This is a genomic window from Agrobacterium sp. ST15.16.024 (genome assembly GCF_027956545.1).
In the GTDB taxonomy this organism is placed as follows: domain Bacteria; phylum Pseudomonadota; class Alphaproteobacteria; order Rhizobiales; family Rhizobiaceae; genus Agrobacterium; species Agrobacterium cucumeris.
Map to the genome: position 1 here is coordinate 115,344 of NZ_JAQKGO010000009.1, position 57,462 is coordinate 172,805.

Annotated in this window: 50 protein-coding genes (2 of these 50 running past the window's edge); 29 read left to right on the forward strand and 21 right to left on the reverse strand. The window is 60.9% G+C overall.

The window, feature by feature from the left end; all coding sequences use genetic code 11:
* The 3 genes from PL640_RS21335 to PL640_RS21345 form a co-directional block, all read left to right on the forward strand.
* Positions 1 to 465 carry the 3' end of a CobW family GTP-binding protein gene (locus PL640_RS21335; protein ID WP_237681442.1) on the forward strand. Its footprint begins 642 nt before the window's first position, so the window shows 465 of its 1,107 coding nt (coding positions 643-1,107); its start codon lies off the left edge, out of view; its stop codon occupies positions 463 to 465.
* The gene (locus PL640_RS21340; protein ID WP_142842770.1) at positions 462 to 731 is read left to right on the forward strand and encodes a hypothetical protein; all 270 of its coding nucleotides are present in this window, start codon (positions 462 to 464) and stop codon (positions 729 to 731) included. Before PL640_RS21335 ends, PL640_RS21340 begins: the two co-directional genes overlap by 4 nt.
* Positions 732 to 828: 97 nt before the next feature.
* Positions 829 to 1,266: a YqaA family protein gene (locus tag PL640_RS21345; protein WP_142842771.1), complete on the forward strand. Its 438-nt coding sequence runs from the start codon at positions 829 to 831 to the stop codon at positions 1,264 to 1,266.
* Positions 1,267 to 1,325: 59 nt separating this feature from the next.
* Here PL640_RS21345 and PL640_RS21350 read toward each other — a convergent pair whose 3' ends face one another.
* The 5 genes from PL640_RS21350 to ytfQ form a co-directional block, all read right to left on the reverse strand.
* The gene (locus tag PL640_RS21350; RefSeq protein WP_271363454.1) at positions 1,326 to 2,060 is read right to left on the reverse strand and encodes a FadR/GntR family transcriptional regulator; all 735 of its coding nucleotides are present in this window, start codon (positions 2,058 to 2,060) and stop codon (positions 1,326 to 1,328) included.
* An 18-nt stretch (positions 2,061 to 2,078) separates the two neighbouring features.
* A complete protein-coding gene (gene yjfF, locus PL640_RS21355) occupies positions 2,079 to 3,059 on the reverse strand; it encodes a galactofuranose ABC transporter, permease protein YjfF (RefSeq protein ID WP_077767892.1) in 981 nt (326 codons plus the stop codon).
* A complete protein-coding gene (locus PL640_RS21360) occupies positions 3,056 to 4,099 on the reverse strand; it encodes an ABC transporter permease (RefSeq protein WP_271363455.1) in 1,044 nt (347 codons plus the stop codon). The genes yjfF and PL640_RS21360 overlap by 4 nt, the downstream gene beginning before the upstream one ends.
* Entirely contained in the window at positions 4,099 to 5,622 is a 1,524-nt protein-coding gene (locus tag PL640_RS21365) for a sugar ABC transporter ATP-binding protein (RefSeq protein ID WP_271363456.1), read from the reverse strand. Before PL640_RS21365 ends, PL640_RS21360 begins: the two co-directional genes overlap by 1 nt.
* A 279-nt stretch (positions 5,623 to 5,901) precedes the next feature.
* Entirely contained in the window at positions 5,902 to 6,861 is a 960-nt protein-coding gene (gene ytfQ, locus PL640_RS21370; protein ID WP_174033335.1) for a galactofuranose ABC transporter, galactofuranose-binding protein YtfQ, read from the reverse strand.
* Positions 6,862 to 7,386: 525 nt separating this feature from the next.
* Here ytfQ and PL640_RS21375 point away from each other — a divergent pair.
* Positions 7,387 to 9,198, forward strand: a complete 1,812-nt coding sequence (locus PL640_RS21375) for an IlvD/Edd family dehydratase (protein WP_142842774.1) — start codon at positions 7,387 to 7,389, stop codon at positions 9,196 to 9,198.
* Positions 9,199 to 9,363: 165 nt separating this feature from the next.
* Here PL640_RS21375 and PL640_RS21380 read toward each other — a convergent pair whose 3' ends face one another.
* From PL640_RS21380 to PL640_RS21425, 10 genes are all read right to left on the reverse strand, one after another.
* Entirely contained in the window at positions 9,364 to 9,573 is a 210-nt protein-coding gene (locus tag PL640_RS21380; RefSeq protein ID WP_077767891.1) for a hypothetical protein, read from the reverse strand.
* A 56-nt stretch (positions 9,574 to 9,629) separates the two neighbouring features.
* Positions 9,630 to 10,034 carry a VOC family protein gene (locus tag PL640_RS21385; protein ID WP_271363457.1) on the reverse strand — a complete coding sequence of 135 codons (405 nt, stop codon included), beginning with the start codon at positions 10,032 to 10,034 and terminating at the stop codon, positions 9,630 to 9,632.
* A gap of 14 nt (positions 10,035 to 10,048) precedes the next feature.
* On the reverse strand, positions 10,049 to 10,495 hold the full coding sequence (locus PL640_RS21390) for a helix-turn-helix domain-containing protein (protein WP_271363458.1): 447 nt from the start codon (positions 10,493 to 10,495) through the stop codon (positions 10,049 to 10,051).
* A gap of 105 nt (positions 10,496 to 10,600) precedes the next feature.
* Positions 10,601 to 10,789, reverse strand: coding sequence for a hypothetical protein (locus PL640_RS21395; protein WP_175416803.1), 189 nt, complete (start codon positions 10,787 to 10,789; stop codon positions 10,601 to 10,603).
* Positions 10,790 to 10,953: 164 nt separating this feature from the next.
* A complete protein-coding gene (locus tag PL640_RS21400) occupies positions 10,954 to 12,072 on the reverse strand; it encodes a pyridoxal-phosphate-dependent aminotransferase family protein (RefSeq protein ID WP_271363459.1) in 1,119 nt (372 codons plus the stop codon).
* Positions 12,073 to 12,075: 3 nt separating this feature from the next.
* Positions 12,076 to 12,861: an ABC transporter ATP-binding protein gene (locus PL640_RS21405; protein ID WP_271363460.1), complete on the reverse strand. Its 786-nt coding sequence runs from the start codon at positions 12,859 to 12,861 to the stop codon at positions 12,076 to 12,078.
* Complete coding sequence (locus PL640_RS21410) at positions 12,858 to 13,661, reverse strand: ABC transporter ATP-binding protein (protein WP_271363461.1); 804 nt, start codon at positions 13,659 to 13,661, stop codon at positions 12,858 to 12,860. Before PL640_RS21410 ends, PL640_RS21405 begins: the two co-directional genes overlap by 4 nt.
* Positions 13,658 to 14,488, reverse strand: a complete 831-nt coding sequence (locus PL640_RS21415) for an ABC transporter permease (RefSeq protein ID WP_271363462.1) — start codon at positions 14,486 to 14,488, stop codon at positions 13,658 to 13,660. The genes PL640_RS21410 and PL640_RS21415 overlap by 4 nt, the downstream gene beginning before the upstream one ends.
* Entirely contained in the window at positions 14,485 to 15,474 is a 990-nt protein-coding gene (locus PL640_RS21420) for an ABC transporter permease (RefSeq protein WP_271363463.1), read from the reverse strand. Before PL640_RS21420 ends, PL640_RS21415 begins: the two co-directional genes overlap by 4 nt.
* A gap of 9 nt (positions 15,475 to 15,483) precedes the next feature.
* On the reverse strand, positions 15,484 to 17,091 hold the full coding sequence (locus PL640_RS21425; RefSeq protein ID WP_161991433.1) for an ABC transporter substrate-binding protein: 1,608 nt from the start codon (positions 17,089 to 17,091) through the stop codon (positions 15,484 to 15,486).
* Here PL640_RS21425 and PL640_RS21430 point away from each other — a divergent pair.
* From PL640_RS21430 to PL640_RS21440, 3 genes are all read left to right on the forward strand, one after another.
* A complete protein-coding gene (locus PL640_RS21430; protein WP_271363464.1) occupies positions 17,090 to 17,314 on the forward strand; it encodes a hypothetical protein in 225 nt (74 codons plus the stop codon). The two genes, PL640_RS21425 and PL640_RS21430, sit on opposite strands and share 2 nt — an antisense overlap.
* Positions 17,315 to 17,467: 153 nt before the next feature.
* Entirely contained in the window at positions 17,468 to 20,242 is a 2,775-nt protein-coding gene (locus PL640_RS21435) for a DNA translocase FtsK (protein ID WP_271363465.1), read from the forward strand.
* Positions 20,243 to 20,333: 91 nt separating this feature from the next.
* On the forward strand, positions 20,334 to 21,410 hold the full coding sequence (locus tag PL640_RS21440) for an Ldh family oxidoreductase (protein WP_271363466.1): 1,077 nt from the start codon (positions 20,334 to 20,336) through the stop codon (positions 21,408 to 21,410).
* 18 nt (positions 21,411 to 21,428) lie between these two features.
* Here the strand turns inward: PL640_RS21440 and PL640_RS21445 are convergent, their stop codons facing one another.
* Positions 21,429 to 23,423 carry a putative bifunctional diguanylate cyclase/phosphodiesterase gene (locus PL640_RS21445; protein ID WP_271363467.1) on the reverse strand — a complete coding sequence of 665 codons (1,995 nt, stop codon included), beginning with the start codon at positions 23,421 to 23,423 and terminating at the stop codon, positions 21,429 to 21,431.
* A gap of 315 nt (positions 23,424 to 23,738) precedes the next feature.
* On the opposite strand from PL640_RS21445, the gene PL640_RS21450 reads away from it, so the two are divergent.
* From PL640_RS21450 to PL640_RS21490, 9 genes are all read left to right on the forward strand, one after another.
* Complete coding sequence (locus tag PL640_RS21450) at positions 23,739 to 24,785, forward strand: class I SAM-dependent methyltransferase (protein ID WP_271363468.1); 1,047 nt, start codon at positions 23,739 to 23,741, stop codon at positions 24,783 to 24,785.
* Positions 24,786 to 25,068: 283 nt separating this feature from the next.
* Positions 25,069 to 25,893, forward strand: coding sequence for a bifunctional allantoicase/(S)-ureidoglycine aminohydrolase (locus PL640_RS21455; protein WP_271363469.1), 825 nt, complete (start codon positions 25,069 to 25,071; stop codon positions 25,891 to 25,893).
* 168 nt (positions 25,894 to 26,061) lie between these two features.
* Positions 26,062 to 27,567, forward strand: a complete 1,506-nt coding sequence (locus tag PL640_RS21460; protein ID WP_271363470.1) for a sensor domain-containing diguanylate cyclase — start codon at positions 26,062 to 26,064, stop codon at positions 27,565 to 27,567.
* A 439-nt stretch (positions 27,568 to 28,006) separates the two neighbouring features.
* Positions 28,007 to 29,221 carry an efflux RND transporter periplasmic adaptor subunit gene (locus tag PL640_RS21465; RefSeq protein ID WP_405048927.1) on the forward strand — a complete coding sequence of 405 codons (1,215 nt, stop codon included), beginning with the start codon at positions 28,007 to 28,009 and terminating at the stop codon, positions 29,219 to 29,221.
* A 12-nt stretch (positions 29,222 to 29,233) separates the two neighbouring features.
* The gene (locus PL640_RS21470; protein WP_142842789.1) at positions 29,234 to 32,368 is read left to right on the forward strand and encodes an efflux RND transporter permease subunit; all 3,135 of its coding nucleotides are present in this window, start codon (positions 29,234 to 29,236) and stop codon (positions 32,366 to 32,368) included.
* Positions 32,369 to 32,472: 104 nt separating this feature from the next.
* The gene (locus PL640_RS21475) at positions 32,473 to 33,096 is read left to right on the forward strand and encodes a TetR family transcriptional regulator (RefSeq protein WP_271363472.1); all 624 of its coding nucleotides are present in this window, start codon (positions 32,473 to 32,475) and stop codon (positions 33,094 to 33,096) included.
* 192 nt (positions 33,097 to 33,288) lie between these two features.
* Positions 33,289 to 34,812, forward strand: coding sequence for a sugar ABC transporter ATP-binding protein (locus PL640_RS21480; protein WP_271363473.1), 1,524 nt, complete (start codon positions 33,289 to 33,291; stop codon positions 34,810 to 34,812).
* Positions 34,813 to 34,864: 52 nt separating this feature from the next.
* Positions 34,865 to 35,866 carry an ABC transporter permease gene (locus PL640_RS21485; RefSeq protein ID WP_271363474.1) on the forward strand — a complete coding sequence of 334 codons (1,002 nt, stop codon included), beginning with the start codon at positions 34,865 to 34,867 and terminating at the stop codon, positions 35,864 to 35,866.
* A gap of 72 nt (positions 35,867 to 35,938) precedes the next feature.
* The gene (locus tag PL640_RS21490; protein WP_271363475.1) at positions 35,939 to 36,892 is read left to right on the forward strand and encodes a substrate-binding domain-containing protein; all 954 of its coding nucleotides are present in this window, start codon (positions 35,939 to 35,941) and stop codon (positions 36,890 to 36,892) included.
* Positions 36,893 to 37,135: 243 nt separating this feature from the next.
* On the opposite strand, the gene PL640_RS21495 is transcribed toward PL640_RS21490, so the two are convergent.
* On the reverse strand, positions 37,136 to 38,029 hold the full coding sequence (locus PL640_RS21495; RefSeq protein ID WP_065117027.1) for a LysR family transcriptional regulator: 894 nt from the start codon (positions 38,027 to 38,029) through the stop codon (positions 37,136 to 37,138).
* Between the two features lie 537 nt (positions 38,030 to 38,566).
* On the opposite strand from PL640_RS21495, the gene odc2 reads away from it, so the two are divergent.
* The 9 genes from odc2 (at position 38,567) to PL640_RS21540 (ending at position 48,533) form a co-directional block, all read left to right on the forward strand.
* Positions 38,567 to 39,700, forward strand: a complete 1,134-nt coding sequence (gene odc2 / locus PL640_RS21500) for an ornithine/lysine decarboxylase (protein ID WP_271363476.1) — start codon at positions 38,567 to 38,569, stop codon at positions 39,698 to 39,700.
* Between the two features lie 246 nt (positions 39,701 to 39,946).
* Positions 39,947 to 40,516, forward strand: a complete 570-nt coding sequence (locus PL640_RS21505) for a GNAT family N-acetyltransferase (protein ID WP_271363477.1) — start codon at positions 39,947 to 39,949, stop codon at positions 40,514 to 40,516.
* Positions 40,517 to 40,990: 474 nt separating this feature from the next.
* Positions 40,991 to 41,392, forward strand: a complete 402-nt coding sequence (locus tag PL640_RS21510; protein ID WP_271363478.1) for a MarR family winged helix-turn-helix transcriptional regulator — start codon at positions 40,991 to 40,993, stop codon at positions 41,390 to 41,392.
* A gap of 89 nt (positions 41,393 to 41,481) precedes the next feature.
* A complete protein-coding gene (locus tag PL640_RS21515) occupies positions 41,482 to 42,777 on the forward strand; it encodes an MFS transporter (RefSeq protein ID WP_110759946.1) in 1,296 nt (431 codons plus the stop codon).
* Between the two features lie 564 nt (positions 42,778 to 43,341).
* Positions 43,342 to 44,721 (forward strand): GH1 family beta-glucosidase, encoded by a 1,380-nt coding sequence (locus PL640_RS21520; protein WP_271363479.1) that lies wholly within the window; start codon positions 43,342 to 43,344, stop codon positions 44,719 to 44,721.
* A gap of 300 nt (positions 44,722 to 45,021) precedes the next feature.
* Positions 45,022 to 45,651: an NAD(P)H-dependent oxidoreductase gene (locus tag PL640_RS21525; RefSeq protein ID WP_271363480.1), complete on the forward strand. Its 630-nt coding sequence runs from the start codon at positions 45,022 to 45,024 to the stop codon at positions 45,649 to 45,651.
* Between the two features lie 370 nt (positions 45,652 to 46,021).
* Entirely contained in the window at positions 46,022 to 47,062 is a 1,041-nt protein-coding gene (locus tag PL640_RS21530; protein WP_405049207.1) for a methionine ABC transporter ATP-binding protein, read from the forward strand.
* On the forward strand, positions 47,052 to 47,720 hold the full coding sequence (locus PL640_RS21535) for a methionine ABC transporter permease (protein ID WP_142842798.1): 669 nt from the start codon (positions 47,052 to 47,054) through the stop codon (positions 47,718 to 47,720). The genes PL640_RS21530 and PL640_RS21535 overlap by 11 nt, the downstream gene beginning before the upstream one ends.
* A gap of 33 nt (positions 47,721 to 47,753) precedes the next feature.
* Positions 47,754 to 48,533, forward strand: coding sequence for a MetQ/NlpA family ABC transporter substrate-binding protein (locus PL640_RS21540; RefSeq protein WP_110759951.1), 780 nt, complete (start codon positions 47,754 to 47,756; stop codon positions 48,531 to 48,533).
* A 71-nt stretch (positions 48,534 to 48,604) separates the two neighbouring features.
* On the opposite strand, the gene PL640_RS21545 is transcribed toward PL640_RS21540, so the two are convergent.
* Positions 48,605 to 48,835: a hypothetical protein gene (locus PL640_RS21545; protein WP_271363495.1), complete on the reverse strand. Its 231-nt coding sequence runs from the start codon at positions 48,833 to 48,835 to the stop codon at positions 48,605 to 48,607.
* Between PL640_RS21545 and PL640_RS21550 the strand changes: the two genes are divergently transcribed.
* Positions 48,732 to 50,975, forward strand: coding sequence for a bifunctional diguanylate cyclase/phosphodiesterase (locus PL640_RS21550; RefSeq protein ID WP_269699503.1), 2,244 nt, complete (start codon positions 48,732 to 48,734; stop codon positions 50,973 to 50,975). The two genes, PL640_RS21545 and PL640_RS21550, sit on opposite strands and share 104 nt — an antisense overlap.
* Positions 50,976 to 50,981: 6 nt before the next feature.
* Here the strand turns inward: PL640_RS21550 and PL640_RS21555 are convergent, their stop codons facing one another.
* The 3 genes from PL640_RS21555 to PL640_RS21565 form a co-directional block, all read right to left on the reverse strand.
* Positions 50,982 to 51,230: a hypothetical protein gene (locus tag PL640_RS21555; RefSeq protein WP_271363482.1), complete on the reverse strand. Its 249-nt coding sequence runs from the start codon at positions 51,228 to 51,230 to the stop codon at positions 50,982 to 50,984.
* Between the two features lie 116 nt (positions 51,231 to 51,346).
* A complete protein-coding gene (locus PL640_RS21560; protein ID WP_271363483.1) occupies positions 51,347 to 52,633 on the reverse strand; it encodes a glycerate kinase type-2 family protein in 1,287 nt (428 codons plus the stop codon).
* 4 nt (positions 52,634 to 52,637) lie between these two features.
* Positions 52,638 to 52,994 carry a DUF1304 domain-containing protein gene (locus tag PL640_RS21565; RefSeq protein ID WP_174034919.1) on the reverse strand — a complete coding sequence of 119 codons (357 nt, stop codon included), beginning with the start codon at positions 52,992 to 52,994 and terminating at the stop codon, positions 52,638 to 52,640.
* 230 nt (positions 52,995 to 53,224) lie between these two features.
* Here PL640_RS21565 and PL640_RS21570 point away from each other — a divergent pair, with 230 nt between their 5' ends.
* The 3 genes in view from PL640_RS21570 to PL640_RS21580 are tightly spaced (each overlapping or abutting the next) and all read left to right on the forward strand, a layout consistent with a single transcriptional unit that may run on beyond the window.
* On the forward strand, positions 53,225 to 53,989 hold the full coding sequence (locus PL640_RS21570) for an ImuA family protein (protein ID WP_137454208.1): 765 nt from the start codon (positions 53,225 to 53,227) through the stop codon (positions 53,987 to 53,989).
* On the forward strand, positions 53,904 to 55,421 hold the full coding sequence (locus PL640_RS21575; protein WP_271363484.1) for a Y-family DNA polymerase: 1,518 nt from the start codon (positions 53,904 to 53,906) through the stop codon (positions 55,419 to 55,421). Before PL640_RS21570 ends, PL640_RS21575 begins: the two co-directional genes overlap by 86 nt.
* Positions 55,418 to 57,462, forward strand: the 5' portion of a protein-coding gene (locus PL640_RS21580; protein ID WP_271363485.1) for an error-prone DNA polymerase. The gene runs 1,231 nt beyond the window's last position; only the first 2,045 of its 3,276 coding nucleotides appear in the window; the start codon lies at positions 55,418 to 55,420; its stop codon lies off the right edge, out of view. The genes PL640_RS21575 and PL640_RS21580 overlap by 4 nt, the downstream gene beginning before the upstream one ends.

Below are 57,462 nucleotides of genomic sequence, written 5' to 3' on the forward strand. Positions count from 1 at the left end.
GCTGCCGGCTTCGATCTCATGTCGCTTTTTGCAACGAAGAATTACTCGCTGCGCGGCAAGCCGGAGGATGTGCCGGGATGGCTGGCGGCCGACAGGCTGAGCCTGCATGCCGACCATGCCCATGATATCAACCGCCATGGTGCCGGCGTCGAGGCCTTTGACCTCACTTTCGACGGCGCTCTTGAGCCACAGATGATCGTTACCTTTCTCGAACTCGTCACCAGCAACGTGCATTCCGGCCTGCTGCGACTGAAAGGTATTTTCCAGGCGACGGACGACCCGGATCGGCCAGTGGTTGCCCACGCCGTGCAGCACCGGCTTTACCCGCTGGCAAGGCTCGAAAGCTGGCCGGATGGCAACCGTGCAACCCGGCTCGTGCTGATCGGCATGGATATGCCGCAACAGCCAATCCGCGATCTTTTCGATACATTGGCCTCGCAGGCGAGGCGAAAGGGTGCTTCATGAACAATCCGCTTGCGCGCAGCGGTTCCGCGATCGTCTCGCAGGCCCGGATTCTGAAACAATGGGCGCGCAACCTGTTAAATCTGCATGCCGATGACATCGTCACCGTCAGCGAGCTGTCCTGCGCCCTGCCGGATTGCCCGCCACGCGAAACGGTGATCGTCATCCTGTCCGCATCCGGTGATATCAGGCAATTGTCCATCCACAAGGCGCTGCTGGAGGTGGATCATGACGATATTGTGCGCGCAATTGCGGAGAATTCGGCCTGATATTGGATCGGTGATGTCAGGGCGAGCTTGACGGTGCGCGCCATCATCCGGCACTTCAGGGGCCACGGCGGGATTCGCTGGTGATGAAGGGCGGAAAATGGCCGATCTGGCGATATATGCGGGTTTGTTTCTGACGGCCTTTGTGGCGGCGACCATTCTGCCCATGCAGTCGGAGGCGGCGCTGGCCGGTCTCATCCTCATGAAGTCGCAGCCTGTCTGGCTGCTGGTGGTCGTCGCCAGTGCCGGCAATGTCGCCGGCTCCTTCGTCAACTGGCTGCTTGGCCGTGGCATTGAAGGCTTCCGGCATAAGCGCTGGTTTCCCGTTGGCGAGGCCGCGCTGCAACGTTCCCAGAACTGGTATCGGCGTTATGGCCGGTGGTCGCTGCTGTTAAGCTGGGCGCCGCTGATCGGCGATCCGCTGACGGTTGCGGCCGGCATCATGAAAGAGCCACTGCCGGTCTTTTTGCTGCTGGTCACCATCGCCAAGGTCGGGCGCTATCTCTTGCTGGCGCTGGTGACGCTGAATTTTCTCTGATTGTCTTCAGGATGTTGCGGCCCGTTTTTCGTTTCAGAAGACAGGGGAGCGCAGTCTCTTCAGGGCGCCTTGATCGCCTTCTGCGTCCGGTCCTTGCCCACCTCGATCACGTGGCGCATGGCTTTGACGGCGGCATCCGCATCACGTGCGGCAATGGCGTGGACGATGCGCAGATGGTTCGACGCAATTTCGGCGATGGTGCCGGGTGAGGCGGCAGGTGACGAAAGCTGGAAGGAAATGGCGAGTGCCGCTTCAATCAGCCCGCTTGCCGAGCGCATGAAGGGGTTGCCGGACATATGCGCCACGGCAAGGTGGAATTCGAGATCGACCTTGGCGATACTTTCCGGCGTATGTTTTGGATTGTCGAACTTTGCAGCGATGACGTAAAGCGAAACAATATCGTCATTGGAGGCCTGCAGGGCCGCTGCTGCTGCCGCTGCCGGCTCCAGCGCCAGACGGATTTCTGCCAGATGCGTAACGAACTCCTCGTCTATGCCTGCTTCGCAGCGCCAGCCGAGCACGTCGGGATCGAAGAAATTCCAGCTTGAGCGGTCGAGAACGCGGGTGCCGACCTTTGCTTTCGGTTCCACCAGCCGCTTGGCCGCCAGCGTCTTCATGGTTTCGCGCAGCACGGTGCGCGAGACGCCGAAGCGCAGGGAAAGTTCGGCATCATTGGGCAGCAGGGAGCCTTCCGCAATTCTGCCCGAGACGATGGCGCTGCCGAGTTCGGAGACCACATGGGCGTGGCTGTTCCGGCGTTTTCGCCCGCTTATCGTCGTTTCGAGCAGCCCCAAGCAAGCCTCCCTTGGTGGTTATGCCGGGTGTGGCCCGGCCAGTCTCCTGTTTGAATACCAGATGATTGCGCGCTGCAACACGATGAAGACGAAAAGCAGCACACCGATGACGATTTTCGTCCACCAGGAGGAAAGCGTCCCGTCAAAAACGATGTAGGTCTGGATCAGCCCCTGGATCAGCAGGCCGATGAAGGTGCCCGCCACCAGCCCCGTGCCGCCGGTCAGAAGCGTGCCGCCGATCACGACCGCAGCGATGGCGTCGAGTTCAACGCCCACCGTCGCCAGCGAATAGCCCGACGAGGTGTAGAGCGTATAGACGATGCCGGCGAGGCCGGAGAGAAAGCCGGACAGCGCATAAATGCCGATGGTCGTCGCGCCGATCGGCACGCCCATCAGCTCCGCCGATTGCGGGTTGCCGCCGAGCGCATAGATATTGGCGCCGAAGCGGGTGCGGCTGGCGATCAGCATGCCGGCGGCAAAGACAAGAAGCATCAGCATGGCGAGCGCCGTCAGCCTGCCGCCGCCGGGGAAGCGGTAATAAAAGCCCTGTATCGCATCGATGAACGGATGCGAGATCGGCACTGACTGCGTCGAGATCAAATAGGCAGCCCCGCGCGCCAAAAACATGCCGGCCAGCGTCACCACGAAGGGCGGGATGGACAGGAAACGGATCATCGCCCCCATCAGGCAGCCGAACAGCGTCGAGACCACCAGCACGATGGCGAAGGCCAGCAGCGGATGGATATTATAGGTGCCGACCATGACGGCGACGAAGACGCTGGTGAAGGCGATGACCGAACCGATGGAAAGATCGATGCCGCCCGACAGGATGACGAAGGTCATGCCGACGGCCGCGATGCCGAGGAAGGCATTGTCGGTCAGAAGGTTGCCGATCACCCGTGTCGACAGGATCGCCGGATATTGCAGCACGCAGAGAAGATAGGCGATCACGAAGATCGTCAGTGTGGTGAGGAAGGGCAGGTTGCGGCTGTGGATCATCGCGCGGTTCCTTCCTTGGTCATGCCATTGGTGGCCGCCGGTTTGACGTGGGGCTTCGGCGCTTTCACGAAACCGAGGACGGCCATGATCGCCGGCGATTGCAGCGTCAGCACCACCATGATGATGCCAGCCTTGATGATGAGGTTGAATTCCGGCGGGAAGCCCGAGACGAGAATGCCGGTATTGATGGTCTGGATGATCAGCGCGCCGATCAGCGAGGCGGTGATGGAAAAGCGCCCGCCATTCAGCGAGGTGCCGCCGATGACCACCGCAAGGATCGCGTCGAGCTCCAGCCACAGCCCGGCGTTGTTAGCATCCGCGCCGCGAATATCGGCGGTGACGATCATGCCGGCGATGGCCGCGCAGAGGCCGGAAACCGCATAAACGAAGAACAGCAGGAAGCGGGCCCGCACCCCGGCCAGCGCTGCGGCGCGGCGATTGATGCCGGTCGCCTCGATCAGGAAACCGAGCGCGCTCTTGCGCACCAGAAGGCCGATCGTGAGCGCCGCCGCGACCCAGATGATGACGGGCAGCGGAATGCCTGCGAACGAGCCGGAGCCGATGGCGGAAAAGCTGTCATTGTTGAAGGTGAGAATGACGCCTTCGGTAATAAGCTGGGCGATGCCGCGACCCGCCACCATCAGGATCAGCGTGGCGATGATCGGCTGTATGTCGAGAAGGGCGACCAGCACGCCGTTCCACAACCCGCAGGCAATGCCCACGGCAAGCGAGATGACGATGACCGAGGGAATGGAATGGCCATTGCTGATGAGCGTGGCCGCGACCGCGCCGCAGATGGCGATGACGGCGCCAATTGAAAGGTCGATGCCCTTGGTGGCGATGACCAGCGTCATGCCAATGGTCAAAAGCGCGACCGGTGCGGCACGCACGAGAATATCCACCAGACTGCCATAGAGCCTGCCGTTCTGGAACGAGACATGCAGGAAACCCGGCGAAAGGATTGTTATCGCTGCCAGAATGATGAAGAGCGCGGCAAGCTGCGGAGCAATTCTTTTCAGGCGTCGTGTCACTGCTGCCATCATGCCGCCTCCGTTTTTGCCGCATCGGCAATCGCCCGCATGATGTTGTCGGCGGTCACGTCACCGCCCTTCAACTCGCTGACATGACGGCGGTCTGAAAGCACGACGACACGGTGTGCGACGGCGGTGAGTTCTTCCAGTTCCGAAGAGATGACGACGAGCGACATGCCTTCGCTGCAGAGTTTTTCGATCATTTTCAGGATTTCCGCATGCGCGCCGATATCGATGCCGCGTGTCGGTTCGTCGAGGATCAGCAGACGGGGGTGGGTGGCGAGCCAGCGCGCCAGAATGGCCTTCTGCTGGTTGCCGCCGGACAGGAATTTGATCGGCCGGTTGGGATCGGCCGGGCGGATATCGAGCGACTTGATGAAGCTTTCGGCCAGTTCCGCTTTCTGCCGGCGCGACAGTGGCCGGGCCCAACCCTGTCGTGCCTGAAGCGCCAGCGCGATATTGTCGGTGACGGAAAAGTCGCCGATGATGCCATCGGTCTTGCGCTCTTCCGGACAGAAACCGAAACCGGCGGTGATGGCGGCTTCCGGCGAAGAAATCGCCACCGTCTGGCCGTCGATGACAGCCTTTCCGGTATCCGGCCGGTCGATGCCGAACAGCAGGAAGGCTGTTTCCGTCCGGCCCGAACCCAGCAGCCCGGCGACACCGACGATTTCGCCGGGGCGGATGCCGAGATCGAAGGGGGCGATGCTGCCGCGTTTGCCATAACCTTCGAAACGGATCGGCGGCTCGCCCTCGGCAACCGTATCTTCGGTTGCCTGATGTTCATGGGTGATGTGCTGAAGCTCGCGGCCGAGCATCATCGAGATCAGTTCGGAACGGGGCAGGCTGCCGATATCGCGGGTGCCGACAAGACGGCCGTTGCGCAGCACCGTCACCCGGTCGGCTATGTCATAGACCTGATTGAGGAAGTGGGTGATGATGACGATGCCGATGCCGCGCGCGCGCAGGTTTCTCAAGACGCCGAACAGCATCTCGACCTCATGGGCATCAAGGCTGGCAGTCGGTTCGTCCAGCACCAGCACCTTGCCGGAAAGATCGACGGCGCGGGCAATGGCGATGATCTGGCGGATGGCGACGGAATAGCTGGAAAGCAGTGCGTTGACGTCGATGGAAAGTCCGTATTGGGCAAGCAGCGCCTGCGAATTCTTCTGCATCGTGCTGCGGTCGATCAGCCCGAAGCGGCGCGGCTGGCGGCCGAGAAACAGGTTTTCGGCAACCGTCAGGTTTTCGAGAAGGTTCACCTCCTGATAGACAGTGCCGATGCCCAGCGCCTGCGCCTCGCCGACATTGGTGGGCGAGATTTCGCTACCTTCCAGAAAGATCGAACCGCTGTCGCGGTGATAAACGCCGGTCAAGATCTTGATCAGCGTCGATTTGCCCGCGCCGTTTTCGCCGAGCAATGCGTGGATTTCACCGCGCCCGAGCGAAAAATCGACGCCATCAAGCGCCGTGATCCCGAGAAAGGATTTGCCGATGACGCGTGCTTCCAGAAGTGGTGCCGTTTCGGACATTGAGCAGTTCCGTATCGAAATGGGTCTCGTATCAAGGGTGGAATGAGCGCGTCGGGAGCGGCTGGGTTTCTTCTCCCCGCCGGGGAGAAGGTGGCCCGAAGGGTCGGATGAGGGGGTAACGGTGCCGGATTTCGGAGAGCTTGCCCCCTCATCCCGCTGCCGCGGACTTCTCCCCGGCGGGGAGAAGAAGCAAGCCTCATCCGCTCGCTTCATATGCGATCGTTCTGCAGCCTGGGCGGAAACGGCGCAGCTCCTGCGCCGTTTCCCCGAAGAAATAGCTCAGTATCCCAGGCCCTTCTTCGCCTCGTAAACCTTCATCGGATCATCGGATGCCGTATAAAGCTTGGATTCCGTCTGGATCCACTTCGGCGGTTCCTTCTTGTCCTTCAGATAGGCTTCGAGCGCGTCAAAAGCGGGGCCGGCCATATCAGGTGTCAGTTCCACCGTCGCATTGGCCTCGCCATCCGCCATGGCCTTGAAGATGTCGGGCACGGCGTCGATGGAGACGATCTTGATGTCGGTTCCGGGCTTCAGGCCGGCTTCCTTGATCGCCTGGATCGCGCCGACGGCCATGTCGTCATTATGGGCGTAGACGGCACAGATATCCTTGCCGCCGCCTTCGGCCTTGATGAAGCTTTCCATCACTTCCTTGCCCTTGGTGCGGGTGAAGTCACCCGTCTGCGAGCGCACGATCTTGATGTTCTTGTGGGATTCGATGGCCTGCTCGAAACCCTTCTTGCGGTTGATGGCGGGTGAAGAGCCGGTCGTGCCCTGCAGTTCCACGACTTTGCAATCCTTGGATCCGACATCCTTGACCAGCCAGTCACCGGCCACCTTGCCCTCGTGCACCTGATCGGAGGTTACGGCGGTCAGGTAAAGATCATCCGGCGCCTCGATCTGGCGGTCGAGCAGGATGACGGGGATTTTTTCTTCCTTGGCTTCCTTCAGCACCGCATCCCAGCCGGTCGCGACCACAGGGGCGATCAGGATCGCGTCGACACCCTGCGCGATGAAGCCGCGAACGGCCTTGATCTGGTTTTCCTGCTTCTGCTGTGCGTCGGCGAATTTCAGCGTGACGCCGCGCTTTTCGGCCTGCTGTTTGGTGACGGTGGTTTCAGCCGCGCGCCACCCGGATTCCGAGCCGATCTGCGAGAAGCCGACGGTAAGCGATTGTGCGGAAACACTGGATGCAAGGCATGCGGAAACGGCGACAGTGAATGCCGCAAGAGCTTTTCTCATCTTATCCTCCCAGAGATGATGACAGCGTGACGGGCACACTATGAGCATATAGTAATACTCTTGAAAAGCGGTTTTTTAGACCTTCTGCAAATTGCGCGATGTCAGTTCGATCGGAATTTTACCTTAAAATCCAATGAATCAATGACTTGTAAGTATTTCTCGTGTCTTTTTTCTCTGTGAAAACATACCGGAAACGGGCTTCGATGCGGCTTGACAGGCTAAGATGACATCTAATAGTAATACAAATAAGTAGATTGGCTTGAGACGGAGTGCGGCGCGAGAAACCAGCGGCCACCCGACAGGGCAGGGAGGGAGGGAGAGACCGTTGCAGATAGCCGGTATCATCGTAAGCACCGAAAAATGTTCGGCTAAAGCCGAAGAACGGTGCCGATCCACTCGTCTGGACCGGCTCTGTCGGTTATGCGTGAACTCCGAAAGCTGATTCCATTTTCCTTGCGCACAACATAAGCTTGTCGCATTTCGTAATATTTTACCGTTGGCCACTTCCGGCTGGAGACCTGCATCATGACCAAATCCGACAATCTGCCTGCAACCCAAGGCAAGCTTCGTTCGCGCGCGTGGTTCGACAACCCCGCCAATGCGGATATGACGGCACTTTATCTCGAGCGTTACATGAACTTCGGTCTGAGCCAGGCCGAGCTTCAGTCCGATCGCCCGATCATCGGCATTGCCCAGACCGGCTCGGATCTTTCGCCCTGCAACCGTCACCATCTGGAACTGGCAAACCGCCTGCGTGAAGGCATCCGCGAAGCCGGCGGCATCGCGATCGAATTTCCGGTTCATCCGATCCAGGAAACCGGCAAACGCCCGACGGCCGGCCTCGACCGCAACCTGGCTTACCTCGGCCTCGTGGAAGTGCTTTATGGCTATCCGCTCGATGGCGTCGTGCTGACCATCGGCTGTGACAAGACCACGCCTGCCTGTCTTATGGCGGCGGCCACCGTCAACATTCCGGCCATCGCCCTTTCCGTCGGCCCCATGCTGAACGGCTGGTTCCGTGGTGAACGCACCGGTTCCGGCACCATCGTCTGGAAGGCACGCGAATTGCTGGCGAAGGGCGAGATCGACTATCAGGGTTTCGTCAAGCTCGTCGCCTCGTCGGCGCCGTCCACCGGCTATTGCAACACCATGGGCACGGCAACGACCATGAACTCGCTGGCCGAAGCGCTCGGCATGCAGCTTCCCGGCTCCGCCGCCATCCCGGCCCCTTACCGTGACCGTCAGGAAGTTTCCTACCTCACCGGCCTGCGTATCGTTGAAATGGTCAAGGAAGACCTGAAGCCATCAGACATCATGACCAAGGATGCCTTCATCAACGCCATCCGCGTCAATTCGGCCATCGGCGGCTCCACCAACGCGCCGATCCACCTGAACGGCCTTGCCCGCCATGTCGGCGTCGAGCTGACGGTGGATGACTGGCAGACCTATGGCGAAGACGTGCCGCTGCTCGTCAACCTGCAGCCGGCCGGTGAATATCTCGGCGAGGATTATTATCATGCCGGCGGCGTGCCCGCAGTCGTCAACCAGCTGATGACGCAGGGACTGATCATGGAAGACGCCATGACCGTCAACGGCAAGACCATCGGCGACAATTGCCGTGGTGCGATCATTGAAGACGAGAAGGTCATCCGCCCCTATGAGCAGCCGCTCAAGGAGCGCGCCGGCTTCCGCGTGCTGCGCGGCAACCTGTTCTCCTCCGCCATCATGAAGACGAGCGTGATCTCGGAAGAATTCCGCAATCGTTATCTGTCCAACCCTGATGATCCGGAAGCTTTCGAAGGCCGCGCCGTGGTGTTTGATGGTCCGGAAGATTACCATCACCGCATCGACGATCCGTCGCTCGGCATCGACGCCAGCACCGTGCTCTTCATGCGCGGTGCAGGCCCGATCGGTTATCCGGGTGCAGCGGAAGTGGTGAACATGCGCGCACCGGATTATCTTCTGAAGCAAGGCGTTAGTTCGCTGCCCTGCATCGGCGATGGCCGTCAGTCCGGCACGTCGGGCAGCCCGTCCATCCTCAACGCTTCCCCGGAAGCAGCGGCCGGCGGCGGTCTCGCCATCCTGCAGACCGGCGACCGCGTCCGCATCGATGTGGGTCGCGGCAAGGCGGATATCCTGATTTCAGGTGAAGAGCTGGCCAAGCGTTACGAGGCGCTGTCGGCTGAGGGCGGTTACAAGTTCCCGGACCACCAGACGCCATGGCAGGAAATCCAGCGCGGCATCGTCAGCCAGATGGAAACCGGCGCGGTTCTGGAACCGGCGGTCAAGTATCAGCGCATCGCCCAGACCAAGGGCCTGCCGCGCGACAACCACTAAAGGCAAGGCCGTTTCGGCCGGCCGCTTTTAAAAATCGGCTAAAAATCAGCCCCGGGGCGTCGTCCCGGGGCTGAAATGTTTTCAGGCATCGATGAAGCGCCGGTCTTCAAAACCGCCGCAATGTTTCTGATGCGTGAGGCATACAGCGCCTCGTCGCCCGCCTGCCTACTCCTTCGAGGGGGAGAGCGGCTTTCCCAGATAAGGCAGGAAGAACATGTAGAGCCCGCTGAAGACAAGCAAAGTCAGCGGAAGAAGCGGGGCATAAACGATCACCGGTGGTGTCGGGCCGAAAGCCATCGAAGCGAAGTTCGCCAGAATGGTGACGGTCAGCAGAATGCCCAGCCATCGATGGCTCTGCCTTATCCATTTTTGCAAGATCAAAGTCGCCCCCGAGAAAAAGCATCCATGATGGAATGTGACACACGGTTGCCTCAACGGGCCTGAACGAGCTTCCAGCCATTGCCGGAAGGGTCGCGGAAACTCGCATCCACTGATCCATAGCGGGCGATTGGTTCCTGGGTGAATTCGACGCCGCGCTTGTGCATGCCGTCAAAGGCCTTCTGACAATCCTCGACCACGAGAACCAAAGGCGGCATGGCGCCCTTGGCCACGGCTTCGTTCAGATCCTGCGCCGTCGCCTCGTCAACGGTCGGGGCCTGCGGCCGAAACAGGCCGAGCTGGAAATCCGGCTGGTCCGGATGCTGCACGGTCAACCAGCGATAATCGCCGTTGCGTGCGTCCGTATGCACACGAAATCCAAGTTTTTCGACATAAAATTGCAGCGCCTCGTCCTGGTCATGAACGTAAAGCCCGACGACTTGAACACCATTTTTCATGAGCTATCTCCCTTTCACTCATCGTGCCTAACGCCTTTCGCCTGTCGGCGCTTCTCCGAAACTGCGATTGTGAGATTGGGGCGATGGGCGGCGCTGACGAAGCAATGGGGAACCTGCTCGAGATCGGCAGGCGAAAGCCGCATCTGTCGCCGCACTTCGCTCGGGTTCTCCCCGGTTACATCGCGGAAGACGCGGCCAAATGTGCCGATGCTGTTCCAGCCGGTCTGCAAGGCGATGTCGATGACTGGAAGGTCGGTGTCGCGCAAAAGCGCCACGGCGCGCTCCACCCGGCGGGTCAGCAGATAGCGGTGAGGGGGTATGCCGAAGGCATCGCGAAACGATCTTGCAAAATGCGCCTGCGAGGCGCCGCTGACTTTTGCAAGGCGTGAAACGGGCCATGCCTCATGCGGTGCCGCGTCCATATGATCCCTGGCGCGCAGCAGGCGGCGCAGGAGCAACACGTCTCTGTTTGCAGAGTTCTTTTCATTTCCAGACGGCATGTGGCAATCATTGAATGAACCTGCCGTCCTTGGCAAGGTTCATGCCGGCGAGCCGCTGCGGGTGATCTAGATCACCGGATAAAGCGACCAGAAGAACAGTTCATATTCCTGGTCACGGTCGTCATCATGTTGTTCGTCGTCCGGTCTGCGCGGTGTCTTGTCCTGAAACTCGGTCTCCACCCGCTCATTGATGACGGGCATTCTTCGGCCGATGCCAAAGAGGTCAAAGGAGAGCATGTTGAACCCTGCTACCATGGCCAGTTCCCTTCTTCACGCGAGTTAACGGTGTGTTAAGTTTCGCGCGTTGCCATGATTTCGTCAAGATTGGCCACGGAATTTGTCTACTATTTTTAACAACAATGTCGTGATTGGCGTTTCACCGGTGCCGGATTTCACGCAATGAATGTTTGTGGGTGTCCTCAAACCTCTTTCGCAGCGACCTCGGAATAGCTCTTTTCGGCCGCTTCCAGCGCGGAATCGGTATCGGTGGCATGGCCGAGGTTTTTCAGGGCACCTGAGACGGCTGCGATATTGGCTTTCACCGCCTGCGGATGCGCACGCCGGCCGGTGTGGTTGAGCCTTATCAGCCGTTCCGCGCCGGGGCCGACGCCGGCGGAAATATCCGCGCCATGCTCTCTGGATACAGCGGCGAGAAACGCTCCGGTTTCGATAGTATCCGGCAGGATCGCCGTGGAAACGAGGGCTGAGGAATGCGCGTCTTCCACCCAATTGGCGATGCCGAGTGCCCTGATGCCATGACGGGTGGCCGCCGCCGCCCGCTCGTGCCGCACATTGGCGGCTGGCAGACCCTCCGCCTCGATCCTGTCGAGTGCGGCCTCCAGCGCGTAAAATTCCAGCGGCGCCGGCGTTCCGGGCAGTGCGCCACGGCCGGCATCCAGCCAGAGCTGTTTCTGGTCGAGAAGCGAGAGCATGGAGTTGCTGGGTGCTTTGTCGTGCGAAAGCAGCTGCCATGCTTTTGGGCTGACCGAAATGGCCGATATGCCTGCCGGGCCGGCCAGCGCCTTCTGCGGCCCGATGACGGCGATATCGACGCCCAGTCTGTCGACCTCGAAGGCATGGCCGCCAATCGAGGCGACGGCATCCACCAGGGTGATAACGCCTCTTTCTTGCGCCAGCGCGGCAATGGCGGGCAGGGGGTTGAGAATGCCGCTTGCCGATTCCGCATGCACGATGGCTAGAAGATCGAAACCCGGCCCGTCATCCAGCGCGCTCTCAACCTCGGCCAGCGTCACCGGCTTTGCCGGGCTGGCCGTCAGGTTGCGCACCGTTGCGCCGCCCCGTTCCAGCCAGCCGCCGAACCATGCGCCATAGGGGCTGGTGACGATGTTGAGCGCCCTCAGCCCCGGCCGCGCGAGGCTTGTTGCCGCCGCCTCCAGCGCCAGCACGGCTTCCGCCTGTATCAGCAGCACGTCGTTTTTTGTGCCCATCAGGGCCGCAAGCCGGTCGGCCAGCACGGCGTAACGCTTGGCGGGGAAAGCGGGCGGGTCGAGGAGCAATGCATAATCCGGGGCGGGCATGTCTTATCCTTGCATGGTGGTGATGAGCCGCGGTGCGGCGTCAATCAGGCTTCTGGCGGTCGAGGATTGCGGCGCGGAAATGATCGCTCCGGTCCCGCCGATTTCGACGATCCGACCCGTCTCCATGATCGCGACACGGTGGCAGACGGCGCGGATGACGGCGAGATCGTGGGAAACGAAAATACAGGAAATTGCCGTTTCCCGCTGTATTTCCACCAGCAGTTCGAGAATCTGCCGGCGAACCGAAACATCGAGCGCCGAGACCGCTTCGTCCATAATGAGAAGCGATGGCTTGAGCGCAATGGCGCGGGCAATCGCCACACGCTGCCTCTGCCCGCCCGAAAGTTCGAAGACGGAGCGACCGGCATAGGCGGCAGGCAGGCCGACACGCTCGAGAAGGCGGCGTATTTCCGCCGGGCGCTCGCGTCTCTGAACGATGCGGTGAATGCGCAGCGGCTCGCCTATGGCGTCCTCGACGGTGGCGCGTGGGTTGAGGGCGCCATGCGTATCCTGAAACACCATCTGCATCTGCTGCCGGGCGTTGCGCAATGCGCTGCCGCCAAGCGCGAGCCAGTTGCGGTTTTCGAAACGGACCGTGCCTTCGTCGGCGGGGATCAGCCGCATGAGGATGCGCGCCAGTGTCGATTTCCCGCAGCCGGAGGGGCCGGCAAGGCCCAGCGTCTCGCCGCGCTTGAGCGAAAACGAGATATCGGAGAGCGCCGTCACCGTTCTTGCGCCGGTGCGGTAGGTCTTGGAAAGGCCGTCCACGCTCAGAAGGGTTTCATTCATGGCACGGCCTCGCTGACGAGCGGCGGGGTCGAAAGATCGAGGTAATCGGCAAGCAGCGCCCGGGTATAGGCATGCGCGGGCGCGGAAAGCACCCGGCGGGCCGGGCCGTGTTCCACCAGCTCGCCGGCGCTTAAAACCGTGATGTCGTCGGCAAGGCTGGAGGCAAGGCCGATATCATGGGTGATGAAGACAAGCGTTCTTTCTTCCTCGCGCACGAGATCATCGAGAAGGGTGGCGATGGCCGCCTGGGTTACCGTGTCGAGCGCGCTCGTCGCCTCGTCGGCAATCAGGATCGAAGGGCGCGCTGCAATGGCGGCGGCAATCGCAACGCGTTGCCTCTGCCCGCCGGAAAGCTGGTGCGGATAGGCGGAGAGCAGATGGGAGGGATGCGGCAGCCGCACCTTTTCCAGAAGATCGCGGGCAAGATCGCGCGCCTCCTTCCATGAGAGGCCGAGATGGCGCACCGCGCCTTCCGCCACCTGTTCGCCGATGGTCAGGACCGGGTTCAGCGTCGCGCCGGTATCCTGAAAGATCGTGCCGATATCGCGCCCCGGCATCGGCCTGCCGGTGAAAAGGCCGCTGTCACGGCTCCAGGAAATATCGCCCGAGACCCGCGCGGTCTGCGGCAGAAGCCCGGCGATCGCCTTGCCGAGCGTGGATTTGCCCGAGCCGCTTTCGCCGATGATCGCCAGCCGCTGCCCCTGCCGTATCGTCAGGGAAACCTTGCGCAGCGCCGGTGCATCGGCCGCGGCGTAACGGACGCTGAGATCGTCTATCCGGCAAAGGGCGTTGCCGCTCATGGTGCCTGCCTCCTCGTCGCCATTGCCCGGTTGATGCCTTCTCCGAAAAGATAGACACCGAGCACGGTGACCAGCAGGCCGATGCCGGGGATGACGGACAGGAACGCCGCCGAGCGGAGCACGTTGCGTCCTTCCGCGATCATCGAGCCCCAGGTGACGATATTGGGATCGCCAAGCCCGAGGAAGGAGAGCGCCGCCTCGGTGAGGATGGCCGCGGCAACGATGATGGCGGCGAGCGCCAGAACCGGCGGCAGGGCATTGGGCAATATCTGCCGGAAGGCGATTTCCAGCGGATGCATGCCGATGGCGCGGGCGGATTGCACATAGTCCCGCTCGCGGATGCTCAGCACCTGCGCCCGCATCAACCGCGCCGGATCCGCCCACGCGCCGAGCGCAATGGCCAGAATGACTGTCGGCATCGAGGGGCCGATGGTGCTGACAAAGGCAAGCGCCAGCAGGAAATTCGGCACGATCTGGAAGGCGTCAGTGACGCGCATCAGCGCCTCATCCACGAGGCCGCCGGCAAAACCGGCAATCGTGCCGATGACGGTGCCGAAAACAAGTGCTGCGGCGGCCGCACCCATGCCGACGAGCAGCGATGCTTGTGCGCCATGGGCAAGTTCGGCCAGCACATTGCGGCCCAGCCGGTCGGTGCCGAGCGGCAGGGCGACATCCGTAAACGGCGCAATCAGCGGCTCGCCGACGATCGCCAGCGGATCGCCGGGGAACAGGAGGGGTGCGGAGAGCGCAATTACCGCCAGCAACGTCAGGATGACGGTGCCCGTCACCCCTTCGAAATTGCGCAGGAGCCGGAGAGCGAAATTCATGCCGCACTCTCCCCGCTGCCGATGCGCGGATCGAGAATGGAATAGAGAATGTCGACGGCGAGATTGACGAGGATGACGAAGACGGCGCTGGTGAGGATGATGCCCATCAGAAGCGGCGTATCGCGACCGCTGACGGCCTCCTGCGCCAGCCGCCCGAAACCCGGAATGGCGAAGACGCTTTCAATCACCACGCTGCCGCCCAGCATGGTTGCGGCCTGCAGGCCAAGCACAGTGATGAGCGGCAGCGCCGCGTTGCGGGCAACATGGCGCAGCACGATGCGCCGTCTGGAAAGCCCCTTGGATTGCGCAAAAAGTACGAAATCCAGCGGCCAGACCGCGGCCATGGCGGTGCGCATGACGCGCAGGAACAGTGCCAGATAGATGAGGCCAAGGCTGGCGACCGGCAGCACGAGATGGCGGGCAATATCCAGCGCCCTTGCAAAGCCCTGTTTGCCCGATGCGATGGTTTCTATGCCTGACGTCGGCAGCCAGCGAAGCTGCACGGCAAAGACGATGGCGAGAACGAGGCCGAGCCAGAAACCGGGCGTGGCGTAAAGCGTGAGCGACAAGGCGGAGAGCACCCGGTCGGTCACCCCGCCGGGGCGTGCCCCCGCGACGATACCGAGCGCGGTGCCGACGATGAAGGCAAGAGCGGTGGCGCTGCCCATCAGAAGCAGCGTGTTCGGCAGCCGCTCAAGGATCAACCCCAGCACTGGCCGGTCAAAGACAAGCGACCAGCCGAGATCGAGCCGCAGCACCGAACTGGCATAGAGCCAGAAGCGGGCAAGCATCGAGCCGTTGAGGCCATATTGCTCGCGCAGCGCATCCCGCAGCCCGGCATCGCCGCCGCCGATGGAAACGAGATAGGCATCCACCGCATCGCCGGAGGCATTTTCAAGCAGGGCGAAGGTGAAGATGAGAACGATCAGCAGCACCGGAATGGCGCTGATCGCCCTTCGCCGCAGCAAAGACGTCGCACGTTTCACGGCGCGGCCTCAACTATCGACCGCGGTGTCCGCCCAGTTGGAAACCGCCCAGCGCGGATTGCTGGCGACATGTTTGACCGTATCGCGCGCCACCGTGATGAAACCCCATTCAGCGACGTTGATGAGCGGCAGATCAGCTGTAACCTGTTGCTGGAAATCCTTGTAAAGTGCTGTCCGCGCGGCCGTATCCACGGTTTCCGCCGCCTTGTCGATCAGCGTATCGAGCGCCTTGTTCTCATATCCGCCCTGATTGGAGAAGCCGACGCCGGCGGGAATGCCGGAGCGCACGAGAATCGTGGTGGAGATTGCCGGATCGCCACGGAACACCGGGGGAGCAACGGCCAGATCGAAGGCGTGGTCGGTATAGACCGCCTTCTGGTGTGCTGCGGCATCATTATTGACCAGCTCGGCATCAATGCCGATTTCCTGAAGCGCCTGTCGAAGATAGGAGCCGAATTGTCTGGTTTCATTGAAATAGGGCGCAGGCAGAAGCTTCAGCGCGAAACGCTTTCCATCGGGTCCGCGCGCATAACCGGCCTCATCCAAGAGGGCATTGGCCTTGGCGACGTCGAAATCATAGGTCTCCACATCGCCGGTATAAAATTCAGGGGCGTTTTTCGGCACGGGGCCTGTCGATGCCGTGGCATAACCGAGGAACACCTTGTCGATGACGAATTTCTTGTCGATGGCGTGGGCAATGGCCTTTCTGACCTTGAGGTCGGCCAATTCCTTGCGGCGGTGGTTGATTTCCACCACCAGCTGATAGGTCAGCGCCTCGTAGCCGTCAGCGATTACCTTGATACCCGGCTCTTTGGCGATGCGGGCAAGATCGGCGAGCGGCACGGCGGAGAAGGCGGCCAACTGGATTTCTTCGGCTTCCAGCGCCGAGGCTGCCCCCGCACGGTCCGGCAGGACGCGATAGATGATTTCCTCGAGCTGCGGCTGGTCTTTGCCCCAGTAATTCGGGTTGCGGGTCAGGCGGTAATATTCGCCGGGTTTGTATTCGGCAAAAACGAAAGGCCCGGTGCCGACCGGTTTGGTATTGGCCGGATTGGTGGCGATATCGGTGCCTTCATAGAGATGTTTCGGCACGACGCTGGTGACGACAGGCAAAGCATTACGGATGAGCTGGAACGGCGTGGGCTTGGAAAAACGGAAGACGGCCGTGTGGTCATCAGGCGTTTCCACCTTGTCCAGATTGGCGAAGACCAGCCGGCCGAGGTTCTGCAATGGTTTCCACACCGAAAGCGCCGAAAAGGCCACATCCGCCGAGGTGAACGGTTTGCCGTCATGCCAGGTCACGCCTTCGCGCAGCTTGAAGGTGGCGCTCAAGCCATCATCCGATCCCTGCCATTCGGTCGCAAGCCGCGGCTCCAGCCCGTCCTTGCCATTAAAGGAGGCTTCCGCCAGCGGCTCGACAATCTTGCTGGCGATATAAAACACGCCATTGGAGGCGACGATGGCCGGGTTGAGGTTTTTCGGCTCCGAATCGGCCGCGACGATCAGCCGCCCGCCGGATTTTTCCTGCGCTGCGGCAATTCCCGCCAGTCCCGTGGTTGCGGCAAGAGCAAGTGAGGTCTTGAGAAGCGAGCGGCGGGAAAGCTGGACAGGCGACATGAATTTCACTCCGGAAATGAGGGCGAGACGGGCTTTTCCGCTTGGCCCGCGGCACGCCGATCTTAAGACTGCAACCTCGCCAGTGTCCACGTTAATTCGCGGCCTTTACAGCAATGATTTTACGTTGCTGATGAGTTTGAAGAAACAATATGCCTTACCCGCGCCAATCTGGTTTTCCCCCGTTGCTGCGGAATATCCCCAGTTTGCGGAAAAACCGATTTAATAAAATAAAAACAGAGTGTTGATCGTTGTTTTTGCTGTCGGCGCTTACCAGGGCGGGCTCGAAGGTGAGGTGAAATCTGCCGCCGGGGCGCCGTTTGGAAAGGGGTAATTAACCTTTATTTTCTATTTCAGGGAGACCGAAATATGTACGTTTATGATGAGTGTGCACGCTGCCATGAGCTTCTCCCGATCCAGATTCCAGAATTCGTCCAATAACGCAGGGGAGGGGAGCGAAAACGCTCGTCCTGCCGGCGGCAAGGCGGTTGCCGGGCAGCAGACGGCGATGAAGGCAAGTGCCGCGCCCCGGCCCAATGCCGATGTCAGCGCAGCCGATGCCATTGAAGGCCGTGCCGAAATGCCCGGCTGGCAGAATGCTTTTGTGCTTGGCCCCAATGTGCGCTTTACCCGCACGCCGGAAAGCGTCTTTAGCCGACGCATGCCGGTCGAGACGCCGAATATTCCGGAAGAAATCCATAGTCTCGAAGAGGAAATCGTTGCTGTCGCTGTGCCGGACACGGTGGAGCCGGAAGCGACGGTGCAGCAGGCCGTCGCATATGAGGATGTTGCTGCCCTGTCCCATCAGGTCGTAAAGCCGGCCGAGCAGCGCGTGCCGCCGCAGCGCATGCCCTTCCTGCCGCAGCCGCCCGATGCGCGCGGCGCCAGGGCGCTGACCTATAAATTGCGTCTCGAACTTGCGCGCAAGCAGGCGGAAGAAGCTGCGGCCGCCGCACAGGCGCCAGCGGAGGCCGTGACATCTGTGCCGATGGTGGAAACGCCGGTACAGAGGGTATTTGCCGCCGTTCAGCCGCAGCCTGCCGTCCAGCCAGTTGCTGTGGCGCAGGCCGCCATGCCGGCTGCGTCCGTTCCGGCCTTTGCCGCCCACCTGCCGGATGAGCTGTTTTGGGAAGTCATGACGCTTGATCTGCCGGGTGCAGCGGTCGAGACCGTTCCCGCCTATCTGCGCGCCAATTTTGCAAATCCGGCTCTTGCAAATCCGACGCTGGCAAATCCTGCTTTGACGAGCCCGGCGCCGACGGCGTCCATCCCTGCCGTTGCCGTGTCGTCGGCCGCTGCCGTCGTGCTTTCAGCCGAGCCGCCGGTCGTCACCGTGCCGGGCGGCTCCGCGATCCGGCTTTACCGGGAAATCGGCGTGCGCCAGGCCGTTGTTCCGGTCGCCACGCCGGCCGCAGAACTGGAAATCGCATCGCAGCCGGTGGCGGAGGAACCCGTCTTCATCGAGCCGCAGCGGCCGATCGAGCAGGCCCAGCCGATTGAAAGCCGGCCGGCAGCAAAAGTAGCGGCAGAGCCGCGCTTCACGCCACGCGCGCCCATCCAGGCTTCGCAGCCGATGTTCCGCGAAGCGCCGGTCTTTGCCGAGGGAGAATATCAATATCCCTCCATTGATCTCCTGCAGGAAGCCCGCGTCCAGCAGACCACGACCATGACGCCCGAAGCGCTGGAACAGAGCGCCGGGCTTCTGGAAAGCGTGCTTGAGGATTTCGGCATCAAGGGCGAGATCATCGATGTTCGCCCCGGCCCGGTCGTGACACTTTACGAGTTTGAACCAGCCCCCGGTGTCAAATCCTCGCGCGTCATCGGCCTGTCCGATGATATCGCACGCTCCATGTCGGCGCTGTCGGCCCGTGTCGCCGTTGTACCCGGCCGCAATGTCATCGGCATCGAACTGCCGAACCCGGTCCGCGAAACGGTCTATCTGCGTGAATTGATCGAAGCGAACGATTATGCCGAAACCCGCCAGAAGCTTGCGCTCTGCCTTGGCAAGACCATCGGCGGCGAACCCGTCATTGCCGAACTGGCGAAGATGCCGCATCTGCTCGTCGCCGGCACCACCGGTTCCGGCAAGTCCGTCGCCATCAATACCATGATCCTGTCGCTGCTCTACCGTCTGAAGCCGGAAGAATGCCGCCTGATCATGGTCGATCCGAAAATGCTTGAACTGTCGGTTTATGACGGCATTCCGCATCTGTTGACGCCGGTTGTTACCGATCCGAAAAAGGCGGTCATGGCGCTGAAATGGGCCGTGCGCGAAATGGAAGACCGTTATCGCAAGATGTCGCGTCTCGGCGTGCGCAATATCGACGGCTACAATGCAAGGGCAGCCGCTGCCCGCGCCAAGGGCGAAACGGTGTTCTGCAACGTGCAGACCGGCTTTGACCGCGCCACCGGCGAGGCTGTTTACGAGCAGGAGGAAATGGACCTTACGGCCATGCCTTACATCGTCGTCATCGTCGACGAGATGGCCGACCTGATGATGGTTGCCGGCAAGGAGATCGAAGGGGCGATCCAGCGCCTGGCGCAGATGGCGCGTGCCGCCGGCATCCACCTCATCATGGCCACGCAGCGCCCTTCGGTCGATGTCATCACCGGCACGATCAAGGCGAACTTCCCGACCCGCATCTCCTTCCAGGTAACCTCGAAAATCGATAGCCGCACCATCCTTGGCGAACAGGGCGCAGAGCATCTGCTCGGTCAGGGCGACATGCTGCACATGATGGGCGGCGGCCGCATCGCCCGTGTCCACGGCCCGTTCGTTTCGGATGAGGAAGTGGAGAAGGTCGTGGCGCATCTGAAGACCCAGGGCCGTCCGGAATATCTCGGCACCGTCACCGAAGACGCTGAAGAGGCCGATGAAGAGGCGGAAGAGGACGTGGCAGTCTTCGACAAGACGTCGATGGGCGACGACGACAGCGACGATCTCTATGAAAAGGCCGTCAAGGTGGTGATGCGCGACAAGAAGTGCTCGACTTCCTATATCCAGCGCCGCCTGTCGGTTGGCTATAACCGCGCCGCCTCGCTGGTGGAGCGCATGGAGCAGGAAGGCATTGTCGGCCCTGCAAACCATGTCGGCAAGCGCGCCATCATCGCCGGTGAGCGCGATCCCTATGATGCGATGGGCGCGGACGACTGATTGATTATTCGGGACGCGATATTCGATTGCAAAAACGCGCTCCGTGAATAGCCTGTGCGGCATGGATTCTGGAATCGGGAGGGTTCCCCGCATGTCGCACAGCAATGAAAACGTCGCCGTTCTCGCAAGGCTGGATGAGCTGGAGCGGTTCTGCCGCAGCACCTTCCTCGCAGCCGGCACGGATGACGAGACGGCCGATGCCGCAACCCGCGCCATGATGCATGGCACAAGGCTTGGTGTCGACAGCCACGGCGTGCGCCTGCTTGCCCATTACATCACCGCCCTTGAAGGCGGACGTCTCAATCGGCGGCCGCAGATCCGCCGCGTCTCAGGCTTCGGCGCGGTGGAGACTATCGATGCCGACCATGCCCACGGCGCCCGGGCCACCTATGCGGCGATGGACAATGCCATGGCGCTGGCCGAAAAATTCGGCATCGGCGCGGTGGCAATCCGCAACTCATCGCATTTCGGCCCCGCCGGCGCCTACGCGCTGGAAGCGGCGCGGCAGGGTTACATTGGCCTTGCCTTCTGCAATTCCGACAGTTTCGTGCGCCTGCATGATGGTGCGATGCGTTTTCACGGCACCAATCCGATTGCCGTCGGTGTGCCGGCGGCGGATGACATGCCCTGGCTGCTGGACATGGCCACCAGTGCCGTGCCCTATAATCGCGTTCTGCTTTACCGCAGCCTCGAACAGCAATTGCCTGACGGTGTCGCATCTGACGGCGACGGCATCGATACGCAGAACCCCCATGCCGTTGAAATGCTGGCACCGCTCGGCGGCGCATTCGGTTTCAAGGGCGCGGCGCTGGCGGGCATGGTGGAGATTTTCAGCGCCGTTCTCAGCGGCATGAAGCTCAGTTTCGATATAGATCCCATGGGCGGGCCCGATTTTTCCACGCCGCGTGGCCTTGGAGCCTTTGTTCTGGCGCTGAAGCCGGAAGCCTTCCTTGAACGCGAAGTGTTCGACGAGGGCATGAAACGTTATCTCGAAGTGCTGCGCGGCTCGCCGGTGCGGGAGGACTGCAAGGTCATGGCCCCGGGCGACCGGGAATGGGCGGTGGCGGCAAGACGGGAACGGGAAGGCGCGCCTGTCGATCCCATTACCCGCGCGGCTTTTTCCGAACTGGCGTCGAAATTCTCGATCGTGCCGCCCGCCTATCACTAAGGCAGGGCCCGCAGCCCGTCATGCGGGGCGCAGCAGCATGTTAGGACGCGGGTAGGGGGCTTTTGCCGCCCCCAGCCTTTCGGCGACGACCGGGCGTCCGAGATAATAGCCCTGCGCGTAATCGATCTCCAGCTGGCGCACCAGCCGCAGCTGCTCTTCCGTCTCCACGCCTTCGATGAGGATCTTGTGGCCGCGGTTGCGGATGAGGCGGATCATGTCCTGCAGCATTGCCCGGCCGCGCGGCGTGTTGCTGTCATGCAGGAAGGAGCGGTCGATCTTGACGGTGTCGAAATCAGTCATGCGCAGCCAGGAAAGGCCGGCAAACCCGGTTCCGAAATCATCGAGCCAGATGTTGATGCCGAGCGTTTTGAGATCGTTCAGGCAGCGCAGCACATCCGAATGCATCTCCATATCCACACCTTCGGTGATCTCGAAGGCGAGCCTGTTGCCGGCGATGCCGGCCTCGACTAGGATTGCCGCAACCGAAGTGGCAAAGCCCGGGTTTTTCAGCTGCATGGGGGATACGTTGACGCTGACCACGGCCACCGGGTCTTCAGCAAGAATCTGCTTGCAGGCGGTCTTGATCGTCCAGAGGCCGAGTTCCATGATCGTACCGGTGCGCTCGGCAATCGGAATGAAGATGCCCGGTGAAACGGCACTGCCATCGAGCAGGCGCAGCCGCATCAGCGCTTCGACGCCCGGCGTTTCATTGGTCGAGACGTTGAGGATCGGCTGGTAGACGAGGGAAATGAGGTTTTCCGCAATGGCGATCTTCAGGAGAGCGGCGATGTTTTCCGTCTCGTCGCTGGTTTGCGGATCGTCCGGATCGAACAGCTTCATGCAGTTGCGGCCATTGCCCTTGGCGATGTAGAGCGCCCGGTCGGCCTCGTTGATGATTTTCTCCAGCTTGCCATCCGGGTTGGGGCGGGTGAAGGACGCGCCGATGCTGACGGTGACGACGAAGGTGCCGTCCCGGCGCTGGTCGTGGGCAAGCGCCAGGTCCTCGACGGTGTGGCGGATCGTTTCGGCCAGCTCGCCCACCTGCTGCTTGGATTTGAACGGCACGAGAACGATGAATTCCTCACCGCCATAACGGCCGATGGAAGCGCCATGTCCGGCGATCGCATCCTGCAGCGCATTGCCGACTGTCAACAGGCACTTGTCGCCTTCCTGGTGGCCATAGCGGTCATTATATTTCTTGAAGAAGTCGACATCGATGAGGAGAACGGCAAAACCCTCCTCCTTCCTGCTCCAATTGTCCCACAGCAGGCGCAGCTGATGGTCGATGGCGCGACGGTTCTGCAGGCCCGTGAGCGAATCCGTATTGGAAAGCCGCAGCAGCGCCTGTCCGCGTTCATCCGCCGCCTTCTGCTGGGCCTTGGCCTCCAGCGCGTTGAGAAAGACGTGATAGCGCTCCCGGTTCAGGTTCCAGTTCACATAGGAGGTGAAGACGAAGCAGGAAATGTAGAAGGTGCCGAAAGCCACCTTGTAGAACACATCTTCGGGAAACTGCGTCACCGCCAGAAAATAGGTGACGAGGATGATGCCTGACGACACAAGCGACAGGTGGAAGCGGAAGGTGAAGAACAGGTTGGCGCCCATCATGAAGATCGCCCCGAAAACCATGTAATAGGACATGTTTTCGAGGTTGTCGGTCAAAAGCGAAGGCAGCAGCCAGCCAATATAGCCCATGACGAGCGCAGTGGCGCAGGTGAGGTCGAGCGCTGCGGTGCTGGCGCCCCGGCGCAGCTGGATCTCCAGCGTCAGCAGTGATGAGATGACCACCAGCAGGCGGGCGATGATGGCGTAAAATGCGACGTCGGGGATTAGAATAATGTCGGTGACGGCAAATAGCAGATAGATGAAAACGGCCGTCCACAGGCCCTGTCTGATCGAACCACGGCGGCTGCGCTCACCTTCCTGCTGGTAAAGGGCAAGAAGTTCATCAGAAAACCGGGAGTCCGGCCGCCGATAGTCTTGCTGTCCACTCACCTCTCCCAACCTGTGCCTCATGCACTTTCCCATAGTGTTGCGTATACTTTTTAAGTAACTGCTTATTCCACTTTTCCGTGTGCTCATGCACACGGTGCGGGTTCCTTTCCATCTCTTTCGATATGTGTGCAGAACCGGGAAAGGAAGAACGCATCATACGGCCGCAACATTAAGTTTCACTAAATTGCGTATCCGTTTTCTCCTCCGCCCACGAGTGTGACCAAAAAAATACGCTAATGTAGAAATCTATCCCTACACCGCTCAAAATTTGAAAGCGAGTGGCGTTCCGTCTTCCAGAAACGTATAGTTAACAATGTGTTAATACTGGAGGCTGAAGTGGTGCGGGTAAAGAAGAAAAATCTGGACGGGGCAAGTCTGATCACCCCTGATACTGTCGCAAAAGAGATTTTTGCACGCAGAACCGAAACATTCGATGAGCAGTTCGCAGTTGCGAAAGCAGAGATTGCCATCATTCTCGAATTGGCACAGCAGCAATTCGACAATGGTGTTTTAGCACGTGAGATAATACATCGGACGGCAGGCGCGCTGCATGGATTGCGCGATAAACTCCACTCCAGCGTGTGGGCGGAACTGATCCCGCTGGTACAGAATCACGCCGTGTCGGAGCATTTTCTCGAAGATCCCTTCACCCGGTGGTCGTTTGAAAAGCCGAGGGGCTATTCGGGCGACGCCCAGCTGCTCGATTTCATCTACGGTCACGACAGCGTTGCCGAACAGGTGAAAAACGCCTCCCCGCTGGGGGCCGCCCTTTACGATTATACGAAGGATGCCAGCTCCTCGGTTGCCGTGCGCGAGCGGCGGGACCTGCTGACGCGGTTCGTGGATGAGGCCGCCGCCCGCCATGGCGAGGAGACGGAAATCCTCACCATTGCCTCCGGCCACCTGCGCGAGGCCGATGCTTCGGTGGCGCTGAAAGAGGGCAGGATCAAGCGCTGGGTGGCGCTGGATCAGGATCCCTTGAGCGTCGGCTCCGTCGCCCGTGATTTCGGCGGCCGCGGTGTGGAGGCAATTGACGGTTCGGTGCGCGATATCGTGCTGCGCACGCAGGAGCTCGGCAGCTTCGATCTGATCTATGCGGCCGGCCTTTATGATTATCTGAACGACCGCGTGGCGATCAAGCTGACACGGCGCTGCATGGAGATGCTGAAGCCCGGCGGCATGTTCCTCTTCGCCAACTTCTCCGAAGATATCGTCGTCGACGGCTATATGGAGACCTTCATGAACTGGGCACTGCTGCTGCGCTCGAAGGCGGATATGTGGCGGATCATCAATGCCAGTGCCGATCCTGCAAGTATCGAGGCGGAGGTGTTCTTCGGCGAGAACCACAATATCGTCTACGCGACGATGCGTAAGAAGGCGTGAGATAGAAAGCCGCTCGTTATTCCCTCATGGGAAGCGAGCGCGTGCCGCCTGTTTCTTCTCCCCGCCGGGGAGAAGTCCGCGGCAGCGGGATGAGGGGGCGAGGGTGCGGTCCATCGTTGGCGTTGCCCCCTCATCCGACCCTTCGGGCCACCTTCTCCCCCTCGGGGAGAAGAAATGCGCGGCGACGTCGTGCCCCATTCCGTCACTCGCCCCTCACCAATAACCATTTGATTAAACCATATCGCGGCCTTAAGAATCCGCGCCTGATGCGTTGCAGAATGGAATGGCTGAAATGAAGAGATATTATTCGGATATGGGCGGTCTGCCGGGGCAGACGGAACTGCTGTCGAGCAAGGCTGTTTTCAAGACCGCCTATGCGGTCATCCCCAAGACCGTGATGTCCGATATCGTGACGAGCGTGCTGCCGCACTGGAACGGCACGCGGGCCTGGATCATCGCCCGGCCGATGACGGGTTTTTCCGAGACTTTCGCGCAATATATCGTCGAAGTGCAGCCCGGTGGCGGCAGTGAGCGGCCGGAGCCGGACGAGCGGGCGCAGGCGGCGATCTTCGTTGTCGACGGCGAAATGACCGTGACCTTCGAGGGCGCGCAGCATGCGCTGCGGGAGGGCTCGTTCGCCTACCTGCCGGCCGGTGCGCGCTGGCAGATCACAAACTCGGGCAAGGCGCCCGTCAAGTTCCATTGGGTCCGCAAGGTGTTTCAGGCGGTTGACGGGCTGGAGGCCCCGCCGGCGATCTTTTCGCATGAAGACGAGATCGCCATGTCGGCCATGCCCGATACCGAGGGCAAATGGGCGACGACGCGCTTCATCGATCCCGAAGACGTGCGTTACGACATGCACCTCAACATCGTCACTTTCCAGCCGGGTGCGACCATTCCCTTCATGGAAACCCATGTGATGGAACATGGTCTTTACGTGCTGGAGGGCAAGGCGGTCTATCGGCTGAACGAAGACTGGGTGGAAGTTGAGGCGGGTGACTTCATGTGGCTGCGCGCCTATTGCCCACAGGCCTGTTATGCGGGCGGCCCGGGCCGGTTCCGTTACCTGCTCTACAAGGATGTGAACCGTCACGTGAAGCTCTGGTAGAGGGCATCCCGGCGGCGAAATCCGTGAATTATCGCGCAATCCGGCAGGTTGCGCGATAAATGCTTGCGTTAAATCGAATATCCCTAATAAATCCACATATGCGGACGGTCTTTGCCGTGCCGCACCATTTGGCATCCGCCTGCATCTCCCCTTGAGAAGACTGCCCGTATGAGTGAAACGATCGATACCAATATCTTCAATCTCGCGCCGGTCGCGATGTGGATCGAGGATTTCAGCGCCGTGAAGAGCCAGTTCGATATCTGGCGGGCTGAGGGCGTTGAGGATATCAGGGCGTTTCTTCTGGAAGATTTATCGCGTGTTGCGGCCTGTTCGCAGAAAATCCGCGTCATCCAGGTCAATGCCAAGACGCTGGAACTGTTTGAAGCGCGCGATCAGGCGCACCTCGTCGACAATCTGCATCGGATTTTTCGCGACGACATGCTGGAAAGCCATGTGAACGAGCTTTCCGAACTCTGGGCGGGGCGGACGGAATTTACCAGCAATGCGGTGAATTATTCGATCGGCGGCAGACGGCTCGATATTCAGCTGCGCGGCGCGGTCATACCCGGCCACGAGAACACGCTCAGCCGGCTGCTCTTGACCACCGAGGATGTGACGGAACGGGAAGAAGCCCGCCGCAAGGAGCTTATCAATCGCCGTTATGCCGAGGGCATGTTCAAACATTCGCCGGTTTCGCTCTGGGTGGAAGATTTCAGCCGCGTGCGTCGGCTGATCGAAGAGGTCAGGGATCGCGGCATCGTCGATTTCCGGGTGTTCACGGATGTGCATCCGGAATTCGTGCGGCAATGCATGAGCGAAATCCGTGTCATCGACGTCAATCGAGCCACGCTCGACCTGTTCTGCGCGCCGGACCGGCAGGTTCTGCTGCAGCGGCTCGGCGATATTTTCCGTGGTGAGATGGAAAAGCCATTCCGCGAGCAGCTGATGGAGCTTTGGAACGGCAATCTCAACCACCATCGCGAGGTGGTGAATTATGCGCTTGATGGTTCGGAGCGGCATGTTCTGCTGCATTTTTCCGTCTTCCCCGGCCATGAGCATGACTGGTCGCTGGTGCAGGTGGCGCTGACGGACATTACCGCGCGCAAGAAGGCGGAAGCCTATCTCGAATATCTCGGCAAGCACGATGTGCTGACCAAGCTGCACAACCGCGCCTTTTATTCGGACGAGTTGAACCGGCTGGAGCGTAACGCGCTCAGGCCGGTTTCCGCCATCGTCATCGATCTCAACGGTCTGAAGGAGGCCAATGACAAGCTCGGCCATGATGCCGGCGACGCCCTGCTGCGGCGGGTGGGCGAGGTGCTGAATGGCGTGGTGACTGCGCCCAACCATGCAGCGCGCATCGGCGGTGACGAATTCGCCATCCTTCTTCCCGGCGCCGACAGGCAGATTGCTGCTGCCATGGTCGAAACAGTCTATGAGCTGCTGAAGATCAACAACCAGTTTTATTCAAGCGCGCCGCTCAGCCTGTCGCTGGGGGTGGCGACCAGCGAAGCCGGCGAGACGATGGAATCGCTGGTGCGCCGCGCGGATATGAATATGTACGAACATAAGAACGCCTATTATGCGGCCCTGCGCAGCAGATCGGCCGATAATAGCGAGACGCCGAAGAACAGCCCGCAGCCGGAAGCCGCCCCGCTGAAGCGCCTGTTCTGAGGAATAGGCGAGGGCGCTTCAGGGCGCGGGGTGTTCTTGTCTTTCGCGACTATTTGCATCATCTCGACATTCCTGGGTCTGTCCCACTGCTGTCCGGTTTGAATTTCCTGACAGGCTGCATTCCCCTTGAAGTCAGTGATGAAGGGTGAACGTTCCCTCAACGTCATCCTCGGCCTTGTGCCGAGGATCCAACCACGTCGAATAAAATCGATACGGTGGCAGTTCCTCGGTACAGGCCCGAGGATGACGTCGGCGCAATTGGCCCGACTCTCCCTCCCATTTTCACGGTTCCACTCGTCCTTGGTGTTCTGTCAGGGCCGCACACACCTTCACAAGCGCGTGAGACAGCTGTTGCGCTGCAACAATTCCGTTGCTCGAATTTTACATACGTCTTAGTATGTATGTAAATATGACCTTTTTTGTGGATTCGGAGCGCAGTATGGCGAAGAAATTGGGGCAGATCGTAGCGGTGTTGTTGACGGGCATCGTTCTGGTCGGATGTAGCGATGAGCAGGCATCTGCGCCCGGTGCGCCGCCGCCCGGTGCGGTCAAGGTCGTGACCGTGAGCCCGGAAGAGCTGCCCATCACCAATGAATTGCCGGGACGCATCGCACCGACGCGGCTTGCCGAGGTGCGCCCGCGCGTCTCCGGCATTATCGTCGAGCGGGTGTTCGAGCAGGGCTCCCTGGTGAAGGAAGGCGATGTGCTCTACCGGATCGACCCCGCGCCGTTCCAGGTGCGCGTCGACAGCGCCGAAGGCACGTTGCGCCGGGCGCAGGCCGCGCAGTTGCAGGCACGGCAGACGGCTGACCGGCAGCAGCAGTTGCGTCGTTCGAATGTTGGCTCGCAGCAGGAATTCGACAATGCCATCGCCCAGCTGGCGCAGGCGGATGCCGAAGTGGCCGTTGCCGAAGCCGGCGTCGCGGAAGCCAGGCTCAATCTGCAATATGCCAATGTCACCGCACCCATCAGCGGCATGATCGGCCGGGCGCGCATCACCGAAGGCGCACTCGTCAGCGCCACCGGTTCCGAGAACTTGGCAACGATCCAGCAGCTCGATCCGATCTATGCCGACTTTACCCAGCCCGCCGCCGACCTCATTCGCCTGCGCAAGGCCCTGCAGGATGGCCAGCTGATGACCGGCACGAATGAGGCGGAAGTCAATCTGCTGTTTGATGACGGCACCCGTTATCCTATTTCGGGCCGCCTGCTGTTTTCCGAAGCGGCGGTGGATGAAACCACCGGCCAGGTGACGCTGCGCGGCGAATTTCCCAATCCGAACGGCGATCTTCTGCCGGGCATGTATGTCCGCGTCCAGATCCAGCAGGGCATCCAGAAGGCGGCCTTTGCCGTGCCGCAGCAGGCGGTGCAGCGTGATGCGGGCGGCCAGGCAAGCGTGCTGGTCGTGAACGCGGAAGACACGGTCGAGCAGCGGCGCGTCAGCGTCGGCCGCTCCATTGGTGACCGCTGGGTGATTTCGGAGGGCCTGAAGGATGGCGACCGCGTCGTTGCCGAAGGTTTCCAGAAAACCGCGCCGGGCGCCAAGGTGAAGCCTGAACCATGGTCTGCGGAGCCCGCCGCCACTGCCTCTGCCGGCAGCGAGAACGCGGCTTCGTCCGAGACCGCGTCTGAGCCCCCGGCCGCGAAGCAATAAGGACCGATTTCCATGGCACGTTTTTTCATCGATCGGCCCATTTTTGCCTGGGTCGTCGCCATCTTCATCATGCTGGCGGGCCTGCTCGCCATTCCCATGCTGCCGATTGCGCAATATCCGAATGTGGCGCCGCCACAGATTTCCGTCGGCACGACCTATCCGGGTGCATCGCCGGAAGATATCTATCAGAGCGTCACGCGGCCCATCGAGGAAGAGCTGAATGGCGTCCCGGGTCTGATCTATTTCGAATCGACGTCGGAATCCTCCGGCCGTATCTCGATCAACGTCACCTTCGAACCCGGCACCAATATCGGCGAGGCGCAGGTCGAGGTTCAGAACCGTATCGCCCGTGTCGAACCCCGACTGCCGCGGGCGGTGACGCAGCAGGGCCTGCGCGTTGAGCAGGCCGGAACCTCGTTTCTGATGATGGTGGCGCTGACCTCCGTCGACGGCAATACGGACGCCATCGGCCTTGGCGACTATCTCAGCCGCAACGTGGTCGGTGAGTTGCGTCGCGTTCCCGGCGTCGGCAGCGCGCAGCTCTTCGCCACCCAGCGCTCCATGCGCATCTGGATGGATCCGGACAAGATGCTGGGTCTCAGCCTGACTTCGAGTGATGTCATCAACGCAATCCAGGCGCAGAACTCGCAGGTCGCGGCTGGCCGCATCGGCGCATCGCCAAACCCGGTTGGCCAGCAGATTTCTGCCACCGTCAACGTGCAGGGCCAGCTGACCTCGCCGGAAGAATTCGGCTCCATCGTGCTGCGCGCCAATCCGGATGGTTCCTCCGTCCGGCTGCGCGATGTCGCGCGCGTCGAGGTGGGCGGGGAAAGCTACACCTTCTCCAGCCGCCTGAACGGCAAGCCCAGCGCGGCCATCGGTGTACAGCTTTCGCCGACGGGAAATGCGTTGCAGACTTCCGATGGCGTGCGCGCCACGATGGAGGAGCTGTCGCGTTATTTCCCGGCCGGTATCGAATATGAAATTCCCTACGACACCAGCCCCTTCGTGAAGATCTCGATCCAGAAGGTGATCAACACGCTGGTGGAGGCGATCATTCTCGTCTTCGTGGTGATGTTCGTCTTCCTGCAGAACATCCGCTACACCATCATTCCAACACTGGTGGTGCCCGTGGCGCTGCTTGGCACCTGCGCCATCATGTATGTCTCGGGTTTCTCCATCAACGTTCTCACCATGTTCGCCATGGTTCTCGCCATCGGCATTCTCGTCGATGACGCGATCGTCGTGGTGGAAAATGTCGAACGCATCATGGCGGAAGAGCATCTGTCGCCGAAGGAGGCGACCCGCAAGGCGATGGGCCAGATTTCTGGCGCCATCATCGGCATCACGCTGGTTCTGACGGCGGTGTTCGTGCCCATGGCCTTCTTCCCCGGCGCCGTCGGCATCATCTACCAGCAGTTCAGCCTGACCATGGTGGTTTCCATCCTGTTTTCCGGCTTCCTTGCGCTGTCGTTGACGCCGGCGCTTTGCGCGTCGTTCCTGAAGCCGATCAAGGCCGGGCACCATGAAAAGAAGGGCTTCTTCGGCTGGTTCAACCGCGGCTTCGACAAGGCGTCGCACAAATATTCCTCGTCGGTCGGCAGCATCATCAAGCGTTCCGGCCGCTTCATGGTCATCTATGCCGCGCTGCTCGTCGGTCTCGGCTGGGCCTATATGCAATTGCCCAGCTCCTTCCTGCCCAACGAGGACCAGGGTTACCTGATCGTCGACATTCAGGCGCCGGCGGAAGCCAGCAGCGAACGCACCCTGCAATCCATCCAGGAAATCGAAAAGATCTTCCTGGCGGAGCCGGCGGTCGATCGCGTGATTGCGGTTTCGGGCTTTTCCTTCTCCGGTTCCGGCCAGAATGCCGGTCTCGCCTTCGCGACGCTGAAGGACTGGAGCGAGCGTGGGCCCGAGGATTCCGCATCCGCCATCGCTCAACGCATCAACGGCAAGCTTTGGGGTCTGCCGGGTTCGATGTCCTTCACGCTGTCGCCGCCGCCCATTCAGGGTCTCGGTAACTCCAGCGGCTTCACCTTCCGCCTGCAGGATCGCGGGGGTGCCGGACAGACGGCGCTGAGCGCCGCCGGTGCACAGCTGATGGCGGCAGCGCAGAAAAGCCCCATTTTGGCCGGCCTGCGCGTGGAAGGCATGCCGGACTCTCCGCAGGTCAACCTCATCATTGACCGTGAAAAGGCCAACACCTTCGGCGTGACCTTCAGTGACATCAACGCCACCATCTCGGCCAATATGGGTTCCTCCTACGTCAACGACTTCCCCAATGCCGGCCGCATGCAGCGCGTGACGGTGCAGGCGGAGCAGGGCCAGCGCATGAAGACCGAGGATCTTTTGAACCTCAATGTCCGCAACGCCAATGGCGGCATGGTGCCGGTAAGCTCCTTCGCCACGGTGGAATGGGTGCGCGGCCCGTCGCAGGTGGTGGGTTACAACGGCTATCCGGCGATCCGTATCGGCGGCCAGTCGGCGCCCGGTTACTCCTCGGGTGATGCGATTGCCGAAATGGAGCGTCTGGCGGGCGAATTGCCAAGCGGCTTCGGTTTCGAATGGACCGGCCAGTCGCTGCAGGAAATCCAGTCGGGTTCGCAGGCGCCGGCGCTTATCGGCCTCAGCGTGCTGTTCGTCTTCCTGCTTCTGGCGGCGCTTTATGAAAGCTGGTCGATTCCGCTCTCCGTCATGCTGGTGGTGCCGCTCGGCGTCATCGGTTCGGTGGCGGCGGTGATGCTGCGCGGCATGCCGAACGACGTCTACTTCCTGGTTGGCCTTGTCGCCATCATCGGGCTTTCGGCCAAGAATGCGATCCTGATCATCGAATTTGCCAAGGATCTGCGGGCGGAGGGCAAATCCACCTATGATGCGACGGTGGAGGCGGCCCACCTGCGCTTCCGGCCAATCCTGATGACCTCGCTTGCCTTCTCGCTCGGCGTGCTGCCGATGGCAATTGCGTCGGGTGCCAGTGCGGCGAGCCAGAACGCCATCGGCACCGGCGTTCTGGGCGGCATGATCTCGGCGACGATCCTTGCGATCTTCTTCGTTCCCGTCTTCTTCGTGTTTGTCATGAAGTTTTTCGGGGATCGGAAGAAGGACGACAAGATTGCTGCTGACGCCGTGTCGCCGGCGGAATAAAACGGATGTGAAGGCCGGGCCATATTCATGTGAATGACAGCCTGGCACGACAAGAAAAGGCACGGTGCGAAAGCGCCGTGTCACGACTGGAAGGAGACATCAGCATGCGCCGTACCAAGGCCGAGGCAGAAGAGACGCGTCAGGCGATCCTTGCCGCTGCCGAGCGTGTGTTCTTCAAAAAGGGCGTGGCCAACGCCTCGCTGGACGAGGTGGCGGCCGCAGCCGGGGTCACGCGCGGGGCGATATACTGGCACTTTTCCAGCAAGACCGACCTTTTCATCGGCCTTTACAAATCGGTGGCGCTGCCGGAATCCGATCTGCTTGATTTCGGTGATCCTGATCTCAAGGGGTCGACTCTGCTTTCCAAGATCGAGGAAGGGGCCTGCAAGTGGCTGGCGCTTCTGGCGCAGGACGAACAACGCCAGCGCATCATGACCATCAGCCTGCGCACCAGCTATTCAGACGAATTCGCCCCGGTGCTGCATGCGCAGGAAGAGCTGGACCGCTACCACAAGGAGCGGCTGGAGGCGGCTTTTCAGCGTGCGCAGGCCGAGGGCGTCTTCAACGACAACTGGACGGCGGAATCAGCACTCGGTGCGCTCTACTGGCTGATCAAAGGCATAGTTTACGACTGGCTGCTGTTCGGCAAACGTTTCGATCTGGTGAAGGAAGGCGCAGAAGCCATGCATCGTCTCATGAAGGGCTTCCAGCGTCCCCCGGCGCCATGATCAAGCGCCGTATCGTCCTGCCCGGCCGGTCAAATTTAAGTGTATTCTAAAAGACGAGCGAAATTTGCTTTACGTACCTCAAAACGGACGTTAGCTTCTTCCCTGAGCTTTGGGAGGAGTTCGCCTATGGTCAAATCAGCAAAAATCGAGAGGCAAAAACCGTTCGTTCTCACCGGCTGTCGGTGACGGCGCATGGCTTCTGCTGACGAAACTTCAGCCCCGGCCCTTGTCCGGACGGTTGGGCTGTCGAAATCCTTCGGGCCGGTTCAGGTTCTGAAAGATATCGAGATCGCGGTGCGTGCCGGCGAGGTGCACGCCATCATCGGCGAAAACGGCGCCGGCAAATCGACGCTGATGAAGCTGCTGGCCGGCAATGAGAAGCCGTCGGGCGGTGAAATCCGCATCGATGGCACAGCCGTTACGCTTGGCGGGCCGGTGGATGCCGAACATCGCGGCATCGTTCTCGTCCATCAGGAAATATTGCTGGCACCCGATCTGACGGTGGCGCAGAACATTTATCTCGGCCGCGAATTGCATAAAGGTCCTGTTATGGACGATCGCGCCATGCGCGATGGTGCGCGCAGGGCCGTCGGCGATCTCGGCGGCACGATCGATCCCGACGCCATCGTCGGCAGCCTGTCGATTGCCCAGCGGCAGCTGGTGCAGATTGCCCGCGTTCTGCTGGTGCCGCATCGCGTGGTGATTTTCGACGAGCCGACCGCGAGCCTGACGCCGATCGAGACCGACGCACTCCTGAATGTCATCCGCGATATCAGGGCGAAAGGCGTGGCCGTGCTTTATATTTCGCACCGCCTGCCGGAAGTGAAGGAGATTGCCGACCGGGTGACGGTGCTGCGCGACGGCAGGCTCGTCGCCTCGCATCCGGCCTCAGAGCTGGAGCCGGCCGATATGGCGCGGCTGATGGTGGGGCGGGATGTCGCCAAGCTTTATCCCGACCGCAATGCCGGCGGTGAGCGTGAGCCGGTTCTTGAGGTGGAGCATTTTAACGTTCCCGGTTATGCGCAGGATGCCGGTTTCCGCCTGCGCAAGGGCGAAATCCTCGGTTTCTCCGGTCTCGTCGGAGCGGGGCGGACGGAGCTTATGGAGGGCGTGCTGGGCCTGCGGGCCGGGCGGGGAACGGTTCGCCATCTCGGGCGCGCGGTCACTTTCGCCAAGCCCGAAGACAGCCTGAAGGCGGGCATCGTTTACTTGAGCGAGGATCGCAAGGGCAAGGGACTGCTGCTTACCAAGGATCTGCGCATCAATCTGACGCTTGCTTCGCTGAAGAAGTTCAGCCGGCTGTTCCAGATCGATACCCGCCGCGAGACGGCGGCGCTTGATGATGCGGTGCGCGATTTCGACATCCGCACTGGGCGTAAGGACTTGCTGGCGGGCCAGCTCTCGGGCGGCAACCAGCAGAAGCTGCTGCTCGCCAAAATGATGTTACTCGATCCCTCCATCGTCATCATCGACGAGCCGACGCGCGGCATCGACATCGGTACCAAGGAGCAGATTTACCGCTTCATCGCCGGGCTTGCGGAGGAGGGGCGCTCGATCATTGTCGTTTCCTCGGAAATGCCCGAGCTGATCGGCATCTGCGACCGCATTCTGGTGATGCGTTCCGGCCGGATCGTCGGTGAAGTGACGGGGGATCGCATGACCGAAAACGACATCGTGGCGCTGGCGACCGGTGTTCACACACAGGAACCCGCCTGAGGCTGCGGGTTTCGAAAGATATGGCCTGAAGAAAAGATAATTGAGGGGGAACATGACCGAGGCCGCAACTGACACCGGCAAGACGCCGAAGACCTCGAAGGACTGGGATCTGCGTGCCGTGGCGCCGTTCGTGGCGCTGGCCCTGCTGCTGGTTCTCGGCACCATCGCCAATCCCAATTTCATCGGCATCGACAATCTTCTGAACGTCGTCACCCGCAGCGCCTTCATCGCCATCATCGCGCTTGGCGCGACCTATGTCATCACCTCGGGCGGGCTTGATCTGTCTGTTGGCGCGATGGTGGCTTTCGTCGCCAGCCTGATGATCCTGTTCATGAACAGCGGCGTCATCGCCAGCCCGCTTCTGATGCTGCTGGCCGCCATGGCGCTGGCGCTTGCCATCGGCGCGGCCTGCGGGCTGGCCAATGGCCTCATCACCACCATCGGCCATATAGAGCCCTTCATCGCCACGCTCGGCACCATGGGCATCTATCGCGGGCTGACCACATGGCTGTCGCAGGGCGGCGCCATCACGCTGCGCAACCCGGAAATCCAGACGCTTTATCGCCCGGTCTATTTCGGCAATGTGCTGGGCGTGCCGGTGCCGGTCATCGTGATTTTCGTGACCGCCGCCATCGCCGCCTTCGTGCTTTACCGCACCCGTTATGGCCGGCATCTGACAGCGGTCGGCTCCAGCGAGGATGTGGCGCGTTATTCAGGCATTTCGGTCGCGCGGGTGCGCACCATCGCCTATGTCGTGCAGGGGCTGTGTGTCGCGGTGGCGGTGCTGCTTTATGTGCCGCGCCTCGCCTCCACCTCGGCCACGACGGGCATGTTGTGGGAGCTGCAGGCCATCACCGCCGTCGTCGTCGGCGGCACGGCGCTGCGCGGCGGGGTGGGGCGCATCTGGGGCACGATCTGCGGCGCCTTCATTCTGGAGATCGTCGGCAACATCATGATCCTGTCGAACTTCGTCAGCGAATATCTGATCGGCGCCATTCAGGGGGCCATCATCATCATCGCCATGCTGGTGCAGCGCTCGCTCAGCCGCAGGTGACGTATCACGCCGCGCCATCTGGGGCAGGTGCGGTTGAAGGAGGAACGCCCCGGTCTTGGGAGGAAAGAGACTATGCGTATAAAATTCATCGGCGTGGCCTTTGCCGCGCTGGCCGCGATGCTGGCGGGCTCGGCGCATGCGCAGGACAAGAAGGTCACCATCGGCGTGTCCATTCCGGCGGCCGATCACGGCTGGACGGCGGGCGTCGTTTATCATGCCGAACGCGTGGCGAAGCTGCTCATGCAGGAGCATCCGGGGCTTAATGTGATCGTCAAGACATCGCCGGATGCCGCCAATCAGGCCAACGCGCTGCAGGATCTTGCCGTGCAGGGGCTGGACGCGCTGGTCGTGCTGCCGTCCGATCCCGATCCGCTGGTCAACGCCATCAAGGAGATCAAGCACAAGGGCACCTTCGTCGCGCTGGTGGACCGCGCGCCGAGCGTCAACGACAATTCCATCCGCGATCTCTATGTCGCCGGCAACAACCCGGCGCTTGGCCAGGTGGCGGGCGAATACATCAAGAAAACCACGCCGGATGCGGAAGTCGTGGTCATTCGTGGCCTGCCGATCCCGATCGACCAACAGCGTCAGGATGGGTTCGACAAGGGCATCGCCGGCTCGAACGTCAAGGTTCTCGACCGTCAATATGGCAACTGGAACCGCGACGACGCCTTCCGCGTGATGCAGGACTATCTGACCAAGTATAAGAAGATTGACGTGGTCTGGTGCCAGGATGACGACATGGCGATCGGCGTGCTGGAAGCGATCCAGCAGGCGAAACGCACCGATATCCAGTATATCGTTGCGGGTGCCGGCTCCAAGGACATGATCAAGAAGGTCATGGACGGCGACAAGCTGGTGCCGGTCGACGTGCTCTATCCGCCGGCAATGGTGGCGACCGCCATGCAGCTGACGGCCGGGCATTTCTATGATCAGGTGCCGGTGGCCGGGAATTATATTCTCGACGCGATATTGATCACCAAGGAGAATGCCGAGCAGTTCTACTTCCCCGATTCGCCGTTCTGATAAGGGGTTCGGCCACGCGACGCCCGCTGGAAGGCGGGCGTTTAGGCGGGTGGAAAAACTTGCAGAGATCAGTTTTTAATGAGGCCGTTGCATCCGCACACCGTCACCCCGGACTTGATCCGGGGTCCAGCGCGATCAAGTCCTTGATCGCAAAGACTCTTTCACGGCGCAGACGCGCCGTGGCTGGATGCCGGATCTAGTCCGGCATGACGGAAGGATGCTCGGCGAATGCCATGCGGCCCTTCACCCGTTCTTCCTGAACCACGCCGAAAGATAATCCACGAAGCTGCGCACCTTGGCCGGCAGGTAGCGGCGATGCGGATAGACCGCATAAATGCCGCGGTCCTTGGAAATATAATCGTCAAACAGCGTTACCAGTTCGCCGGACTGGATATAGGGCCGGGCGATGAAGTCAGGCACCATGGCGATGCCAAGGCCGGCGCGGGCGGCGCGCAGGGTCGCCTGGGGGCTGTTGACCTCGATCGGCCCGCTGATGGTCACCGAATTCGAGCCGCCATCCGGCTCCAGGTACCGCACCGTATTGTGAAAACGCGTATTGGTGTCGATGATGAAGGGAACACGGGAGAAATCCTGCGGCCCGTCGAGCGGCCCGTGCTGCGCCACGAAATCCGCCGTCGCCACCGCATAGACGCGGAAATCGGAAAGCTTGCGGGCGATGAGGCCCGAATCTTCCAGCCGGGTGATCCGGACCGCAAGGTCGAAACCTTCTTCGATCAGATCGACAAACCGATCCTCGGCAACGATCTCCAGCGACAGTTCCGGGTTTTCCTTGGCGAAATCGATCAGGCTCTGGCCGACATCGGCATCGATGAAGGTGCGCGGCACCGAAATCCGGAGCTTGCCTTTTAAATCAGCATTCTTCTCGCGCACCAGATCGGCGAGGTTGTCGATCTCCTTCAGTATGTCGGAGGCGGTGCGGTAATAGGTGTGCCCGGCCTCGGTCAGCGAGAACTGCCTTGTCGTGCGGTTAAGGAGCAGCGCGCCGAGATCGTCTTCCAGTTCGCGGACATATTTGGACAAAAGCGCCTTGGAGCGTCCGGTCTTGCGCGCGGCGGCGGAAAAGCCCTCCGCCTCGACAACATCGATAAAGGCGCGGATGCGGGTCAGCGTGTCCATGGAAATCCTCCGGTTCGTTCCATATAATTGAACGCTGAAGGGCGACTGTTCAACCCTAAATTCATTGCTGAAAAAATCCGCTAAATGGTGAAAAAAACCTCTTGATTATGACTGCGAATATTCTTATCTCCCGTGCTGCCCAAAGTCGCACGTGCCCATGTGTGTCCGCCGATTCCTCGATGTGGTGAGGATTTCGGTAAGGTACCTGGAACTAACCCCTCCAGTCGCTATTCCGGCCAACCGGGAAATGCGAGGACATATGAAGCAACGACGGTGCGGGCCTTTCTGGTTCTCTGCCGGCTTTCCATCAGCCGGGGTACTGAAGAGGCACACCATCATTGCCTGAAGTGCGGTCGGGTCAATCCCTCCAATCGATGGCAGACAAAGCCGAATGATGCTCTGGCAGGGCATCGTTCATATTCACGCCTTGAGCGTATGCTATCGATTCTGCGCCTCCACCGGCTGATTCGAATGCATATCTCGAGCGTCCTTTGTCCTCCGGATTTTTCCGGAGTCGGTTTTATAGGGAATATATCGATGACGACTGCACGCATTCTCGACTTCATCAAGACCCGACGTCCCGAAGGCCCTTGCCTTGTGGTTGATCTCGACGTCGTGCGCGACAATTTCAACGCGTTCCGGCATTCCCTGCCGAACAGCGCGATCTATTATGCCGTCAAGGCAAACCCGGCTCCGGAAATCCTGAAGCTGCTCGCTTCGCTCGGCTCCAGCTTCGATTGCGCCTCCGTGGCTGAAATCCAGATGGCGCTCGATGCAGGTGCGACGGCCGACCGTATCTCCTTCGGCAACACCATCAAGAAGGAACGCGATGTCGCCCGCGCTTACGCGCTCGGCATCGATCTCTTCGCTGTTGATAGCCATGAGGAAGTCGAAAAGGTTGCCCGTGCCGCCCCCGGCGCGCGCGTATTCTGCCGCGTGCTGACGGATGGCGAAGGCGCTGAATGGCCGCTGTCGCGCAAGTTCGGCTGCGTGCCGCAGATGGCCGTCGATGTTCTGGTCTATGCGCATCAGATGGGTCTGGAATCCTACGGCGTGTCTTTCCATGTCGGTTCGCAGATGATGAATCTCGACGCATGGGATGCCGCACTTGCCGATGCAAAGCGGGTTTTCGGTTCGCTTTCCAAGCAGGGCATCCACCTGCAGATGGTCAATATGGGCGGTGGTTTCCCGACCAAGTACCTGCGCGACGTTCCTGCTGCCGAAGAATACGGCCAGGCAATCGACACGGCGCTGCGCAAGCACTTCGGCAACCAGATCCCGAAGACGATCATCGAGCCGGGCCGCGGCATGGTTGGCAATGCGGGCGTCATCAAGGCGGAAGTTGTTCTCGTCTCGAAGAAGTCCGACAATGACAACCACCGCTGGGTGTTCCTCGACATCGGCAAGTTCGGCGGTCTCGCCGAGACGATGGATGAGGCTATCCGTTACCCGATCCGCACCGAGCGTGACCAGGACGAGATGCAGCCCTGCATTCTGGCCGGCCCGACCTGCGACAGCGCCGACGTGCTGTATGAAAAGAACATGTACCCGCTGCCGGTCTCGCTGACCATCGGCGACGAAGTTCTGATCGAAGGTACCGGCGCTTATACGACGACCTATTCGGCAGTTGCCTTTAATGGCTTCGAGCCGCTGAAGGCCTACGTCATCTAAGGCATCCGACCGAAAAGCGTACGCGCTTTCGGGAAATCCGATGCTGATTGAAAGTCCGAACGCCGTCCGCTGAAAAGGGCGGCGTCTCGACCAAGCTTCCGTTCCGGCTTTGCCGATTGTGCTGTTGCGCAAATCCCTGCTTGCTGCTCCTCTTCCAGCCGAGGAAAGCGTGTCGGCGGGCCGGAACGGCTCCACCATTTTTCATCAAGGGCCGCGTGTGGGCGGTTGTGTGACGGGAGGCCAAGGATGGCCGCTCTTTTGAATTCGGTACGGGCATTTTTCACACCGCAGACATTTCATGTCGATCAGGAAAATCCGGGCGATGTCGTTGCCCGTGAGAACCTGCTGGACCGCGCCATGGGCGCCGGCCGCCGCCGCAAGTCTTCCGAGAAGCTGCGTGCCGGCCGCGTTCCGGCCGAAGGCCTGGCACTGGTCGCCCGTGATGAGGACGGCCATGTCATCGCCACGGTGCGCCTGTGGAATGTCGAAGCCGGCATTTCGCGCGAAGGCCGCGCGGTTGAAGCGCTGCTGCTTGGCCCGCTGGCCGTCGATGCCGCCCATGAGGGCAAGGGCATCGGCTCTGCACTGATGCGCGCAGCGATCGCCGAGGCTACCAGACGCGGCCATGGCGCCATCCTTCTGGTCGGAGATGCGCCCTATTACGAGCGCTTCGGCTTTTTCGCCAACAAGGCGCAGCACCTGATCATGCCCGGCCCGTTCGAGCGCAACCGTTTCCTGGCGCTGGAGCTGAAAGCCGGCTGGCTGGAAGGTGCCGCCGGTCTTCTGGTGGCAAATGGCCGCCGGCTTTCGGCCTGAGCGATATCCGTTGATACCATTCCCCGGCTGAAAGGCCGGGGTTTGGTCTGCTGACCAGGCTGGCAGCCAACTCTGACGTCATCCTCGGCCTTGTGGCGAGGATCTAACCCCGTCGAATAAAATCAATATGTTGGCAGATCCTTGGGGCAGGCCCGAGGATGACGTCGGCGCAATTGTCGTGACTTTCCTTCTCATCGGACGACGCCGATCTTCTTTCGTGTCCGGTTGAGGCGAGAATCCTGAAGCCTTTTCGAATGAGAGTCTTGTGCCTTGTCCAGAAATTTGAACCGGACAGCAATGGGACAAGTTCGGCATGTCGCAGGAGAGACGCCACGGCTTCGCCAACCGTTGTTGCGCCCAGAAACCTGTCTTTGTCGTTTTCACCCCATGGTCCATGCGGCAAAACCTTCCCCGCCGATAATTTTCCTGCACGCCTCTTGCTCTTGAGATTTTGCGGGTATATACCCGAGACAAATGCCAAACGATAGCTGTCACTGCATTCTGTTGCGCAAAGCATCCCGCAAGGTCTCGTCCTATTATGACGAGGCGCTGGCACCGCTTGGCGTCAATATCGGCCAGTTCAGCCTGTTGCGGAACATCACTCGCACCGCGCCGGTCTCGCTCACCGATCTTGCCGCGCGGGTGGAGCTGGATCGCTCCACCGTTGGCCGCAATGCCAGGGTGCTGGCGCGCATGGGGCTGGTGGCGATCGGCCACGGCGAGGACCAGCGGGAGGCGATGCTGACCGTGACGGAGGAGGGGCAGGCGATCCTGCAGACGGGCGCACCGCTCTGGGACAGCGTTCAGGACGAGATCGAGGCCCGGCTGGGGCCGGAAAAGACCGCGCAATTGCAGGAACTGCTCGCCGCCCTGTAATTTTTTGATCATGAAGCGGGTATCTGCCCGTAAAATCGGGTATATACCCGCAAGACTCGGCCGAAGGCCGCTGGAAAGGGACCTTGGACATGCTCTCCACACGCCTTGCCAGCTGGATGGCCGGCAGAAACCTGCATTATGGCTGGCTTGTCGCCGCCACCACCTTTCTGACCATGCTGGCCACTGCCGGCGCCATGGGCTCTGCGGGGGTGATGATCCAGCCGCTGCATCAGGAATTCGGCTGGGATATCGCCGATATTTCCTCCGCCATGGCCGTCCGGCTGGTGCTTTTCGGCCTGCTCGGGCCTTTTGCCGCCGCCTTCATGAACCATTTCGGCATCCGCCAGGTGGTGTCGACGGCACTTGCGCTGATCATGGGCGGCATCGTCGCCTCGTTTTTCATGACCGAGGTCTGGCAATTGCTGCTGCTGTGGGGCGTGGTGATTGGTGTCGGCACCGGCATGACGGCGCTGGTGCTGGGCGCCACGGTTGCGACGCGCTGGTTTTCCAAACGCCGCGGGCTGGTGATCGGCCTGATGACGGCCAGCAACGCCACCGGCCAGCTGGTTTTTCTGCCGCTTCTGGCGGCGCTGACGGAAGCCTATGGCTGGCGGACAGCCCTGACACTTTCCGTCGCGGTGATTGCGGTCGCCATGATCCTCGTGCTGCTTCTGATGCGCGACCACCCCGCCGATCTAGGCCTGCCGGCCTATGGTGAGACTGTCGTGGCGCACCCGCCCAGGCAGGATCACAGGTTCCTCGCAACGCTGGTATCGCCGATCCTGACGCTGAAAAGCGTCTCCGGCAACCCGGTCTTCTGGGTACTGTTCGGTACTTTTTTCGTCTGCGGCCTTTCCACCAACGGCCTCATCCAGACCCACTGGATTTCTATCTGTGGTGATTTCGGCATGGCCGCCGTCACGGCGGCGGGTACGCTGGCGGTTATCGGTATTTTCGATTTCTTCGGCACGATCTTCGCCGGCTGGCTTTCCGACCGTTTCGACAATCGTTTCCTGCTGTTCTGGTTTTATGGTCTGCGCGGCCTGTCGCTGCTTTATCTCTCCTTTTCCGGGTTCAGCTTCGTGGAGCTTTCGGTCTTTGCCGTCTTTTACGGGCTGGACTGGGTGGCGACCGTGCCGCCGACCGTGAAGCTCGCCGCCGAGAATTTCGGCCGCGAGAAGGCGGGGCTGGTGTTCGGCTGGGTCTTTGCCGGCCATCAGCTGGGTGCCGCCACCGCCGCCTTCGGTGCCGGTTTCTTCAAGAGCGATTTCGACACCTATATGCCCGCGCTGCAGATTGCCGGCCTGATGTGCATGATTGCCGCCGTCTCGGTGCTGCTGCTCAGAAAGCCGGGCTCCGCCAACCTTGCGCCGCAGGCAGCGTGACCGCTACCCACGGGTCGGACAATACGGGCGGCGGCGGATGATTTTCCGCCACCGCCTCTTTTGGCCCAATCACTTGCCGTAAAATTGCTCCCCGCTTTTCCCCGTTGCCCCTTTCGGCCGCATCATTGTTCCCGCAACCGGTAAGGAAGGGCGATACGCGCGGCGCCCTTCGCGAACCGGAGGCCGGCATCGACAAGCATGGTTCTGGCAGACCATGTTTCGGAAAGGCGCCCCGCAATGCCAGAAGCGGGGAGGGACCGATCCGATAGGTGCCGTGACAATACCCTGACCAAAGCGGGCCGGCATCACGGCCCAAGAAACGCGGTCCGGCAAATGCACGACTTTCACCACCACACTTCCATTCCATCCGCATTTGCCGGACCGATGGCCCGTCCCGCTGCCTTGCCGCCGCGGTGAATTTCCGTGCGCAAAGCGCTTTGGACTTGTTAACCTCCCATTCTGAAACGTTGTAGATTTCAGCGGCTCCGGCTGTACCTGCTGGCCGACATGGTCTAAACCGCTGTTCATCTTTTCACGCTCGATGGATATGAGAAGGCCTCTCCGATGACCGATCCCAAAGCGCTTGCAGCCCGTTTTCCCGGCGATTTCCTGTTCGGCGTCGCAACCGCCTCGTTCCAGATCGAAGGTGCCACCAAGGCGGATGGCCGCAAACCCTCCATCTGGGATGCCTTCTGCAACATGCCGGGCCATGTCTTCGGGCGGCACAATGGCGATATCGCCTGCGACCATTATAATCGCTGGGAAGAAGACCTCGATCTCATCAAGGAGATGGGCGTCGAAGCCTATCGTTTCTCCATCGCCTGGCCGCGTATCATTCCTGATGGTTTCGGGCCGATCAATGAGAAGGGGCTCGATTTTTACGACCGCCTCGTTGATGGCTGCAAGGCGCGCGGCATCAAGACCTATGCGACGCTTTACCATTGGGACCTGCCGCTGACGCTGATGGGCGACGGCGGCTGGGCCTCGCGTTCCACCGCCCATGCCTTCCAGCGTTACGCCAAGACCGTCATGGCCCGCCTCGGCGACCGGCTGGATGCGGTGGCGACCTTCAACGAGCCGTGGTGCGCGGTGTGGCTCAGCCATCTCTACGGCATTCACGCGCCGGGCGAGCGCAATATGGAGGCAGCCCTTGCCGCCATGCACCACATTAATCTTGCCCATGGTTTCGGTGTCGAGGCATCGCGCCATGTCGCGCCGAAGGTGCCGGTGGGACTGGTGCTGAACGCCCATTCCGTCATTCCCGCTTCCGACAGCGAAGCTGATCTGCAAGCGGCCGAACGGGCCTTCCAGTTCCACAATGGCGCGTTTTTCGATCCGGTCTTCAAGGGTGAATATCCGGCGCAGATGATGGAAGCGCTGGGCAGCCGCATGCCCGTCGTGGAGGCGGAAGACCTCGCCATCATCAGCCAGAAGCTCGACTGGTGGGGCCTGAATTATTACACACCGATGCGGGTTGCCGACGATGCGACGCCGGGTGCGGAGTTCCCCGCCACCACACCGGCTCCCGCCGTCAGCGATGTGAAGACCGATATCGGCTGGGAGGTTTATGCGCCGGCGCTGCAGTCGCTGGTCGAGACGCTCTACAAGCGTTACGACCTGCCGGAATGCTACATCACCGAAAACGGCGCCTGCTATAATATGGGCATCGAAAACGGTGAGGTGGATGACCAGCCGCGGCTCGATTATTATGCCGAACACCTCGGCATCGTCGCCGATCTCATCCGCGACGGTTACCCGATGCGCGGTTATTTCGCCTGGAGCCTGATGGATAATTTCGAATGGGCCGAAGGCTACCGCATGCGCTTCGGCCTCGTGCATGTGGATTATGACACACAGGTGCGTACGCTGAAGAACAGCGGCAAATGGTACAGCGCGCTGGCTTCGGGGTTTCCGAAGGGCAACCATGGTGTGGTGAAGGGTTAAACTTACCCATGGCGTGAGTGCGTCAAAGCACCGACCTCTCGTTCGTCATCCTCGGACTTGATCCGAGGATCCACGATCGGTCGTACTGATGGATCCCCGGGTCAAGCCCGAGGATGACGGAGAACAACTTCGAAAGTTCCGTCCCCTTATTATCAGTTTCCCAAACTTTTTTATCGGTTACCTGGCGGTGCCTGCTTGTGCCCGCCAGCCCGTCGCCTATGTCAGACAGGCTACGAAGCGTAGCGCCCGTTCTGTCACCCAAGGGGCAGGGCGGGCTGGTCCTCCCAAGGGAAAACGAACATGCTTATCGAAAAACTCAACTGGCGTTATGCCACCAAGAAAATGGACCCTTCCAAGCCGGTGTCCGAAGACAAGGTCGAGCGCATCGTCGAGGCGGCGCGGCTCGCGCCCACCTCCAGCGGTCTTCAGCCTTTCGAGGTGATCGTTGTCACCGATCCTGACGTGCGCGCCAAGATCCGCGAGATCGCCTGGAACCAGGCGCAGGTCACTGATGGCTCGCATCTGCTGGTATTTGCGGCGTGGGACAACTACACCGAAGAGCGGATCAACCATATGTTCGATCTGGTCAATGAAGAACGCGGCATCAGGAATGAAGGCTGGGAAGCCTATCGTCAGATGCTGCTCACCTCCTATCCGCAGCGCGACCAGCAGGTGAATTTCGAACATGCCGCCCGTCAGGCCTATATCGGCTTCGGCATGGCGGTGGCGCAGGCCGCTTTCGAGGGCGTTGATTCCACCCCGATGGAAGGTTTTGATCCGGCCAAGCTCGATGAAATTCTGGGCCTGCGTGAAAAGGGCCTGCGCTCCGTTACCATCCTGCCGCTGGGTTATCGCCAGCCCGATGGCGACTGGCTGGTGAACCTGAAAAAGGTGCGCCGCCCGCTCGAGGAATTCACCAGCCGCGTGTGATTTTCATATCGTCGCGAAATCTTGACTGCCGCAGGGTCGCCAAGGCGGCTTTGCGGTAGATTTTTTCTCTCTTTTCAGATAATTGAAAAAACATCCCTGTTAAAAGGTGGCGCCTGCGGGCAAGTATGCGCCATCGAATTGCCGATCCCCGGCATTTCTGAGTGAAAGCCTGACGAAATGACCCGGAAAATCAGCTGTCATCGAATGTGCCCCTAGGCTGCATGAAGAGAGCGGTTTCGTGCCGCAGCAGGATTTTTTGAGACCCGATCCGTCACGCGTTTTCCCAGAGTTTACAATGAATTTTCCATCATCCGCGGCACCGCCCGCGACCCGGTCACAGGCGGCCCCGGAGCGGGCGGTCAACGACCCGATGGTTACGTTTGAAGGCGTGACCAAGACATTCGGCGGTACGAGCGGCAAGCCCGGCTTTGCCGCTCTGGCCGGTATCGATTATGTCGTGCCGAAAGGCTCCATCACCGGCATTATCGGCCGCTCCGGCGCCGGCAAGTCGACGCTTATCCGCCTCGCCAACGGCCTTGAAAAACCCTCGTCCGGCCGTGTGGTCGTCGATGGCGTCGATGTCGCGGCGCTGGATGAAAAGAGCCTGCGCACGCTGCGCCGTTCCGTCGGCATGATCTTCCAGCACTTCAATCTTCTCTCCTCGCGCACCGCTTTCGATAATGTGGCTCTGCCGCTCGAAATATCAGGCATGGGCAAAAGGGAAATCGAGACCCGCGTTGGACCGCTGCTTGATCTCGTCGGGCTTTCCGACAAGGCGAAGCGTTATCCGGCGGAACTCTCCGGTGGCCAGAAGCAGCGTGTCGGCATTGCCCGCGCGCTCGCAACCCAGCCGAAGCTGCTCCTGTCCGACGAGGCGACCTCGGCGCTCGATCCGGAAACGACGCAGTCCATTCTCGAGCTTCTGAAGCGCATCAATGCCGAGCTTGGTCTCACCGTGCTGCTCATCACCCACGAGATGGAGGTGGTGAAGACCATCGCCTCACAGGTGGCTGTCATCGACAGGGGCCTGATCGTCGAGGAAGGTACGACCTTCGACATTTTCACCGCGCCGAAACACGAGACGACCCGCAGCCTGCTATCGTCCTCGGTCGGCGTGAAGCTGCCGCACTGGGTCACTTCGGGTCTGAAGCCGCAGGCGGCGGAAGGCGACCGCGTTCTGGTACGTCTGGTCTTCTTTGGTGAAACGGCGTTTCAGCCGCTGACGGCCCGTCTGGTCGCTGAAATCGGCCCTGACGTAAACATTCTCGCCGGCACCATCGAGGAAATTTCCGGCGAACCCTTCGGCTCGCTCGTTGTCTCCTATCCGGCCTCGGCGGAAGTCACGGCCCGCGCCGGCCGCTTTTATGCGGAAACCGGTCTTCACACGGAGGTGCTCGGTTATGTCGCCTGATATGATCTTCAACCTTCTCTTGAAGGGCCTGCTGCAAACCCTGCATATGGTCGCGGTCGCCGGCATCGTCGGCTCCATCATCGGCGTGCCGATGGGCGTTTTCCTCGCCACCAGCGGCAAGGGCGAACTGTTTCCAGCGCCGATGACCAACCGTATTCTCGGCCTCATCGTCAACGCGGCGCGCTCCACACCCTTCATCATTCTTGTCGTGGCGATCATTCCCTTCACCCGGCTGGTGGCGGGCACGTCGATCGGCACCAGTGCGGCCATCGTGCCGCTGACGGTCGCGACCGTTCCCTTCATTGCAAGGCTGGTGGAAGCGGCAATCCGCGAGGTGGACAAGGGTCTCATCGAGGCTGCCCGCGCCATGGGTGCGACACCGCTGCAGATCGTCACCAAGGTGCTGCTTGCCGAAGCCAAGCCCGGCATCACGCTGGCGCTCACGCTCACCCTTGTCAGCCTCATCGGTTATTCGGCCATGGTCGGCGCTGTCGGCGGCGGCGGGCTGGGCGATCTCGGCATCCGCTATGGCTACCAGCGCTTCATGCCTGACGTGATGCTGGCCGTGGTTCTGGTGCTCATCGTGCTGGTGCAACTGGTGCAGAGCGCCGGCGACCGGCTGGCGCGCAGCTTCGACAAGCGGACCCGCAAGAATTAACTGCGTTTATAATAACAACCCAAGGAGACACCCATGAAAAAACTCATCCTCGCGGCTTCGCTCGCCGCTCTCTTCACCGCCGGTCAGGCGCTGGCCGAGACCATCAAGATCGGCGTTACCCCCGCCGAGCACGCGCAGATCATGGAACAGGTGAAGAAGATTGCGGCCGCCAAGGGCCTCGATATCGATATCATCGAATTCTCCGATTATGTCGTGCCGAACCAGGCGCTGAACGATGGCGAGCTGCAGGCCAATTCCTTCCAGCACCAGCCTTACCTCGACAACCAGATCGCTGACCGCAAGTTCGATCTCGTCAGCGTCGGCACCACCATCACCACCCCGATGGGCGTTTATTCCAAGAAGGTGAAGAACCTTGACGAGCTGAAGGACGGCGCGACCATCGGTATCCCGAACGACCCGACCAATGGCGGCCGTGCGCTTCTGGTTCTTGCTTCCAAGGGTGTGCTCAAGGTCAAGGAAGAAGCCGGCCTGAAGGTAACGCCTGCCGACATCACCGAAAACCCGAAGAACATCCAGATCGTCGAACTTGATGCTGCCCAGCTGCCGCGTTCGCTTGACGACACCGACGCTTCGGTCATCAACACCAACTATGCCACGGCAGCGGGCCTCAACCCGAAGAAGGACGCCATCGCGATCGAAAGCGAAAAGTCCCCTTACGCCAACATCATCGCCGTTCGTGCACAGGACAAGGACAAGCCCTGGGTGAAGACGCTGGTGGAATCCTACCACAGCCCGGAAGTGAAGGCCTTCATTCTGGAAAAGTATAACGGCACGGTCATCCCGTCCTGGTAATCCCTGTTCGCCCTGGCGGACGTTTCGGCCTCTCCCGTTCGCGGGGGAGGTTTTTTCTTTGCGGCGCGCGATTAAAACCATTTTTTATGAAAAACCCCCGGCATTTCATGGAAGGATTTTTCAGGTTCGCAGCCAGACTGTCGTTTTATACCCGTATCTTTTTGGGGCGTCGTCACAATGCCGTTTAACGGCTTTTGAATGTTTCCTTCGCAAGATGATGCTTTCGAAGGGGAATTTATGCGGATTGCGCCGCGAAACATTGGGGAATATTTGCCGGTCGGGCGCAGAACCGCCGTCGGCATCGTATTGTCCACTTTTGCGCTGGTGCTTCTCATCGTCACTGCGCTGGTGCTGTCCGCCCTCAGCCAGGTCAGGGAAAAGGCCAACCTGCTTGACAATGCCCGCTCCCGCGAGACCACGGCGGGTGCTCTGGTCACCTTCCGCGAGCAGCTTGGCGCCACGCTCAACGACTACGCCGCCTGGGACGATGCCGCCGAATATGTCTATGCGCCAGACAGGTTCGACTGGATAGCCAGCAATTACGGCGACATGACGGTCAACAACGATCTCTTCGATACCGCTGTCGTTCTCGACGAGGCTGGTGGGGTTCGCATGGCCTACCAGAACGGCAAGCCCGTCACATGGGCGCCTGACGCCTATTTCGCTGCAGGTCTGGAGGAGATGATCGAACGCGTGCGGGCCATGCGCCCGGGCATCACTTCCCAGGTCACCGGTTTTGTCAAAACCGACGATGGCGTTGCTGCCACGGGCGTTGCGCTGGTGCGGCTGAAGTCCGGCGCTCTGCCACCCGTTGGTGCGGAGCGGCGTTATCTGATTTTCGCCCGCCATCTCAAACAGGCGATGGTGGACAAGCTTGCCCGCAACTACGTCATCGATGGTTTGGAACTGCAATATGGCGATGCGCCTACGGCCAACCATGTGGATATCGTCAATCCGCTCGGCGATGTGCTGGCGCGGCTCGTCTGGCGCTCGCATTTGCCGGGTGATGTCAGTTTCCACGAGGCGCGGCCGGTGGTCTTCACCGCGCTCGGTATTGCCGGCACGTTCTTTCTGGTGCTGCTCATCATCGGTTCGGCCACGCTTGATCGGCTGAAGGCGGATGAGGCGGCGGCAAGGGAAGAGGCGCTGCGCGACCGCCTGAGCGGGCTCAGCAACCGCGCCGGTCTGTTTGCCAGGCTGAACCGCATGGTGGGCAAGGCCCGTCACGACAGAACCGATATCAAGCTGCTTTACCTCGATCTCGACGGTTTCAAGGAAATCAACGATTCCTACGGCCATGCCGCCGGTGATCGGCTGATCAAGGGCGTGGCGGCAGCACTTCGGGTGCTGGTGCCGGAAGGCGCGGTGCTGGCGCGGCTCGGCGGCGATGAATTCGCCATCGCCATTCAGGGCAACGATGTCTGGTCGGAAGGCCGCAAGCTGTGTCTGGCGCTGCTCGAACTTTTCACCGAACCCTTCAGCATCGGTGAAAGGGTGGCGAGCATCGGCTGCAGCATCGGCACCTCGGTTTCCCGCGCCGGCGATATCAATGGCGAGGAACTGCTGCGCCGCGCCGATATGGCCATGTATCAGGCCAAGGAGAACGGGCGCGGGCGTTACGTTTCCTATGAGCTGAAGATGGATGCGCTGCGTGAGGAAAAGCTGCAGCTCGAGGCTGATCTTCGCTGCGCCATCCTCAATGACGAGATTACCGTGGTCTATCAGCCGGTCGTCAACGCTGCGACGCGCTGCATTACCGGGGTGGAAGCGCTGGCGCGCTGGCAAAGGCCGGGGCACGGCTTCGTGCCGCCGGATATCTTCATCGCGGCGGCCGAAACCAGTGGCCTCATCGACCGGCTTGGCCTTATGGTTCTGCACAAGGCCTGCGAGACGGCGCGGCAATGGCCGTCCATCAAGCTATCCGTCAACATTTCACCCGTGCAGTTCCGAAATCCCGCCTTTTCCGGTCATGTGGCGGATATTCTCGCGGCGACGCAGACGCCATCCGAACGGTTACGGCTGGAAATGACGGAAGGCTATTTCATCCAGCATCCGGAGCGGGCTGGTGCTGCGATCGACAAGCTGAAACAGCTTGGCCTGCATATTGCGCTTGATGATTTCGGCGCCGGATTTGCAAGCGTCGGATATCTGCGCCGCTTCGGTTTCGACCGGATGAAGATCGACCGGTCACTGGTCGTGGCGCTGGAACATGGCGGGCGCTCTCTGGAAATGCTGCAGGCCACCGTGGCGCTGGCGAAATCGCTCGATATTCCGGTGACGGCGGAAGGCATCGAGACCGAAGAACAGGCCGCCATCCTGCATCTGTGCGGCTGCGACGAGTTGCAGGGTTACCTGTTTTCGAAACCGGTGGCCGCCGAAGACATCACCATCATGGTGGAAGCGCAGAACGCGCCGCTCTTTGCACTTCGGGCAGGGGCGTAAACGACATCAATTGATGCGTGTTGACTGTTGCGGCAGCCGTTGTGTCACGGGGCAACCGTCCTGAATCTTGGTCCAGGACGAGACGTTGAGCTTCATCTCGCAACGCGCCAGATAGGAGCCGCCATCCACCTTCAGGCAGGATGTCTGGCCGAGTTCGAACATGGTGCCGCGATTTCGGCATTTGCAATTGTGAGCATCCGCCAAGGTGGGTATGAGGGCCATGATCAGGCCGGCTATGAGCACTCCAGAACGCATGGCTGAGGCTCCAAAGGACATGCCCCAGATTATACCTCTCCGAGAATATAGTCAAAATGGCCGTGCCTGCGGGTGGGCGCAGCTGATGGCCGTGGCCCGCTCCACCCCTCCCGAATTCAGCCGATCAAGATCGCCCTGATATCATTCACATTGGTCAGCGTCGGCCCCGTCACCACGAGATCACCCACCCCTTTGAAAGCGGTATAGCTGTCGTGGTTTACCAGCGACTGGCGCGGATCGACACCGGCAGCGCGCATGCGGGCAAGCGTATCCGGTGTCACCACCGCCCCTGCCGCATCCTCCACGCCGTCTATGCCGTCGCTGTCGCCGGCAATCGCCCAGATGCCGTCAGCACCCTTCAGCGTCAGTGCAAGGCTCAGCAGGAACTCCGTGTTGCGGCCGCCCTTGCCGGCCGGTCCCTTGCCGCCAACTCCCCTGTTCAGCGTGACCGTGGTTTCGCCGCCGGAAAGCAAAACGGCCGGGCCTTTGACCGGCAGACCCTTGCGGCTGGCGGAGAGAGCAATGCCGGCCATGACCGCGCCGACATCCCTGGATTCGCCTTCGAGGGAATCGCCGAGGATGAGCGGCGTAAGGCCGAGTTTCACCGCCTCTTCCGCTGCCGCCTGCAGGGCAAGCGAGGGGGCGGCGATCATCCTGACATCCTCGTCGATATCGCCGGCCTTCGGTGTTTCTTCGCCCTTTTCCAGCACCCTGCGCACGGTTTCGGGAAGATCGAGCTCATAACGCGAGACGATTTCCCGCACGGTTTCAATGTCGCTTGGATCGGCAACCGTCGGGCCGGAGGCGATCTCGGAGGGGTCGTCTCCTGGCACGTCGGAAATCAGCAGTGAAACAACCTTGGCCGGCTTGGCGGCCAGCGCCAGCCGTCCGCCCTTGATGCGGGAGAGGTGCTTGCGCACGGCGTTCATTTCCGAAATCGTCGCGCCGCTGGCCAAGAGGGCACGATTGACGGCCATCTTGTCGGCAAGCGTCATGCCTTCGGCGGGGGCGACCATAAGCGCTGAACCACCGCCGGAAATCAGCGCGATCACCATGTCCTCGGCCGTCAGGCCTTCAACGGCGGCGAGAATGCGTTTGGCCGCCTCCGCACTTTTGTCATCAGGCACGGGATGCGAGGCCTCGATGATCTCGATGCGACCGGCCGGAACGGCATGGCCATAACGGGTCACCACCACACCGGAGAGATCGACATCCGCCCAGGCCTTGTCGAGCGCTGCGGCCATGGCGGCCGAGGCCTTGCCCGCCCCCACCACCACGCAGCGGCCTTTGGGCGGGGAGGGAAGGTGGTGTTGCAGCACCTTTGCCGGATCGGCGCTTGCGACTGCCGCCATGAAAATCCGGTTGAGGGCGTCTTTGGCGCGGCTGTCATTCCATGCGGTCATCGGTTCATACTCCAATCCAGAGCGCGCCAAGCGCCAAAAGGGCGGGCAGCGCCTGAATGAACAGGATCTTCATGGTATTGGCGGTAACGGCACCGAAAATACCGGCCACCAGAACGCAGGTGAGGAAGAAGACCTTGAAGCTCAGCCCGGCATCGCCCTGCATGAGCCCATAGATCAGCCCGGCTGCCAGAAACCCGTTATAAAGCCCCTGATTGGCGGCCAGCACCTTCGTCTGCCGGGCGAAATCCGCCGAGAGGCCAAAGGCCTTGCGGCCGGCCGGCTTTTCCCACAGCAGCATTTCCAGAATGACGATGTAAATGTGGATGGCCGCAACCACGGCAATCAGAATGCTGGCGATCATCGGCGGTTTCCTCCAAAACCCTGATGTCCGTGGTGCATCGGTTCTCGTGAGAAGAACGGCAGCGAACGGACAATTCCGTTTTAACGGCGGGACGAAGCGCTGCAAGGGCTTAATCCTCTCTTCCCGTGCAAACTGTTGATGAGCGACAGCCTGTTGCTTGACTCTTTGCTGAAATAGGAACAAAACAAGAACAGTAAGATTGAAAATCCGGAATTGAAAACCGTCATGCCATGCAAAAGCGCGCGGACCAGTTGCTCGTTGTCGAAGAGCTGCGTGAAAGGCTGGAAAGGATCGGTAACGGCCCTGAGCGGCTGCACGAGACCCTGCCTTTCGGCGTGGATGCCATCGACCATCACCTGCCGGGAGGCGGGCTAAAGCTCGGTTGCCTGCATGAGCTGAGCGGCGGCGGCAATGGCGCTGCCGATGGGGCAGCGGCAGCGCTGTTTGCTGCTGGTGTGGCGGCACGGCTTTCCGGCAAGGTTTTATGGTGTGTCACCCGGCGGGATCTGTTCATGCCGGGTCTGACACAGGCCGGCCTGTCGCAGAACCGGCTCATCATCGTTGAATGCCGCGATGAGAAAGGCGTGCTCGACTGTTTCGAGGAGGGACTGCGCTGCAATGGTTTCGGCGCGGTGATGGGTGAAGTGGCGAAACTGCCGATGACCGCCTCACGGCGGCTGCAGCTGGCGGCGGAAACCTCTGGGGTTACCGGCATCGCCATCCGCCGCTTCCGGCGTCAGGCCGATGCGGCGCTGTTCGGGGAGCCGACGGCGGCGGTGACCCGCTGGCGCATCTCCGTGCGGCCTTCATCACCCCTGCCGGTGCCGGGGGTGGGCAGGCCGCGCTGGTTTCTCGAACTTTTGCGATGTCGCGGCGGCGAAAGTGCCGAATTTGAAGTGGAAGCCTGTGATGCAAAGGGTCGTCTCGCTCTACCTGCCGACATGGCCGACGGATCGTTTCCGGCGTCTTTCGGGCAAGGACGCGCCGCCGGTTGAAAAGCCGCTGGTCATGATCGGCCGTCAGGGCAGCCGCCGCCTGGTGCTGGCGCTCGACAAGGCGGCAAAGGCGGCGGGCATCCGCCCCGGCACGCCGGTCAGCAAGGCGCAGGCGCTGGTGCCGGGTCTTCTCGTTGAAGATTTGGATGCGACTGGTGATGCCCGCGCCCTGCAGCAGCTGGCCTTTCATTTCCTGCGCATCTATGCCCCGATCGTCGCCGCCGACCCACCCGACGGGCTGGTGCTGGACACGGCGGGTGCGGATCATCTGCATGGCAATGAGACGCTGATGCTGAGCGGCATGGTCAACCGCCTGCATGCCGCAGGCTTTGCCGCCCGCGCCGCCATTGCCGATAGCTGGGGTGCGGCCCATGCGCTGGCGCGTTTTAGCCGTGACGCCATCAGCATCGTGCCGCCGGGCGAACAGCGTGCGGCGATCAGCGGCTTGCCGCTTGCTGCGCTCAGGCTGGATGAGCGTATCGTTTCCGGGCTGAAGGTGCTCGGTTTCCGCAGCATCGGCGAGCTTGCCGAAGCCCCGCGCGCGCCGCTGACCCTGCGTTTCGGCCCCGAGCTCGTTCGCCGCCTTTCCCAGGCGCTCGGCGAGATCGGCGAACCCATCGAACCGGTGCGTGTGGCCGAACTGGTGGAGGTGCGGCGCGCCTTTCCCGAACCCATCGCAGCGGTGGAAACGATTGCCCGTTATAGCCAAAAGCTGGTTGCCGAACTTTGCGTCGCGCTGGAAAAACGCGGCCTCGGCGCGCGCCGGGTCGATCTGGTGCTGCACCGGGTGGATAGTGGCCTGCAGGCCATACGGGCCGGCACGTCCAGACCGGTGCGCGATGTCAAACAGCTTGTCCGGCTTTTGACTGACCGCATCGACACCATCGATCCCGGCTTCGGCATCGAGATGATGGTGCTGACCGCCACCCATGCCGAGCCGCTTGTCGCCGCGCAGGCCCGCTCCTCGCTTCTGGAGGAAGGCCGTGCGGAAATCGCCGATACGGTCGATGTCATCCTCAATCGCGGCCACCGGGTCTATCGTTATGCGGCGGTGGCAAGCGATGTGCCGGAACGTTCCCTTACTTCAGTTGCGGCGCTGGCGGCGGAGGATACGCTCGGCTGGCCCGGCCACTGGCCGCGTCCAGTCAGGCTGTTTGCCAGGCCTGAACCCATCGAGACGCTGGCGCTGCTGCCCGACCATCCGCCGCGTTATTTCCTCTGGAAAGGCGTGCGCCATAATGTCAGGCGCGCCGACGGGCCGGAACGGGTGTTCGGCGAATGGTGGAAACGCGACCGGGAAAAGGCCGCGGTGCGCGATTATTTCATGGTGGAAAATGAAGGCGGCGAGCGCTTCTGGATTTTCCGCTCCGGTGATGGCGAACATGCCGAAACGGGCTCGCAGGGCTGGTTCATCCATGGGGTCTTTGCATGAATACGCCCCGTTATGCCGAGCTGCAGGTGACCACGCATTTTTCCTTCCTGCGGGGTGCCAGCTCCTGCGAAGAGCTTTTCGAACAGGCCAAAAGCCTCGGCATCGAGGCGCTTGGTATCGTGGACCGCAACAGTCTTGCGGGCATTCCCCGCGCTTATGAAGCCGCCAATAATCATGGCATCCGCCTCATCATCGGCTGCCGGCTCGATCTGGATGACGATCTTTTCGTGCTTGTTTATCCCATGGATCGCCCGGCTTACGGGCGGCTTTGCCGGCTGCTTTCCATCGGCAAGAAAAGGGGCGGCAAGGGCAAATGCCGGCTGGCTTGGGACGATCTCGTTGCCTATGGCGAAGGCCTGATCGTCGTGCTGCTCGCCGATCTGGCCGATGATCTCTGCGCGCTTCGCCTGCGGCGGCTCAAAGCCGCCTTTGCCGACCGGGCCTATATGGCGCTTAGCCTCAGAAGACGCCCCAACGACCAGATGCGGCTTTTCGAGCTATCGGAGATGGCGCAGGTCGCAGGTGTGCCGACCGTGGTGACTAATGACGTGCTCTTTCATGTGCCGGAACGGCGCATGCTGCAGGATGTCGTCACCTGCATAAGGCACAATTGCACCATCGATGAGGCCGGTTTCCGCCGCGAACGCCACGCCGACCGTTACATGAAACCGCCGGAAGAGATGCACCGGCTGTTTGCCCGTTACCCTGAAGCGCTCTCTCGCAGCCTTGAAATTGCGAAACGCTGCAAATTTTCGCTGAAGGAACTGGTCTATCAATATCCCGAGGAGCGCAGCCTGCCGGGGCTGACGGCGCAGCAGGCGCTGGAGAAGATGGTATGGGAGGCGGTGCCGGGGCGGTATCCGAAGGGTTTGCCTGAGAAGGTGGAAAAGGCGTTGCATCATGAGCTTGGCCTGATCGGCAAGCTGGAATACGCCCCTTATTTCCTGACGGTGAATGCTATCGTCCAATTCGCGCGGGGGAAGGATATTCTCTGTCAGGGACGCGGCTCGGCGGCCAATTCCGTGGTGTGTTACGTACTTGGCATCACCGCCATTGATCCCCTCAAGGTTGACCTCCTGTTCGAACGTTTCGTTTCGGAAGAACGGCGCGAACCGCCTGATATCGACGTAGATTTTGAGCACCAGCGGCGCGAGGAGGTCATTCAGTGGGTTTATGATACCTATGGTCGGGACAAGGCCGCACTGTGTTCGGTCGTCACCCGTTATCGCGGGCGTGGGGCGTTACGCGATGTCGGCAAGGTTCTGGGCCTCCCGGAAGACTTGACGAAACTCCTCTCCTCGCAGGTCTGGCGCTGGAGCGAGGGGGTGGGTGAAAATCAGGTTAAGGAACTGAACCTCAACATGGAGGACCGTCGCCTTAAGCTCGCTTTCGAACTTGCCAATCAGCTTGTCGGCACGCCCCGTCACCACAGTCAGCATCCGGGGGGCTTCGTTTTGACCCATGACCGGCTGGACGAACTGGTCCCGATCGAACCCGCTGCCATGGACAAGCGGCAGATCATCGAATGGGACAAGGACGATATCGATATCATGAAGTTCATGAAGATGGACTGTCTGGCGCTTGGCATGCTCTCCTGCATGAAGCGCGGCTTCGATATTCTGGAGGAGCGGACAGGCAAGAAGCACGATCTGACTTCCATGCCTGATGATGATCCCGCAACCTTCAAAATGATCCAGAAGGCCGATACGCTTGGCACCTTCCAGATCGAGAGCCGGGCGCAGATGTCGATGCTGCCACGCCTGAAGCCCGCAAAATTCTACGACCTCGTCATTCAAGTGGCCATTGTCCGCCCCGGCCCCATCCAGGGAGATATGGTGCACCCCTATTTGCGCCGCCGTGACAAAAAAGAGGAGGAGCACTATCCGAAAGAGGAACTGAGAGGTGTGCTGGGCAAGACGCTCGGCGTGCCGCTGTTTCAGGAACAGGCCATGCGCGTCGCCATCGAATGCGCAGGTTTCTCCCCCGGCAAGGCAGATCAGCTGCGACGTGCGATGGCCACCTTCAAGAATGTCGGCACCAT

What these genes read in the sequence shown, in the direction of transcription:
- PL640_RS21340 (WP_142842770.1), top strand. Translation starts at nt 462, where the DNA reads ATGAACAATCCGCTTGCGCGCAGCGGTTCCGCGATCGTCTCGCAGGCC.
- PL640_RS21345 (WP_142842771.1), top strand. Translation starts at nt 829, where the DNA reads ATGGCCGATCTGGCGATATATGCGGGTTTGTTTCTGACGGCCTTTGTG.
- yjfF (WP_077767892.1), bottom strand. Translation starts at nt 3,059, where the DNA reads ATGATCCACAGCCGCAACCTGCCCTTCCTCACCACACTGACGATCTTC.
- PL640_RS21360 (WP_271363455.1), bottom strand. Translation starts at nt 4,099, where the DNA reads ATGGCAGCAGTGACACGACGCCTGAAAAGAATTGCTCCGCAGCTTGCC.
- PL640_RS21365 (WP_271363456.1), bottom strand. Translation starts at nt 5,622, where the DNA reads ATGTCCGAAACGGCACCACTTCTGGAAGCACGCGTCATCGGCAAATCC.
- ytfQ (WP_174033335.1), bottom strand. Translation starts at nt 6,861, where the DNA reads ATGAGAAAAGCTCTTGCGGCATTCACTGTCGCCGTTTCCGCATGCCTT.
- PL640_RS21375 (WP_142842774.1), top strand. Translation starts at nt 7,387, where the DNA reads ATGACCAAATCCGACAATCTGCCTGCAACCCAAGGCAAGCTTCGTTCG.
- PL640_RS21385 (WP_271363457.1), bottom strand. Translation starts at nt 10,034, where the DNA reads ATGAAAAATGGTGTTCAAGTCGTCGGGCTTTACGTTCATGACCAGGAC.
- PL640_RS21395 (WP_175416803.1), bottom strand. Translation starts at nt 10,789, where the DNA reads ATGGTAGCAGGGTTCAACATGCTCTCCTTTGACCTCTTTGGCATCGGC.
- PL640_RS21400 (WP_271363459.1), bottom strand. Translation starts at nt 12,072, where the DNA reads ATGCCCGCCCCGGATTATGCATTGCTCCTCGACCCGCCCGCTTTCCCC.
- PL640_RS21405 (WP_271363460.1), bottom strand. Translation starts at nt 12,861, where the DNA reads ATGAATGAAACCCTTCTGAGCGTGGACGGCCTTTCCAAGACCTACCGC.
- PL640_RS21410 (WP_271363461.1), bottom strand. Translation starts at nt 13,661, where the DNA reads ATGAGCGGCAACGCCCTTTGCCGGATAGACGATCTCAGCGTCCGTTAC.
- PL640_RS21415 (WP_271363462.1), bottom strand. Translation starts at nt 14,488, where the DNA reads ATGAATTTCGCTCTCCGGCTCCTGCGCAATTTCGAAGGGGTGACGGGC.
- PL640_RS21430 (WP_271363464.1), top strand. Translation starts at nt 17,090, where the DNA reads ATGAATTTCACTCCGGAAATGAGGGCGAGACGGGCTTTTCCGCTTGGC.
- PL640_RS21425 (WP_161991433.1), bottom strand. Translation starts at nt 17,091, where the DNA reads ATGTCGCCTGTCCAGCTTTCCCGCCGCTCGCTTCTCAAGACCTCACTT.
- PL640_RS21435 (WP_271363465.1), top strand. Translation starts at nt 17,468, where the DNA reads ATGATGAGTGTGCACGCTGCCATGAGCTTCTCCCGATCCAGATTCCAG.
- PL640_RS21440 (WP_271363466.1), top strand. Translation starts at nt 20,334, where the DNA reads ATGTCGCACAGCAATGAAAACGTCGCCGTTCTCGCAAGGCTGGATGAG.
- PL640_RS21445 (WP_271363467.1), bottom strand. Translation starts at nt 23,423, where the DNA reads ATGAGGCACAGGTTGGGAGAGGTGAGTGGACAGCAAGACTATCGGCGG.
- PL640_RS21455 (WP_271363469.1), top strand. Translation starts at nt 25,069, where the DNA reads ATGGCTGAAATGAAGAGATATTATTCGGATATGGGCGGTCTGCCGGGG.
- PL640_RS21460 (WP_271363470.1), top strand. Translation starts at nt 26,062, where the DNA reads ATGAGTGAAACGATCGATACCAATATCTTCAATCTCGCGCCGGTCGCG.
- PL640_RS21465 (WP_405048927.1), top strand. Translation starts at nt 28,007, where the DNA reads ATGGCGAAGAAATTGGGGCAGATCGTAGCGGTGTTGTTGACGGGCATC.
- PL640_RS21470 (WP_142842789.1), top strand. Translation starts at nt 29,234, where the DNA reads ATGGCACGTTTTTTCATCGATCGGCCCATTTTTGCCTGGGTCGTCGCC.
- PL640_RS21475 (WP_271363472.1), top strand. Translation starts at nt 32,473, where the DNA reads ATGCGCCGTACCAAGGCCGAGGCAGAAGAGACGCGTCAGGCGATCCTT.
- PL640_RS21480 (WP_271363473.1), top strand. Translation starts at nt 33,289, where the DNA reads ATGGCTTCTGCTGACGAAACTTCAGCCCCGGCCCTTGTCCGGACGGTT.
- PL640_RS21485 (WP_271363474.1), top strand. Translation starts at nt 34,865, where the DNA reads ATGACCGAGGCCGCAACTGACACCGGCAAGACGCCGAAGACCTCGAAG.
- PL640_RS21490 (WP_271363475.1), top strand. Translation starts at nt 35,939, where the DNA reads ATGCGTATAAAATTCATCGGCGTGGCCTTTGCCGCGCTGGCCGCGATG.
- PL640_RS21495 (WP_065117027.1), bottom strand. Translation starts at nt 38,029, where the DNA reads ATGGACACGCTGACCCGCATCCGCGCCTTTATCGATGTTGTCGAGGCG.
- odc2 (WP_271363476.1), top strand. Translation starts at nt 38,567, where the DNA reads ATGACGACTGCACGCATTCTCGACTTCATCAAGACCCGACGTCCCGAA.
- PL640_RS21505 (WP_271363477.1), top strand. Translation starts at nt 39,947, where the DNA reads ATGGCCGCTCTTTTGAATTCGGTACGGGCATTTTTCACACCGCAGACA.
- PL640_RS21510 (WP_271363478.1), top strand. Translation starts at nt 40,991, where the DNA reads ATGCCAAACGATAGCTGTCACTGCATTCTGTTGCGCAAAGCATCCCGC.
- PL640_RS21515 (WP_110759946.1), top strand. Translation starts at nt 41,482, where the DNA reads ATGCTCTCCACACGCCTTGCCAGCTGGATGGCCGGCAGAAACCTGCAT.
- PL640_RS21520 (WP_271363479.1), top strand. Translation starts at nt 43,342, where the DNA reads ATGACCGATCCCAAAGCGCTTGCAGCCCGTTTTCCCGGCGATTTCCTG.
- PL640_RS21525 (WP_271363480.1), top strand. Translation starts at nt 45,022, where the DNA reads ATGCTTATCGAAAAACTCAACTGGCGTTATGCCACCAAGAAAATGGAC.
- PL640_RS21530 (WP_405049207.1), top strand. Translation starts at nt 46,022, where the DNA reads ATGGTTACGTTTGAAGGCGTGACCAAGACATTCGGCGGTACGAGCGGC.
- PL640_RS21535 (WP_142842798.1), top strand. Translation starts at nt 47,052, where the DNA reads ATGTCGCCTGATATGATCTTCAACCTTCTCTTGAAGGGCCTGCTGCAA.
- PL640_RS21540 (WP_110759951.1), top strand. Translation starts at nt 47,754, where the DNA reads ATGAAAAAACTCATCCTCGCGGCTTCGCTCGCCGCTCTCTTCACCGCC.
- PL640_RS21550 (WP_269699503.1), top strand. Translation starts at nt 48,732, where the DNA reads ATGTTTCCTTCGCAAGATGATGCTTTCGAAGGGGAATTTATGCGGATT.
- PL640_RS21545 (WP_271363495.1), bottom strand. Translation starts at nt 48,835, where the DNA reads ATGCCGACGGCGGTTCTGCGCCCGACCGGCAAATATTCCCCAATGTTT.
- PL640_RS21555 (WP_271363482.1), bottom strand. Translation starts at nt 51,230, where the DNA reads ATGCGTTCTGGAGTGCTCATAGCCGGCCTGATCATGGCCCTCATACCC.
- PL640_RS21560 (WP_271363483.1), bottom strand. Translation starts at nt 52,633, where the DNA reads ATGACCGCATGGAATGACAGCCGCGCCAAAGACGCCCTCAACCGGATT.
- PL640_RS21565 (WP_174034919.1), bottom strand. Translation starts at nt 52,994, where the DNA reads ATGATCGCCAGCATTCTGATTGCCGTGGTTGCGGCCATCCACATTTAC.
- PL640_RS21570 (WP_137454208.1), top strand. Translation starts at nt 53,225, where the DNA reads ATGCAAAAGCGCGCGGACCAGTTGCTCGTTGTCGAAGAGCTGCGTGAA.
- PL640_RS21575 (WP_271363484.1), top strand. Translation starts at nt 53,904, where the DNA reads ATGCAAAGGGTCGTCTCGCTCTACCTGCCGACATGGCCGACGGATCGT.